49 protein-coding genes and 2 pseudogenes (2 of these 51 only partly in view) are annotated in these 57,671 nt (G+C 70.4%); 32 read left to right on the top strand and 19 right to left on the bottom strand.

Annotated features, from left to right (window positions below):
* The 3 genes from ACFWXQ_RS09590 to ACFWXQ_RS09580 all read left to right on the top strand — a co-directional run.
* Window positions 1-833 carry the 3' portion of a PhoX family protein gene (locus ACFWXQ_RS09590; protein WP_383937802.1) on the top strand. The gene continues 586 nt to the left of window position 1, outside the view, so only the last 833 of its 1,419 coding nucleotides appear in the window; the start codon falls outside the window, past its left edge; the stop codon is at window positions 831-833.
* A 141-nt stretch (window positions 834-974) separates the two neighbouring features.
* The gene (locus tag ACFWXQ_RS09585; protein WP_383937804.1) at window positions 975-1,835 is read left to right on the top strand and encodes an aldo/keto reductase; all 861 of its coding nucleotides are present in this window, start codon (window positions 975-977) and stop codon (window positions 1,833-1,835) included.
* Between the two features lie 23 nt (window positions 1,836-1,858).
* Window positions 1,859-2,086: a hypothetical protein gene (locus tag ACFWXQ_RS09580; protein ID WP_383937806.1), complete on the top strand. Its 228-nt coding sequence runs from the start codon at window positions 1,859-1,861 to the stop codon at window positions 2,084-2,086.
* Here the strand turns inward: ACFWXQ_RS09580 and ACFWXQ_RS09575 are convergent.
* Complete coding sequence (locus tag ACFWXQ_RS09575; protein WP_383937821.1) at window positions 2,028-2,222, bottom strand: hypothetical protein; 195 nt, start codon at window positions 2,220-2,222, stop codon at window positions 2,028-2,030. The genes ACFWXQ_RS09580 and ACFWXQ_RS09575 overlap by 59 nt on opposite strands.
* A gap of 106 nt (window positions 2,223-2,328) precedes the next feature.
* On the opposite strand from ACFWXQ_RS09575, the gene ACFWXQ_RS09570 reads away from it, so the two are divergent.
* Window positions 2,329-3,108, top strand: coding sequence for a peptidyl-tRNA hydrolase (locus tag ACFWXQ_RS09570; RefSeq protein ID WP_383937808.1), 780 nt, complete (start codon window positions 2,329-2,331; stop codon window positions 3,106-3,108).
* A gap of 29 nt (window positions 3,109-3,137) precedes the next feature.
* Here ACFWXQ_RS09570 and ACFWXQ_RS09565 read toward each other — a convergent pair whose 3' ends face one another.
* Window positions 3,138-4,010: a class I SAM-dependent methyltransferase gene (locus ACFWXQ_RS09565; protein WP_383937810.1), complete on the bottom strand. Its 873-nt coding sequence runs from the start codon at window positions 4,008-4,010 to the stop codon at window positions 3,138-3,140.
* Window positions 4,011-4,114: 104 nt separating this feature from the next.
* Complete coding sequence (locus ACFWXQ_RS09560) at window positions 4,115-4,714, bottom strand: helix-turn-helix domain-containing protein (protein ID WP_383937812.1); 600 nt, start codon at window positions 4,712-4,714, stop codon at window positions 4,115-4,117.
* Between the two features lie 176 nt (window positions 4,715-4,890).
* On the opposite strand from ACFWXQ_RS09560, the gene ACFWXQ_RS09555 reads away from it, so the two are divergent.
* Window positions 4,891-6,516, top strand: coding sequence for an MFS transporter (locus ACFWXQ_RS09555; RefSeq protein WP_386267902.1), 1,626 nt, complete (start codon window positions 4,891-4,893; stop codon window positions 6,514-6,516).
* A gap of 42 nt (window positions 6,517-6,558) precedes the next feature.
* Here ACFWXQ_RS09555 and ACFWXQ_RS09550 read toward each other — a convergent pair whose 3' ends face one another.
* Complete coding sequence (locus ACFWXQ_RS09550) at window positions 6,559-7,398, bottom strand: GntR family transcriptional regulator (protein ID WP_383951218.1); 840 nt, start codon at window positions 7,396-7,398, stop codon at window positions 6,559-6,561.
* A gap of 261 nt (window positions 7,399-7,659) precedes the next feature.
* Between ACFWXQ_RS09550 and ACFWXQ_RS09545 the strand changes: the two genes are divergently transcribed.
* The 5 genes from ACFWXQ_RS09545 (at window position 7,660) to ACFWXQ_RS09525 (ending at window position 13,882) form a co-directional block, all read left to right on the top strand.
* Window positions 7,660-8,928, top strand: coding sequence for an extracellular solute-binding protein (locus ACFWXQ_RS09545; protein WP_383951221.1), 1,269 nt, complete (start codon window positions 7,660-7,662; stop codon window positions 8,926-8,928).
* Between the two features lie 44 nt (window positions 8,929-8,972).
* Window positions 8,973-9,959 (top strand): carbohydrate ABC transporter permease, encoded by a 987-nt coding sequence (locus ACFWXQ_RS09540; RefSeq protein WP_383951224.1) that lies wholly within the window; start codon window positions 8,973-8,975, stop codon window positions 9,957-9,959.
* On the top strand, window positions 9,956-10,798 hold the full coding sequence (locus ACFWXQ_RS09535; RefSeq protein ID WP_383951227.1) for a carbohydrate ABC transporter permease: 843 nt from the start codon (window positions 9,956-9,958) through the stop codon (window positions 10,796-10,798). Before ACFWXQ_RS09540 ends, ACFWXQ_RS09535 begins: the two co-directional genes overlap by 4 nt.
* A 76-nt stretch (window positions 10,799-10,874) precedes the next feature.
* Complete coding sequence (locus ACFWXQ_RS09530; protein ID WP_383951229.1) at window positions 10,875-12,407, top strand: beta-N-acetylhexosaminidase; 1,533 nt, start codon at window positions 10,875-10,877, stop codon at window positions 12,405-12,407.
* A 47-nt stretch (window positions 12,408-12,454) separates the two neighbouring features.
* Window positions 12,455-13,882 carry a cellulose binding domain-containing protein gene (locus tag ACFWXQ_RS09525; protein ID WP_383951232.1) on the top strand — a complete coding sequence of 476 codons (1,428 nt, stop codon included), beginning with the start codon at window positions 12,455-12,457 and terminating at the stop codon, window positions 13,880-13,882.
* A gap of 146 nt (window positions 13,883-14,028) precedes the next feature.
* Here the strand turns inward: ACFWXQ_RS09525 and ACFWXQ_RS09520 are convergent.
* Together ACFWXQ_RS09520 and ACFWXQ_RS09515 are read right to left on the bottom strand one after the other, a co-directional pair.
* Window positions 14,029-14,470: pseudogene (locus tag ACFWXQ_RS09520) on the bottom strand (transposase); the annotation flags it as partial.
* Between the two features lie 177 nt (window positions 14,471-14,647).
* Window positions 14,648-14,794 (bottom strand): annotated as a pseudogene (locus tag ACFWXQ_RS09515) (MarR family transcriptional regulator); the annotation flags it as partial.
* Window positions 14,795-15,113: 319 nt separating this feature from the next.
* On the opposite strand from ACFWXQ_RS09515, the gene ACFWXQ_RS09510 reads away from it, so the two are divergent.
* The 14 genes from ACFWXQ_RS09510 (at window position 15,114) to ACFWXQ_RS09445 (ending at window position 32,094) form a co-directional block, all read left to right on the top strand.
* Entirely contained in the window at window positions 15,114-16,718 is a 1,605-nt protein-coding gene (locus tag ACFWXQ_RS09510) for an ABC transporter substrate-binding protein (RefSeq protein ID WP_383951235.1), read from the top strand.
* A gap of 80 nt (window positions 16,719-16,798) precedes the next feature.
* The gene (locus ACFWXQ_RS09505) at window positions 16,799-18,235 is read left to right on the top strand and encodes a M14 family zinc carboxypeptidase (RefSeq protein ID WP_383951238.1); all 1,437 of its coding nucleotides are present in this window, start codon (window positions 16,799-16,801) and stop codon (window positions 18,233-18,235) included.
* On the top strand, window positions 18,232-19,155 hold the full coding sequence (locus tag ACFWXQ_RS09500; protein ID WP_383951241.1) for an ABC transporter permease: 924 nt from the start codon (window positions 18,232-18,234) through the stop codon (window positions 19,153-19,155). The genes ACFWXQ_RS09505 and ACFWXQ_RS09500 overlap by 4 nt, the downstream gene beginning before the upstream one ends.
* Window positions 19,148-20,092, top strand: coding sequence for an ABC transporter permease (locus ACFWXQ_RS09495; RefSeq protein ID WP_383951244.1), 945 nt, complete (start codon window positions 19,148-19,150; stop codon window positions 20,090-20,092). The genes ACFWXQ_RS09500 and ACFWXQ_RS09495 overlap by 8 nt, the downstream gene beginning before the upstream one ends.
* A 7-nt stretch (window positions 20,093-20,099) precedes the next feature.
* Window positions 20,100-21,101 (top strand): ABC transporter ATP-binding protein, encoded by a 1,002-nt coding sequence (locus ACFWXQ_RS09490; protein WP_383951247.1) that lies wholly within the window; start codon window positions 20,100-20,102, stop codon window positions 21,099-21,101.
* Window positions 21,091-22,140 carry an ABC transporter ATP-binding protein gene (locus ACFWXQ_RS09485; protein ID WP_383951250.1) on the top strand — a complete coding sequence of 350 codons (1,050 nt, stop codon included), beginning with the start codon at window positions 21,091-21,093 and terminating at the stop codon, window positions 22,138-22,140. Before ACFWXQ_RS09490 ends, ACFWXQ_RS09485 begins: the two co-directional genes overlap by 11 nt.
* Before the next feature lie 46 nt (window positions 22,141-22,186).
* Entirely contained in the window at window positions 22,187-22,807 is a 621-nt protein-coding gene (locus tag ACFWXQ_RS09480; protein WP_383951253.1) for an FMN-binding negative transcriptional regulator, read from the top strand.
* Complete coding sequence (locus ACFWXQ_RS09475) at window positions 22,804-24,330, top strand: amidohydrolase family protein (protein ID WP_383951255.1); 1,527 nt, start codon at window positions 22,804-22,806, stop codon at window positions 24,328-24,330. The genes ACFWXQ_RS09480 and ACFWXQ_RS09475 overlap by 4 nt, the downstream gene beginning before the upstream one ends.
* 231 nt (window positions 24,331-24,561) lie before the next feature.
* Window positions 24,562-25,758 (top strand): glycoside hydrolase family 64 protein, encoded by a 1,197-nt coding sequence (locus ACFWXQ_RS09470; RefSeq protein WP_383951257.1) that lies wholly within the window; start codon window positions 24,562-24,564, stop codon window positions 25,756-25,758.
* Window positions 25,759-25,944: 186 nt separating this feature from the next.
* A complete protein-coding gene (locus ACFWXQ_RS09465) occupies window positions 25,945-26,757 on the top strand; it encodes a DUF4142 domain-containing protein (protein WP_383952485.1) in 813 nt (270 codons plus the stop codon).
* A 171-nt stretch (window positions 26,758-26,928) separates the two neighbouring features.
* Entirely contained in the window at window positions 26,929-28,290 is a 1,362-nt protein-coding gene (locus ACFWXQ_RS09460) for a DUF692 domain-containing protein (RefSeq protein ID WP_383952483.1), read from the top strand.
* Between the two features lie 419 nt (window positions 28,291-28,709).
* Window positions 28,710-29,510 carry a DUF4142 domain-containing protein gene (locus tag ACFWXQ_RS09455; protein ID WP_383952481.1) on the top strand — a complete coding sequence of 267 codons (801 nt, stop codon included), beginning with the start codon at window positions 28,710-28,712 and terminating at the stop codon, window positions 29,508-29,510.
* A 103-nt stretch (window positions 29,511-29,613) separates the two neighbouring features.
* A complete protein-coding gene (locus ACFWXQ_RS09450; RefSeq protein ID WP_383952479.1) occupies window positions 29,614-30,390 on the top strand; it encodes a TIGR04222 domain-containing membrane protein in 777 nt (258 codons plus the stop codon).
* 129 nt (window positions 30,391-30,519) lie between these two features.
* Window positions 30,520-32,094, top strand: coding sequence for an alpha/beta hydrolase (locus tag ACFWXQ_RS09445; RefSeq protein ID WP_383952477.1), 1,575 nt, complete (start codon window positions 30,520-30,522; stop codon window positions 32,092-32,094).
* An 84-nt stretch (window positions 32,095-32,178) separates the two neighbouring features.
* Here ACFWXQ_RS09445 and hemQ read toward each other — a convergent pair whose 3' ends face one another.
* Complete coding sequence (hemQ, locus tag ACFWXQ_RS09440) at window positions 32,179-32,910, bottom strand: hydrogen peroxide-dependent heme synthase (RefSeq protein WP_383952475.1); 732 nt, start codon at window positions 32,908-32,910, stop codon at window positions 32,179-32,181.
* A gap of 4 nt (window positions 32,911-32,914) precedes the next feature.
* Complete coding sequence (gene hemG, locus ACFWXQ_RS09435) at window positions 32,915-34,399, bottom strand: protoporphyrinogen oxidase (RefSeq protein ID WP_383952473.1); 1,485 nt, start codon at window positions 34,397-34,399, stop codon at window positions 32,915-32,917.
* 195 nt (window positions 34,400-34,594) lie between these two features.
* Here hemG and ACFWXQ_RS09430 point away from each other — a divergent pair, with 195 nt between their 5' ends.
* Window positions 34,595-35,587 carry a DUF4349 domain-containing protein gene (locus ACFWXQ_RS09430; protein WP_383952471.1) on the top strand — a complete coding sequence of 331 codons (993 nt, stop codon included), beginning with the start codon at window positions 34,595-34,597 and terminating at the stop codon, window positions 35,585-35,587.
* A 67-nt stretch (window positions 35,588-35,654) separates the two neighbouring features.
* Window positions 35,655-37,061 (top strand): FAD-dependent oxidoreductase, encoded by a 1,407-nt coding sequence (locus ACFWXQ_RS09425; RefSeq protein WP_383952469.1) that lies wholly within the window; start codon window positions 35,655-35,657, stop codon window positions 37,059-37,061.
* A 139-nt stretch (window positions 37,062-37,200) separates the two neighbouring features.
* Here the strand turns inward: ACFWXQ_RS09425 and ACFWXQ_RS09420 are convergent, their stop codons facing one another.
* The gene (locus ACFWXQ_RS09420; protein ID WP_200395350.1) at window positions 37,201-37,548 is read right to left on the bottom strand and encodes a hypothetical protein; all 348 of its coding nucleotides are present in this window, start codon (window positions 37,546-37,548) and stop codon (window positions 37,201-37,203) included.
* A 103-nt stretch (window positions 37,549-37,651) separates the two neighbouring features.
* Between ACFWXQ_RS09420 and ACFWXQ_RS09415 the strand changes: the two genes are divergently transcribed.
* Window positions 37,652-38,473 carry a rhomboid family intramembrane serine protease gene (locus ACFWXQ_RS09415; protein ID WP_383952467.1) on the top strand — a complete coding sequence of 274 codons (822 nt, stop codon included), beginning with the start codon at window positions 37,652-37,654 and terminating at the stop codon, window positions 38,471-38,473.
* Window positions 38,474-38,540: 67 nt separating this feature from the next.
* Here ACFWXQ_RS09415 and hemE read toward each other — a convergent pair whose 3' ends face one another.
* Complete coding sequence (gene hemE, locus ACFWXQ_RS09410) at window positions 38,541-39,608, bottom strand: uroporphyrinogen decarboxylase (protein ID WP_383952465.1); 1,068 nt, start codon at window positions 39,606-39,608, stop codon at window positions 38,541-38,543.
* A gap of 96 nt (window positions 39,609-39,704) precedes the next feature.
* Complete coding sequence (locus ACFWXQ_RS09405; RefSeq protein WP_383952487.1) at window positions 39,705-40,331, bottom strand: DUF3000 domain-containing protein; 627 nt, start codon at window positions 40,329-40,331, stop codon at window positions 39,705-39,707.
* Window positions 40,332-40,809: 478 nt separating this feature from the next.
* Between ACFWXQ_RS09405 and ACFWXQ_RS09400 the strand changes: the two genes are divergently transcribed.
* From ACFWXQ_RS09400 to ACFWXQ_RS09385, 4 genes are all read left to right on the top strand, one after another.
* Window positions 40,810-41,472, top strand: coding sequence for a response regulator transcription factor (locus ACFWXQ_RS09400; protein WP_055616736.1), 663 nt, complete (start codon window positions 40,810-40,812; stop codon window positions 41,470-41,472).
* A gap of 116 nt (window positions 41,473-41,588) precedes the next feature.
* Entirely contained in the window at window positions 41,589-42,893 is a 1,305-nt protein-coding gene (locus tag ACFWXQ_RS09395) for an HRDC domain-containing protein (protein WP_383956465.1), read from the top strand.
* A gap of 308 nt (window positions 42,894-43,201) precedes the next feature.
* The gene (locus ACFWXQ_RS09390; RefSeq protein ID WP_383956468.1) at window positions 43,202-44,428 is read left to right on the top strand and encodes a thiolase family protein; all 1,227 of its coding nucleotides are present in this window, start codon (window positions 43,202-43,204) and stop codon (window positions 44,426-44,428) included.
* Window positions 44,425-46,551: a 3-hydroxyacyl-CoA dehydrogenase NAD-binding domain-containing protein gene (locus tag ACFWXQ_RS09385; RefSeq protein ID WP_383956472.1), complete on the top strand. Its 2,127-nt coding sequence runs from the start codon at window positions 44,425-44,427 to the stop codon at window positions 46,549-46,551. The genes ACFWXQ_RS09390 and ACFWXQ_RS09385 overlap by 4 nt, the downstream gene beginning before the upstream one ends.
* A gap of 281 nt (window positions 46,552-46,832) precedes the next feature.
* Here the strand turns inward: ACFWXQ_RS09385 and ACFWXQ_RS09380 are convergent, their stop codons facing one another.
* On the bottom strand, window positions 46,833-47,852 hold the full coding sequence (locus ACFWXQ_RS09380) for a hypothetical protein (protein WP_383953338.1): 1,020 nt from the start codon (window positions 47,850-47,852) through the stop codon (window positions 46,833-46,835).
* A 69-nt stretch (window positions 47,853-47,921) separates the two neighbouring features.
* Between ACFWXQ_RS09380 and ACFWXQ_RS09375 the strand changes: the two genes are divergently transcribed.
* Entirely contained in the window at window positions 47,922-48,296 is a 375-nt protein-coding gene (locus ACFWXQ_RS09375) for an NTP pyrophosphohydrolase (RefSeq protein WP_383953322.1), read from the top strand.
* A gap of 214 nt (window positions 48,297-48,510) precedes the next feature.
* Here the strand turns inward: ACFWXQ_RS09375 and ACFWXQ_RS09370 are convergent, their stop codons facing one another.
* The 7 genes from ACFWXQ_RS09370 to ACFWXQ_RS09340 form a co-directional block, all read right to left on the bottom strand.
* Complete coding sequence (locus ACFWXQ_RS09370; RefSeq protein ID WP_383953324.1) at window positions 48,511-50,034, bottom strand: amino acid permease; 1,524 nt, start codon at window positions 50,032-50,034, stop codon at window positions 48,511-48,513.
* Between the two features lie 159 nt (window positions 50,035-50,193).
* On the bottom strand, window positions 50,194-52,149 hold the full coding sequence (gene dxs / locus ACFWXQ_RS09365) for a 1-deoxy-D-xylulose-5-phosphate synthase (protein WP_383953326.1): 1,956 nt from the start codon (window positions 52,147-52,149) through the stop codon (window positions 50,194-50,196).
* 277 nt (window positions 52,150-52,426) lie between these two features.
* A complete protein-coding gene (locus ACFWXQ_RS09360; protein ID WP_383953328.1) occupies window positions 52,427-53,719 on the bottom strand; it encodes a sugar ABC transporter permease in 1,293 nt (430 codons plus the stop codon).
* Window positions 53,716-54,507 (bottom strand): ATP-binding cassette domain-containing protein, encoded by a 792-nt coding sequence (locus ACFWXQ_RS09355; protein ID WP_383953330.1) that lies wholly within the window; start codon window positions 54,505-54,507, stop codon window positions 53,716-53,718. The genes ACFWXQ_RS09360 and ACFWXQ_RS09355 overlap by 4 nt, the downstream gene beginning before the upstream one ends.
* 219 nt (window positions 54,508-54,726) lie before the next feature.
* Complete coding sequence (locus ACFWXQ_RS09350) at window positions 54,727-55,830, bottom strand: substrate-binding domain-containing protein (RefSeq protein WP_383953340.1); 1,104 nt, start codon at window positions 55,828-55,830, stop codon at window positions 54,727-54,729.
* A gap of 133 nt (window positions 55,831-55,963) precedes the next feature.
* Complete coding sequence (locus ACFWXQ_RS09345) at window positions 55,964-57,163, bottom strand: ROK family protein (protein WP_383953332.1); 1,200 nt, start codon at window positions 57,161-57,163, stop codon at window positions 55,964-55,966.
* Between the two features lie 195 nt (window positions 57,164-57,358).
* On the bottom strand, window positions 57,359-57,671 hold the final stretch of the coding sequence (locus tag ACFWXQ_RS09340; RefSeq protein WP_383953342.1) for a carbohydrate ABC transporter permease. It continues 554 nt past the right edge of the window; the window shows 313 of its 867 coding nt (coding positions 555-867); the start codon falls outside the window, past its right edge; it ends in the stop codon at window positions 57,359-57,361.

Below are 57,671 nucleotides of genomic sequence, written 5' to 3'. Positions count from 1 at the left end.
CCAAGGACCACGGTTTCATCTTCGAGGTCGACCCGGCGCATCCGCACCGCACGGGCGCGGTCCCCCTCACCGCGATGGGCCGCTTCCAGCACGAGGCGATCGCCGTCGACCCGAAGCGCGGCATCGTCTACGAGACCGAGGACGCCTTCGAGAGGCCCTTCGGTCTCTTCTACCGTTTCCTGCCCAACAAGCCCGAGGGCGGCCGCGGTTCGCTCCGCGCGGGCGGCCGGCTCCAGGCGATGCGCGTACCGGGCGTCCCCGACCTCTCCTCGATCCAGGAGACGGGCGCGGCCTTCGACCGCGTCGAGTGGGTCGACGTCCCGGACCCGCTCGCCGCCCGAACCGCCATCCGCTTCCAGGACTTCGGCCCCAAGGGCATCACCCACGCCCAGAAGCTGGAAGGCTGCTACTGGGGCGGCAAGTCCGTCTACTTCGTCTCGTCGTTCGCGCACAGCAGCGACGGCTCGGCCGCGGACCACTTCGGCCAGATCTGGCGGTACGACCCCGACGCCCGCCGGCTCACCCTGGTGATCGTCTTCGGCCCCGACACCGACGTACAGCTGCCCGGCGAGTCCCCCGACAACATCTGCCTCGCCCCCAGCGGCGGCCTGATGGTCTGCGAGGACGGCGGGGGCGTACAGCACGTGTACGGCGTGACGCGGCGCGGCGAGGTGTACGCGATGGCCCGCAACCGGCAGACCATTGGTACGCCGGAGGCGCCGGAGTGGGGCGAGTTCGCGGGCGTCACGTTCTCCCCCGACGGCAGAACGATGTACGTGAACTGCTACACCCCCGGGACGACGTTCGCGGTGACGGGCCCCTGGCGAAGGTAGTCCGCACGCGCCGAACCCCGGCGAGTCCGGCTCCGGATTCATCACCGGCACCGCTGAAAGCGATCGGATTCTCTTGTTGGACGGCTGAAAGGTCACGGTGGAGGCTGGGGCGTACCGAATGAATCCCCAGGAGGAACCTCCATGCAGACACGCACCGTCGGTGACGTCCAGGTCGGAGCTATCGGTCTGGGCGGTATGCCGATGTCCATCGAGGGGCGCCCCGACGAGCAGCGTTCGGTCGCGACCGTCCACGCCGCGCTGGAGGCCGGCGTGACGCTGATCGACACCGCGGACGCATATCACCGGGACGCCGACGAGGTCGGTCACAACGAGTCCCTCATCGCCCGCGCGGTGGCCGAGTACGGCGGCGACACTTCGGACGTGCTGATCGCGACCAAGGGCGGTCATCTGCGTCCCGGCGACGGTTCGTGGACGCTGAACGGCTCGCCGGAGTACCTGAAGAAGGCCTGCGACGCGTCGCTTGAGCGGCTCGGCGTCGAGGCCATCGGGCTCTACCAGTTCCACCGGCCGGACCCGCGCGTCCCCTACGAGGAGTCGGTCGGCGCGATCCGCGATCTGCTGGACGCGGGCAAGATCCGCTTCGCAGGTATCTCCAACGCCGGCCCCGACCGGATCCGGCTGGCCAACGAGATCCTCGGCGGCCGGCTGGTGAGCGTGCAGAACCAGTTCTCGCCCGCCTTCCGTTCCAGCGAGCCCGAGTTGGAGCTCTGCGCGGAACTCGGCATCGCCTTCCTGCCGTGGAGCCCACTGGGCGGCATCTCGAACGCCGGCGCGCTGGGTTCGCGGTACGCCGCGTTCGCGGACGTGGCCCGGACCCACGGCGTGAGCCCCCAGCAGGTCTGCCTCGCCTGGATGCTCGCGAAGGCCCCGGTCGTCATCCCGATCCCGGGCTCCTCCCGCCCCGAAACCATCCGCGACTCGGTCGCGGCGACAGAACTGAAGCTGTCCGCGGAGGAGCAGTCACGCCTCGACGCGGCGTGAGGGGGCCGACCTACCCTGAAACCATGAGTGACAGTTACGGCCCCGAACACCCCGCGCCCCCGAAGGGGCGCGGGGAACTGCGCGCCCAGCCCCCACCGACCGGCACATCACCCACCGACCTCCCCCCGGAGGGCGTCGCCGAGTGCGTACTCTGCCAAAAACCCACCGAGTACCCGGAGTCCTACAGGGGCATCACCCTGTGCCCTGTCTGCGAATGGCAGGAGGCACAGCGCACAGCCTGCTCCGGGTAAGGCCATCAACCCGACGGTTGATCAGCCTCGGCGGGTGGTCGTCGAGGACGAGAAGTTCCGGTTCGGCGAGCAGGGCCTGGGCGACCGTGACCTTCTGGCTGCTGCTCACGCCCTCCAGCAGCAACTCGCGATTCATCCGCCCCATCCTCGCGCGGACGTTCGCGCGAGCGGGGAGGAAGCAGAGGAACCGGCCAGGGGAACTGGTCAAAGGAACCGATCTTCCGCCTGGCAGACTGGAAGGCGTGAGCAGCGACCAGACGACCGCCTCCGGTGCCGACGCAGCGGAGACCCCGCAGGACAGCCCCTTCCGGCACGAGCGGACCGCCCGCGACGAGGCACCGCAGTACGTGCTGCCCCTGGTCGTCCGTATCGAGCGGAACGAACCGCCGGGGCGTACGGACGCGCTGGAGACGGCGGCACGTGCCGTCCTGGTGATGCTCAGCGACGAGCGGTCGCTGGGCGACGGGGAGTGGGCGCAGGCGATGCGGGACTGGCAGGACGCCCGGATCCGCAAGGTCGTCCGGCGGGCGCGCGGCGCCGAGTGGCGGCGGGCGGAGGCGCTGCCCGGCCTCACCGTCACCGGAAAGTCGGCCGAGGTCCGGGTCTTCCCGCCGGTCCCGCTCGACGGCTGGCCCAAGGACCTGGCACGTCTCCAGGTCTCCGGCACGGACCTGGACGACCCGGAACCGCCGGGGGACGCCGACCCGGCTGCGCCCGTGCTCTGGATGAACCCGGACCTGGAGATGTCGGCCGGCAAGTCGATGGCCCAGGCGGGCCACGGTGCCCAACTGGCCTGGTGGGAGCTGTCGGACGAGGACCGTGCGGCCTGGCGCGAGGCGGGCTTCCCCCTCACGGTCCGCACGGCCGATCCCGCCCGGTGGGCCGAACTCACCACGAGCGGGCTGCCGTTGGTGCGCGACGCGGGCTTCACGGAGATCGCGCCGGGTACGACCGTCGCCGTCGAGGGATACGACCGCGTCGGCGCCCTCCGACCGGACCACGTGCGCCGGCCGGCCGACTAGAACGCTCGCGTCCCCACGGACAGTAAGGGTCAGGTGCGGCGGGCCGCCCACACCGTGCGCTCGGTGCGCACGCCGAGGTCGGTGCGGCGCAGGACACTGTGCGGGCCGCCGGTGTCGAGGAGCCGGTCGAGAGCGGTCAGGTCCTCGGACGTCAGGGCGGACGCGACCCTGGCGCGCATGCGGCGAAGACTGCTGAGCGCGTAGCGGCCCACTGCGTCCGTGTGGGCCGGGCCGATGTCGACCGCGACCGTGCGTTCGTCCTCGACCGTGAAGCCGGCTTCCGTCAGCTTGGTTCCCCAGTCGGCGCCGCGGTGAGGTATCTGCTCGGCGTGGTGGTGATCGAGTGCGGCATGGCAGCGCTCCTCAAGGCCGGGAGCCTCTTCCGGGGCGCCCGCGGGCAGGAACCGGGGGAAGCCGGCCAGTTCGACGACGGCGAACAGCCCGCCCGGTGCCAGCAGGCCGTGCACCTGGCGCAGGGTCCGGTCGGGGTCGGACATGTGGTGCATGGAGGCCGATGCCCAGACCAGCTCCGGGGTGCCGAGGCCGGGCCACGCCGTCGCGTCGAGGTCGGCCTGCACGATGCGCAGGCGGCCGCCCGCTCCGGCCGCGTCTGCTTTCGCCGACAGGCGCCGCAGGTGGGCGGCCGAGACGTCGACCGCCGTCACCTCTGCCCCGGGAAAGCGATCGAGCAGAGCGAGGCTGCCGGCTCCGGTCCCGCAGCCCAGATCCACGATGCGGCGGGGGCCGGTCCCGACGGGCAGCCAGGCGGTGATGGACGCGATGTGTTCGGCGAGTACTTCCGCGTCCAGGTCGAGGATCTCCGAGTGGTCGCCTGCGTCGTGCTCGTGCCCGTGCTCGTCCTCGTGGACATGACTCGCTGTGTGCGGGGAGGGGTGGGTCATGCGGCCACGCTAGGCGGGCCGTTCGCGTGTGACCTGGTGACTTCCGGAATGCGCAAGACGATGACCGGCTGAGCTGCGGGACACGCAAACGGTCGCAGCCGCAGTCACAATGACGGCGGCGGACGGTCCGCCTTCCCCGCGTCCTCGACGCGCTGGTGGCCACGACGGGCATCGCGGTCGAAGATGCCGAGGATCTCGCACGGTCCTCCCTCGGCGCCGATGGCGTGCGGGAGCATCGTGGTGAACTCCGCCGCCTGGTTGGTCTCGATCCGCAGACGCCGGTTGCCCAGGAGCAGGATCGCGGTGCCGGAGAGGACGACGAGCCATTCGCGGCCCGGGTGGGCGCGCATCCGCGCGGGGTTGTCGGGCGGCGGGTCGGTCATGCGCTGGCGTACGACGGTCATGCCGGGGTCCGCCTTGATGGGCCAGCGCATCAGCCCGTGGGACGCGTCGATCATCGGGTTGGAGATGACGTCGTCCGTGGCGGTCTCGACCAGTTGGTCGAGGGAGGTGTCCAGGGCGCGGGCCAGGGTGACGAGCTGGTCCAGGGCAAGACGGCGCTGACCGGTCTCGATACGGCTGAGCGTGGACTGGCTGACCTGGGCACGGGTGGCCAGCTCCTCCAGGGACCAGCCCTGGGCCACGCGGAGGGCACGGATGCGCTTGCGTACCAGGCTGTCCAGCTCGCCATTGTCTTGCGTCATAGGCAACATCGTATGCCCCGACAGCAAGAAGCGCTTAACGTCGTTCCTGTCCGGCCCCGCAGCCCGCAAGGGCTGGGCCCATCCCTGTCACCCCTCGCCCTGGCGCTCCGGCGCCCATATCCGCACGCCCTGCTGAACCGATATCCGCATGCCCTCTTGAGAATCCCGAGGAATCCATGAGTACGAACCAGGCTCCCGAAGCGAGCCCCGACCCGAGCGGCCCAGGCACCCCAAAAGCTCCCGGCGAGGGCGTACCCGACGCTCGTCAACGTCGCACGATCCTGATCGCCGTCTGTGTCGCGCTGATGGCCGTCATCGCCTCGGTGTCCGGGCTCAACGTCGCCCAGCCCGATCTCGCCGTCGCCTTCGACGCCTCCCAGAGCACGGTCCTGTGGATCATCAACATCTACACGCTGAGCCTGGCCGCGCTCCTGTTGCCGCTGGGCGCGACCGGCGACCGGTTCGGCCGCAAGCCCATGCTGCTCACCGGCCTGACCGTGTTCGGCGTCGCAAGTGCGGTCGCGGGTCTGGCCCAGTCGACCGAGGTCATGCTCGCCGCCCGGCTGCTCAGCGGAGTGGGCGCGGCGATGATCATGCCGATCACCCTCGCCGTCATCACCTCGACGTTCCCCAAGGAGGAACGGGGACGGGCGATCGGCGTGTGGACCGGTGTGGCCGGTGGCGGCGGCATCCTGGGCATGTTCCTCTCGGCCGCCCTGGTCGACGCGGTGAGCTGGCGGTGGCTGTTCGTCCTGCCCATCGCACTCGTCGTGGTCGCCCTCGCCATGACGCTGCGGTCCGTCCCCAACTCCCGTGAGAGGTCCGGGCACGCCTTCGACACCGTCGGCGCGCTGACGTCGGCCGTCGCGGTGGTCGGGCTCATCTTCGTCCTCCAGGAAGGTCCCGAGCGCGGCTGGACCGCCCCCGCGACCCTGACCGGCCTGGTCGTCGGTGCCGTCGCCGCCATCGGCTTCGTAACGTGGGAACTGCGCCGTCGGGATGCCGCACTCCTGGACGTACGCCTGTTCCGTGAGCGCGGTCTGGCGGGGGGCTCGATCACGCTTCTGGTGGTCTTCGGGGTCCAGGCGGGCATCTTCGTGGTCCTCTTCCCGTTCTTCCAGGCCGTTCTCGGCTGGTCGGGGCTGCTGTCCACGCTGGCGCTGATGCCCATGGCCGTCATGATGATGATGGCCTCCGGCCTCGCCCCGCTGCTGGCCGCGCGGGTCGGCGCCCGGGCGACCATGGCCACCGGCATCCTCCTGGCCGGTGCCGGTCTGGCGCTCATGGCCGCCGTCGTCTCCGTCGAGGGCGGCTATCCGTCCGTGCTTCCCGGGATGCTCGCCATGGGCGTCGGCATGGGTCTGTCGATGACGCCGTCCACCGAGGCCATCACCAGTGCCCTCCCGCGGGAGCGCCAGGGCGTCGCGTCCGCGCTCAACGACGTCACCCGGGAGTTCGGCACCGCGCTCGGCGTCGCCCTGCTCGGAGCGCTCCTGTCCGCCGGTTACCGGGGCGCCATCGGCTCCCGGCTCGCCGGCGTTCCCGAGGGTCCGGCCGACACCGCGCGCGAAGGTGTCGCCAACGCCCTGGATGCCGCACCCCTGGCCGGCGCCCATGGGGAGGCGCTGGTCCGTGCCGCCCGGGAGTCGTTCGTCGACGGCTGGCAGAACGCCATGTGGGCAGGGGTCGCCGTCATGGCCGTCCTCTTCGTCCACGTCCTCGCCCAGGGACCGCGGCAGACCACGGGCGCACCCGGCGTACCCGCGAACAGACCGGAACCGGCCGAGGCGACCGCCCCGTAACCCCGGACCACCGGCAGAAGCCCGCCGGGCGAGCCCGGCGGCTCACGGGGCCGACTGGATGTCCCCCCGTGTGGAGGACGCGATCGTGTCGCGGTGTGCGAAGTCGCCCGGGGGAATGCCGGGGTGGTGTCCGAGCCGGGCCGGCGGCGCCGTGGCCGAGGGGTCGAGGGTGAGCCGGGAGACGATGCGGTAGCGATCGCCGCGGTAGATCGAGTGGACGTACTCGACGGGCTGCCCCGTGGTGTCCGAGGTGAGCCGCTCGAAGAGCAGCGCCGGGGACAGCTCGGGCACGTCGAGCAGCTCGGCCTCGGCCCGGGTGACGACGGTCGGCTCGATCGCCTGTACGGCCTCCTGGACGTGTACGCCGTGCTGTTCGCGCAGGTGCTCGTACAGGTCGCCGGCCTCCAGCTCCTGGGCGGACAGGGTGGGGACCAGATCGGCCCTGATGTGCAGATGCTCGATGGCCATCGGGGCACCGTCGACCAGGCGCAGCCGTGCCACGTACACGATCTCGGCGGCCGGTGAGATGCGCAGCTTGCGGCCCACGCGCGCGCCGGCCGCGAAGGTGGTGAACTCCAGCAGGCGGCTCGACCAGGCCCCGGAGGCCGGAGGCGCCGTCATGGTCTGCTGGCCGGAGACGAGTTCCTGGGTGATCTTCTCGGGTGCCACGAACATGCCCCGGCCGTGTTCCCGCACCAGGAGACCCGCGGCGACGAGTTCGTCGACCGCCGCGCGCAGGGTCGGGCGGGACACTCCCAGGCGGGCGCAGAGGGTGCGCTCGGAGGGGATCGCGTCACCCGGGCTGTGCGACTCGACGAGATCGAGGATGAAGTCGCGGACCCGCTCCCGCTTGAGCACCGCGCCCGGTGCGTCTTCCTTCATGCCGTGCCCCCTCATGCGCGCCAGCCGGTTTACCAGTTGACCAGTGGTCGCGCGCAACTGCCCTCCTGGTGGGGCGAAGTGTAACCGCTTCCGAACGGTGATCGCCCAACTCCCGACCGGCCAAGACGTCAAAAACCCAGCGAGCGCAGGGGGTTGACGTCACACATTGGTCTATGCCAGTTTCATCCCCGCATCAAGAGGTGAGCTGTCCAGTGGGCTTCACTGGTCAGGTGGTTGGGTCATGTCCTCCAGAGGTGAACCGTGAAGCTCCGCTTGTTCGCCGGTGTGTCCGTGCTTGTGATGACCGCCGGGCTGAGTGCCTGCAGCAGTTCCTCCGACGACTCCGACGGCAGTTCCGGCGGGAGCACCGCCATCGACGTCTGGCTGATGCGCGACAGCGTCTCGGCCGAGTTCCAGCAGGACTTCGTCAAGGGCTTCGAGGCCGCTCACCCGGACATCGAGGTCAAGGTGCAGATCCAGGAGTGGGACGGGATCGGCGAGAAGGTCACGGCGGCCCTCGCCAGCAGCGACGCACCGGACGTGATCGAGACGGGCAACACCCAGGTCGCCCAGTTCGCACAGAGCGGTGGGCTGCTCGACCTCAGCGACAGGACCGACGAACTCGGGGGCAAGGACTGGCTGAAGGGCCTCGCCGAGCCCGGCGCCTACGAGGGCAGGCAGTACGGCATCCCGTACTACGCCGCCAACCGCGTCGTCATCTACCGCACCGACCTCTTCAAGGAGGCGGGCGTCGACCCGGCCGCGATCAAGACCCGCGACCAGTGGATCGCCGCCACCAGGAAGCTCAACTCCGGTGACACACAGGGCATCTATCTGCCGGGTCAGATGTGGTACGCCCTCGCGGGCTTCGTCTGGGACGAGGGCGGCGACCTCGCCACCGAGTCGGGCGGCAAGTGGCAGGGCGACCTCGACACCCCCGAGGCGATCCGCGGCATGGAGTTCTACGAGAAGCTCCAGGCACTCGGCAAGGGCCCCAAGGACTCCGACGAGGACAGCCCTCCGCAGGCGGACGTCATGGCCAAGGGGAAGGTCGCCCAGGTCATCTCGACTCCCGGCGGCGCCAACGTCATCATCGAGAACAACCCCGCGCTGAAGGGCAAACTCGGCTTCTTCCCGATCCCGGGCAAGACCGCCGACACACCCGGCGCGGTCTTCACCGGCGGCTCCGACCTCGTCATCCCGACGGCCTCCGCCAAGCAGGACGCGGCCTACACGTTCATCAAGGAACTCACCGGCGACGCCTGGCAGAAGAAGCTCGCCGTCGCCATGAGCTACGTCCCGAACAAGACCACCCTGGCCGACGCGGTCGCCTCCGACCCGGGCGCCTCGGCCATGGCGGTCGGCGCCGCCGAAGGCCATGCCACGCCCAACACACCGGGCTGGGCCGCCGTCGAGGCCAAGAACCCGATCAAGGACTACATGACGGCCGTTCTCACCGGCGGCGACGCCGAGAAGGAAGCCGCCACCGCGTCCGACGCCATCACCACGGCGATGAACTCCGGCTCCTGACCGCCGACGCACCGGAACCGCCAACGCACCGGAGGAAGAGTGCCGTGTCGGCCGTCCGAGAGCAGACCGCACCCCACCCACCACCGAGCACCCCCCGACCCCGGCGCACCACCGGCCCAAGGCGGCGCCGGCCGATGGACGGCGGCCACGGGATCTGGCCGTACGTCCTGATCGCGCCCGCCGTCCTCGGCACGCTCTACCTGCTCGTCTATCCCCTGGTCCGCGCCGTCGTGATCTCGCTGCAGGACTTCGGACTGCGTCAACTCATCCTGGGCGAGGCGCGGTTCGTCGGCCTCAAGAACTACGAGACGCTGCTCGGCGACAGCCACTTCTGGGAGGTCGTGCGCCGCACCTTCCTCTTCATGGCGGTCAACGTCGTACTGATCATGGTGCTGTCCACGCTGGTGGCGCTGATGATCGAGCGGCTCGGCCGGTTCGGGCGGATCGCGGTCCTCAGCGCGCTGGTGCTGACCTGGGCGATGCCCGTCATCGCGGCGACCACCGTCTTCCAGTGGCTGTTCCACTCGGAGTTCGGCATCGTCAACGCGGTCCTGACGGACCTGGGGTTCGAGTCCTTCGACCGCTACCCCTGGTTCGCGCACGGACCGGCCGCCTTCGCCATCCTGGTCGCCCTCATCGTGTGGCAGTCCGTGCCGTTCGCGGCGATCACCCTCTACTCGGCCCTCACCACCGTCCCCACCGAGCTGTACGAGTCGGCGCGGCTGGACGGGGCGTCGGGGCCGCGGATCTTCCGGTCCATCACCTTTCCGATCGTCCGGCCGATCTTCATGCTCGTGCTCTCGCTCGAAGTGATCTGGACCTTCAAGGCGTTCGTCCAGATCTGGGTGATGACCAACGGCGGGCCCGGCGACGCGACCACGATCCTGCCCGTGTACGCGGTGCAGACCGCGCTGTCGAGCCAGCGCTACGACCTCGGCTCGGCGGCCTCCATGGTCACCGTCGTGCTGATGTCGGGCGTGCTCGTCCTCTACTTCCGCCAGATGTTCCGCCAGGAGGACGAGCTCTCATGAGCACCACCACCAGGCCCCGCCTCCGCCGACTGCCCCTGAACGCCGCCGCCGTGGTCACGGTCGTGGTGTGCCTGTTCCCGGTCTACTGGATGGTCGCCACCGCGTTCACCCCGAGCCGCGACATCCAGTCCGACAACCCCCGGCTCCTGCCGGAGAGTTGGACGCTCGACCACTTCCGCACGGCCGTCGGCGCCGACGGCTTCGGTCTGTTCTGGCGCAACAGCGTCCTCGTCACACTGAGCGCCGTCGTACTCGCCCTCGTCATCGCGCTCGGCGCCGCCTACGCCGTCGCCAGGATGAGGTGGAGGGGGCGCCGGCAGTTCGTGCTCATGGTCTTCATCGCCCAGATGGCGCCCTGGGAGTCGCTGATCATCCCGGTCTACATCATCTCCCGGGACACCGACATGCTCGACCGGCTGCCGACCCTGACCCTCGTCTACTTCATGATGACGCTGCCTTTCACCCTCATCGTCCTGCGCGGCTTCATCGACACGATCCCCCCGGAGCTGGAGGAGTCGGCCCAGGTCGACGGCTGCACCCGGCTCGGCGCGTTCCGGCACATCGCGTTCCCGCTGCTCGCCCCGGGTCTGATGGCCACCTCGCTGTTCGGCTACATCACCGCCTGGAACGAGTTCACGTACGCCAACTTCCTGATCATCAAGCAGCAGGACAACCGCACCCTGCCCGTGTGGCTGTCCTCGTTCCAGAACGTGTTCGGCACCGACTGGGGCGCCACCATGGCCGCCTCGACCCTCTTCGCCGCCCCGGCACTCGTGGTGTTCCTGGTGCTCCAGCGCCATGTCACCTCGGGCTTCGCCGCCGGCGCGGTCAAGGGCTGACCCCACACGCTCCCCCAGCACACTCCCCCCGCAGTCCCCCCGCAGTCCCCCGCGAGCTTCGTTCCGGAGGCGATCCGTGCCCGCACACCCGTCCGCAATCACCCTCGTCCCCCGCCCCACCGAGACCGTGCTGCGGCCGGGGTACTTCACGCTGGACGACGACACCGCCCTGAACATCGGCGCAGGCACCGAAGCGGCCGCGGAGCTGCTGCGCACCCTGCTCGCCCCCGCCACCGGACTGGCCCTGCCGCCGTCCCCGAGCGGGCAGTTGAAGCTGGCCGTCGACTCCGGCCTCGGCCGCCTGGGCGACGAGGGATACGTCCTCACGATCGCCCCGGACGCCGTGCTGCTGCGCGCCGCGCACCTCACCGGTCTGCTGCGCGGTATCCAGACGATCCGTCAACTCCTGCCCCCACAGGCCCTGTCCGAGACTCCGCAGGGCGACACCCCGTGGCTGCTGCCGTGCTCCGAGATCACCGACCACCCCCGTCACCCCTGGCGCGGCGCGATGCTGGACGTGGCACGCCACTTCCAGCCCGTCTCCTATCTGCGCCGGTACGTCGACGTGCTGGCCCTGCACAAGATCAACGTGTTCCATCTGCATCTCACCGACGACCAGGGCTGGCGCATGCCGGTCGCCGCCCGTCCCAAGCTCACCGAGATCGGCGGCCGTCGCGCCGAGTCCCAGACCGGCCCGGCAGGCAGCGGCACGTACGACGGAATCCCGCACGGCGGGGCGTACACGCGGGCCGAACTCGCCGGTCTGGTGCGGTACGCGGCCGCTCGCGGCGTCACCGTCATGCCGGAGATCGAGATGCCGGGGCACGTACGCGCCGCCCTCGCCGCCTATCCCTCGCTGGGCAACCACCCGGACCGCGCCCTCGACGTCTGGACGCGCTGGGGTGTGTGCGACACCGTCCTCGGTGTCCACGACGAGGTCCTCGACTTCTGCCGCTCCGTCCTCGAAGAGGTCATGGACGTCTTCCCGTCGCCGTACATCCACCTCGGCGGCGAGGAGTGCCCCACCACCGAGTGGACGCGCAGTGCCGCCGCGCGGGAACGGGCGGCGGCGGAGGGGCTGTCGACCCCCGAGGCGCTGCACGGGTGGTTCCTCGGACAGATCGGCGACTTCCTCGTCCGTCGCGGACGCCGGCCGGTCGGCTGGGCGGAGACCGGCGCCGAACTGCCCCCGGACTTCACGGTGATGACCTGGCGCGATCCGTCCCACACCCTGACGGCGGCCCGCCGCGGCCACCCCGTGATCAACGCGTACCACCGGGCCACCTACCTCGACTACGCCCAGTCCGAGGACCCGCACGAGCCGCCGGCCCAGCCCGGCACCGTCGTGGATCTGCGCGCGGTGCACGCCCACGACCCCGTACCCAAGGACGCGGACGCCGAGGCGGCCGGGCGGGTGCTCGGCACCCAGACCCAGCTGTGGACCGAGTTCGTGACCACACCCGCCCACATCGAATACCTCACCTACCCGCGGCTGTGCGCCCTCGCCGACCGCGGCTGGAGCGGTGCGACCGACTGGACCGACTTCCGTGCCCGGCTCGGCGAGCACACCGCCCGGCTCGACTCGCTCGGCATCCACCGCCACCCCTGACCTGTCCGTTCCGGGAATCACCCCCACCTTTCTGGAGAGGAACAACGATGAGATTCGCGAAGAAGAGGCTGCGCGCCACCGCACACACCGCCGTCGCCGTGGCCATGGGCGCCGCCGCGCTCACCGCACTCCCCACCACCGCGAGCGCGGCCGCCGACGGCCTGAGCGTCCAGTACCGTACGAGCGCCACGGGAGCCGGCGCCGACCAGGCCGAGCCCTGGTTCAAGGTGAGGAACACCGGTACCACGAGCGTGCAGTTGAGCGGCGTCAAGGTGCGCTACTACTTCAAGGCCGACTCGGCGGGCGCGACCTACCGCTTCGCCTGTTCCTGGGCGGTCAAGGGCTGCGCCAACGTCACGGGCACCTTCGGCACACTCGCCAACCCGACCGCCACGGCCGACCGTTACCTGGAGGTCGGCTTCACCTCAGGTGCCGGTTCGCTCGCCCCGGGCGCCGACACCGGTGACCTGCAACTGCGCTTCCACCAGTCGAACTGGGCCTCGCTGAACCAGAGCGACGACTACTCCTTCGGCGCCTCCCGGACGTCGTACGGCGACTGGACCAAGGTCACGGCCCAGCTGGGCGGCACCCTCCTGTGGGGCCAGGCCCCGGCGGGCAACGGACCGACGGATCCGCCCACCGACCCGCCGACCGACCCTCCGGCGGAGGGCGCCGCGCTGTTCGACGACTTCAACTACAGCGGCCACACCGACCCGAGGATCTCGGCGAACGGCTGGAACGTGCGCTCCAACTCCGGTGGCCCCGGCGTGCCCGGCGCCACTTGGGCGCCCGAGAACGTCACCTTCTCCACGACCGGCGGCGACTCCATCATGAACCTGGAGACCTCGACCGCCGGCACCGCGGCGAGCACCGAGCAGACCGAGATCCTCACCAGGGCGACGAAGTTCAAAAACGGCACCTACGCGGCCCGGGTCAGGTTCAGCGACGCGCCCAAGTACGGCCCAGACGGCGACCGTCTCGTCCAGACGTTCTTCACCATCAACGACCTCAAGGCACCGATGGCGGACGACTACGCCGAGTACGACTTCGAGTACCTGCCCAACGGCGGCTGGGGCGAGCCGGCCAACATCCTCTACACGACGTCCTGGGAGACCTACCAGGCCGACCCGTGGGTGGCGGTCAACCAGCACACCGAGGCCCGCCGGAGCTTCAGCGGCTGGCACGACCTGGTGCTGACCATCGACAACAGCACCATCAAGTACTACCTCGACGGACAGCTCTTCGGCACCCACGGCGCCCAGTACCTGCCGGAGCGGCCGATGTCGATCAACTTCAACCAGTGGCTGATCGACCTCGCGGGCCAGACAAGCACCACCGCGCGGGCGTACGACCAGCAGGTCGACTACGTCCTGCACGTCAAGGACCAGGTCCTCACGCCGGCCCAGGTCACGGCCAAGCTCAACGCGTACCGCAGCGCGGGCACCAGGTTCGAGGACACCGTCCCCGGCGCCTGACCGGCCCCTGACCGGCCCGGGGCCGGCCCCGGCCGGTCACCCTCCGCTGCCGGGCCTGCGGTTCGCGGCCGTCCCGACGATCGTCGAGCACCATGCGAGGTCCGCGGCGTCCACGGGCGCCGCGGACACCGTGTCGAGCCAGCGCTGCCAGAGGTCCGCCCTGCTCCACGCGGTGAAGCGGCGGTGCGCGGTGGAGTGCGAAACCCCGAACTGCGCCGGGAGTTGCTGCCAGCTGCAGCCGGAGGTGAGCACGTAGACGACGGCGGTGAACGCCGCGCGTTCGTTCGCGGATCCTGAGGCCAGCAGCGGTTCGGCGGCGGCCCACAGCGCGTCCGGTACGAGATGCCGTGCCAGGACCGGGCTCAGCGTGGCGGAGAGGTGGTCGCGGATCTCCTCGTCGTCCGCCGGCACGGGCGTCGACGACGGTTCCCCGGCCGCCGGGCCGCCCTCCTCCTGAAGCCCGGCGGCCGGGGCGGCGGTCTCATCCGGCCCTTCCGTCCGCCGGTCCGTCGCCTGGTCGGCGGCCTGGGACCGGTAGGTCCGCCACTGGGTCAGCAGATCGTGGTGGCTGCCCCGGACCCAGCGCATGTAGTCGCGCATGTTGCCCAGCCGGCGGCGAGGCGCCTCCTCCTCCGGGCCGAGCAGTTCGATGGCCCGCTCGGCAAGCTGTTCCTGCCGGTCCAGATAGCGGCGTTCACCCGCCAGGAAGCTGCCCCACACGTCGTCGTCGACACGGAAGTAGTGACTGCGTTCCCCCGGCACCGCGTGCCGTCTGATGAACCCGGCCTCGACCAGGCGGCGGGTCGCCAGCGAGACGGAACCGGCGCTGACCCGCAGGGCACGGGCGAGCGCCGCCGACGAGACGTACGGAACATCCGTGATGAGCAGGTAGGCGATGATGCGGCCGTCCATCCGGCTGCTCCCGGCCGCCTCCCAGACCAGCCCGACCTCCTCCACGAACGACTCCCGGCTCCAGCCGCCGGCACTGTCCTGATGTCCGGGGCTGTCGTGACGTCCGGAACTGTCGTGCGCGGTACTGGCGGGAGCCTCGCCGGGCATTGATTCCTCCTCGTAAACTTTCATCTCATCTTAAAAGTTTCGCAGCTTTGCATTGACATGGCATCTCAGCGACGCCCAGTATCCCGGTACGCGCCCTGGTGAGCACCCGGTCGCCCAGGCCCTTTGCCCGGGGCCGGGCCATGGCGCGCCCCTGCTCTCCCATGGAGTCGTCTTGCCCAGATCACCCATGTTCACAGCCCCGGCGAGCCTATCGCTGGCCCTGGTTCTCACCCTCGCCTGTGCCGGTTGCTCCGGCGGCGCGAAAGACAGCGGCGGTTCGGCGGGGACCGGCGGATTCTCGGTCGCCGTCGCCGAACCCGACCATCTCACCCCGGGCCGCAGCACCGTCGGCTGGGACCAGCTGCGCGTGCTCTTCGCCCCTCTGGTCAAGGTCGACGCCAAGGGCGGGATCAGTTACGTACAGGCGAAGTCGGTGACCTCCACCGATGCCCGGCACTGGACCATCAAGCTCCGCTCCGGCTGGAAGTTCCACAACGGTGAGGCCGTCACCGCCCAGAGCTACGCCGACGCCTGGAACGCCACCGCCTACGCCCCCAACGGCTGGGCCGGCAACGGCCAGCTCGCCGGTATCGAGGGCTACGCGGCCCTGAACCCGGCCAAGGGCAAGCCGAAGGCCAGGACGCTCTCGGGCCTCAAGGTCGTCGACGCCACGACTCTGGACGTCACCCTCACCAGCCCGGACAGCCAGTTCCCGCTCCAGCTCACCCCGAGCCAGCTCGGCTTCTACCCGATGCCGAAGGCCGCGTTCACGGACCCCAAGGGCTACGACAAGAAGCCCATCGGCAACGGCCCGTTCAGGATGACCTCCGCCTGGAAGGCCGACGAAGGCAGCACGGTCAGCGCCTACGCGGCGTACAAGGGGCCGAAGCCCAAGTCGTCCGAGATCACCTTCAAGAGCTATGCCGACCTCAACACCGCGTACACCGACGTACAGGCGGGCAACATCGACCTCGCCTATGTGCCGGTCAGCAAGTACGGCCAGGCCAAGGCCGACTTCGGGGACCGGCTGCACACGTACGACGCGCCGGCGCTGGAGTTCATGGGCCTGCCGCTGCAGGGGAAGAAGTTCGACGACGTGCGGCTGCGCAAGGCGCTGTCCATGGCGATCGACCGGTCCGCGGTCAACAAGGCCATCTACGGCGGGCTCTACACCCCGGCCACCTCTCTCACCCCGTCCTCCGAGGTCGGCGCCGAGACCGGCATCTGCGACGCCTGCGCGTACGACCCGGCCGCGGCGAAGAAGCTGCTCAAGGAGGCGGGCGGCTGGTCCGGCGAGCTGACCATCACCTACCCCGGCGGGCTCGGCCTCGACGAGCTCTACAAGGCGGTCGCCAACCAGCTCAGGCAGAACCTCGACATCGCCGACGTCAGGGCCCAACCGACCGCCGACTGGGCGGAGTTCAGCGAGAAGGCGTTCGGCGGGAAGATCACCGGGCTCAACCACTCGCACTGGGGCGCCCTCTACCCGAGCATGCAGGCGACCCTGCGCGGCATCTTCACCAAGGCCGGCGGCTGCCAGGTGTGCAGCCACTACAGCGACGGCGATGTCGACAAGCTGCTCCAGCAGGCGGACAGCGCGGCCGACGCCACCGCGGCCGCGAAGCTCTACAACGAGGCGCAGAAGCGCATCCTCCAGGACTTCCCGGTGATCCCGCTCTTCTACGGCAGCTACATCTACGCCAGCACCCCCAGGGTGACCGGGGTGACGGTCGGCCCGGCCGACGTCGAGCTCGGCCGGATATCCGTCGTCGGCTGACCGCGCCGCACTCCGTGCACGTACGCCTACGCCGGCACCCGCACCCCCGTACCCCCGACACCCCGGAGATCCGCACCAGCATGACCGCCGCGACATCCGAGCAGTCCGCCCCCGCCATGCCGTCCCCCGCGAACTGGGTACGGCACGCGGCGACCGTCCCCGAGACCCACGCCTACCCGGCAGTCGACGAACTCCTCGCCTCCTTCAGGCAGTTGGCCGGAGCTCATCCCGACCTGGTGACCGAGAGCCGGATCGGCACCTCCACCCTCGGCGAACCCCTGTACTGCTTCACGGTCGGGGACGGCCCCGCGAGCCTCACGACGGACGGGGACGGCGGCTACGTCGTCGTCGGCGGGGTGCACCCCAACGAGCCGGTCGGCGCGGTGACCGCCCTGCACCTGGCCACCGCCCTGTGCGAAAGCCCGGAACTGCGCGGGCACTTCGGCGGGGCCTGGCACATCGTGCCCTGCATCGACCCGGACGGGGCCCGCCTCAACGAGGGCTGGTTCGCCACCCCGACCGACAAGCGCAACTACGGACGCCACTTCTACCGGCCCGCCGGCAACGAACAGGTCGAGTGGACCTTCCCGTTCGCCTACAAGAAGGCGTGGTTCGACCGCGTACTGCCCGAAACCCTGGCGCTGATGCGGCTGTTGGACGCCACCCGGCCGCGGTTTCTGACCACCCTGCACAACTGCGAGGCGGGCGGCGTCTATTACTACATGAACCGTCCGGCTCCGGAGCTGTACGGAGTCCTGACCGAGATCCCGGCCTCGCTCGGCATGCCGCTGGCGACCGGCGAACCCGAGGCAGCCCACGCCCCGGTGTACTCCCCGGCCGTCTACGGCTGCATCGACATGAAGGACGCGTACGACTATCTCGAAGGGCTCGGGGTCGACGCCGCCGCCAAGATCGCGGGCTCGTCGAGCGCCGCCTACGCCGAGCGCTACGGCACCTTCTACTTCGTCACCGAGGTGCCGCACTGGAGCCACCCGGACGCCGACGACAACACGCCCATCGAACAGCGCCACGCCGACGTGGTCCGGGGCCGGGCGCGGGCGCTGGGCGAGGCCGGGGCGTTCCTCGGCGGCATCCTCGACGCGGCGAAACCGCATCTCACCATCCAGTCCCCGTTCCTGCGGGCGGTCCGCGAGTTCGTACCGTCGCTGGCCGAACTCGCCACGATGGAGTCGGCCCGTGCCGACGAACTGCCCGACCGGGCCGCCACGGTGTCCGAACGCTTCGACTGCGAAGCCGGTGTGCACAGTCTCCGCGTCCGCTTCGGCGGCATGCTGCTGCGCGCCCTGGACGCGGAAGTGGTCGCGGGCACCGCCACCCCCGAAGTACGCCGCTGCCAGCGGGAGTTGCTGGAGACGTACGAGAGGTGGGAGCGCGAGGCCGGCCCGGCCACGGGCGACCCGATCGCGATCTCCACGCTGGCCGGGATCCAGTACGGGGCGCTGCTGGCCGCCGCGGACCACGCCCGCGCCCGTGACATCACGGGGGACCCCGGATGACGTACCTCATACGCCGCCTGCTGGAGGCGCTGCTCGTCTTCTTCGGCATCAGCCTGGTCATCTACGCGATGACGTACGTCCTGCCGGGCGACCCCATCGCCGCGCTCGCCGGCGACCGGCCGCTCGCCCCGAGCGTGGCGCGGGCCCTGCGCGAACAGCACCACCTCGACGATCCGCTGCTGGTCCAGTACGGCCACTACCTGGCCGGGCTCTTCCACGGCGATCTCGGGACCGACTTCAGCGGGCGCTCGGTCGCCGAGCAGATGGCCGACCGCTGGCCGGTCACCCTGAAGCTGGCGCTGACCGCCTGGGGCATCGAGGCCGTCGTCGGCATCGGGCTCGGCGTGCTCGCCGCGCTGCGCCAGGGGACGTGGACGGACCGTACGGTGCTCGCGTTCACGATCGGTGCCACCTCCGTGCCGGTGTTCGTGCTCGCGTACACCGCGCAGGTCGTCCTCGGCGTACAGCTGGGGTGGTTCCCGGTCGCCGGGAACACCGACGGCTGGCCGACGAGCTATCTGCTGCCCGCGCTGTGCGTCGCGGCCTTCGGACTGGCGTCGGTGTCCCGGCTGGTCAGGGCCGAGGTGATCGAGAACCTGCGCGCCGACTACATACGCACCGCCGTCGCCAAGGGCCTCACCCGGCGCCGGGTGGTCGGCGTCCACGTGCTGCGCAACTCCCTCATCCCGGCCGTCACCTACCTCGCCATCGACCTCGGCTACCTGCTCGGCGGCACCGTGATCATCGAGGGCGTCTTCAACCTCCCCGGCATCGGCCAGCTGCTCTTCCAGGCCATCCGCGCCCACGCCGGACCGACGGTGGTGGGGGTGTCGACCGCTCTGATCCTGATCTTCCTGGCCGCGAGCGTCCTGGTCGACCTCCTCAACAGCCTCCTGGACCCGAGGATCCGCCATGACTGACGCAGCTCTCTCCCCCGAGAAACCCGAGAAGCATGGGATACATGGGGCACACGGGGCACACGGGGCTTCGCCCGGGACGCCGTACGCGGCCGCCCCGCAGGGCACCTGGCACGAGCTGCGCCGCAGGCCGGTGTTCCTCCTCACCGGCGGCTGCGCCCTGCTGCTCCTCCTGCTCGCCGCCGCGCCGGGACTCTTCGCGGGCTGGTTCGGCCACGGCGACCCGACCGTCTGCGAGCTGGGCCACAGCGCCGAGGGCCCGGCCCCCGGACACCCCTTCGGATACGACGTCCAGGGCTGCGACCTGTACGCCAACGTCATCCACGGAGCGGGCGCCTCGCTGGGCGTCGGACTGCTCGCCACCGGCCTCGGGCTCGCCGTCGCACTCGTCCTCGGCTGTCTCGCCGGGATGGCCGGGCGGATCGTCGACAGCGTCATCGCCCGGATCACCGACGTCTTCCTCGGCTTCCCGTTCCTGCTCGGCGCGATCGTCGTCCTCAACAGCTTCACCACCCGGGACGTACCGACCGTGGCCGGAGTGCTGGCGCTCTTCGGCTGGCCGACCATGACCCGGGTGGTACGGGCTTCGGTACGGTCGGTGCGCGAGGCCGACTATGTGGTGATGGCCCGCAGCCTCGGCGCGAGCCAGTGGTTCATCGTGCGCAGACACGTCCTGCCGAACGCCCTCACACCGGTCCTCGTCCTCGCCACCATCACCGTCGGCGGTGTGATCGTCGCCGAGGCCGCGCTGACGTTCCTCGGTGTCGGGCTCCAACCCCCCTCGATCTCCTGGGGACTTCAGCTCGCGGGAGCCCAGAACTCCTTCCAGACCCACCCGCACCTGCTGATCTTCCCCGGGCTCTTCCTCTCCTTCACCGTCTTCGTGCTCATCACGTTCGGCGACACCGTGCGTGACGCCCTGGATCCGAGAGGCCGGTGACCCGCTGATGGACCACACGCCCCTGAACGCACCGCTGTTGGACGTCCAGGTCCTCACCGTCGACGTGCTGTCCCGGTCCGGCGCGGCCCAACGCGTCGTCCACGGAGTCTCGTTCACCCTCCACGAGGAGGAGACCCTCGCGCTCATCGGCGAGTCAGGCTCCGGCAAGAGCATCTCCGCGATGGCCGTCATGGGCCTGCTCCCGGCCACCACGGCCCGGGTCGGCGGCAGCGCCCGCCACCGGGGCACGGACCTGCTGACCCTGCCCGAGGACCGGTTCCGCGCCCTGCGCGGCAAGCGCATCGCGATGGTCTTCCAGGACGCCCTGTCCGCCCTCAACCCCACGCTCACCGTGGGCTTCCAGATCGCCGAGACGATACGGGCCCACGAGGGCGTCGGCCGCCGCGAGGCCCGCGCCAGGGCCGTCGAGCTGATGGCCCGGGTCCGCATCCCCGACCCGGCCCGGCGCTACCGCGACCACCCGCACCAGTTCTCCGGCGGTATGCGCCAACGCATCATGATCGCGATGGCGGTGGCGCTGAGCCCCGAGGTCCTCATCGCCGACGAACCCACCACCGCCCTGGACGTCACCGTGCAGGCGCAGATCATGGAACTGCTCGCCGAACTCCGCGAGGAGACCGGCTCCGCCCTGCTGCTGATCACCCACGACCTGGGACTCGCCGCGGGCACCGCCGACCGGGTCGCGATCATGTACGCCGGGCGCATCCTGGAACAGGCCCCGGTCCAGGAGCTGTACGACCGGCCGGCACACCCGTACACCCGGGGGCTGCTCGCCGCCGTGCCCCGCCTCGACGGGGACACCGACAACCTCACCCCGATCCCGGGCAGCCCGCCTGGACCCGGCCTGCTGCCCTCCGGCTGCGCCTTCCATCCGCGCTGCCCCGACGTCGGTGAACGCTGCGCGACACAGGAGCCGATGCTGCTCCCGGCCCCGCCCGCGCGCCTCGTCGCCTGCCACTATCCGCTGGAGGTCTCCGGTGCCCGATGACGTCCCGACCGGTGTCCCGCTCCTTGAGACCGGTGCCCCACCCCTTGAGACCGACATCCCGCTCCTTGAGGCCCGTGGCCTGGTCAAGCACTACCGGTCCGGCGGGCTGCCCGTCGGCGGCCGGCGCCGGGCCACGGTCAGGGCCGTCGACGGCGTCGACCTGACCCTTCGGCGGGGCTCGACCCTCGGTCTCGTGGGCGAGTCCGGATGCGGCAAGTCGACCCTCACCCGTCTGCTGATGGCCCTGGACCGGCCCACCTCCGGCACCGTGCTCGTCGAGGGCCGGGACCTGCTCGCCCTGCCGTCGGCCGAGCTGCGGCGCCGCAGGCGCGACATCCAGCTCGTCATGCAGGACCCGTACACCTCCCTCGATCCCCGGATGACGGCGCTGGAGATCGTCCGTGAGCCGCTCGACATCCACCGCGACCTGATGCCGAAGAAGGAACGCGCGTCCTGGGCCCACGAGTTGCTGCACATGGTCGGGCTCGACCCCGGGCACGCGCACCGCCACCCCCACCAGTTCTCCGGCGGGCAGCGCCAGCGCCTCGGCATCGCCCGGGCGCTCGCGCTCCGCCCGAAGATCCTGGTCTGCGACGAGCCTGTGTCGGCGCTCGACGTGTCCGTGCAGGCGCAGGTCATCAACCTGTTCAAGGAGCTGCAGCGGGAGTTCGGGCTCAGTTACGTGTTCATCGCGCACGATCTGGCCGTGGTGCGGCACGTCGCCGACGAGGTCGCCGTCATGTATCTGGGGCGGATCGTCGAGCACGGCGACCGCGACACCGTGTACTCCCGCCCCGCGCATCCGTACACCCGGGCGCTGCTCTCGGCCGTCCCCGATCCGGACCCGCGCGGGCGGGGCGCCACCGGCCGCATAGTGCTGCAGGGCGACCCGCCCAGCCCGACCCGGCCGCCCGCCGGCTGCGCCTTCCACACACGCTGCTGGAAGAGCGAGGAGATCTGCGTGGATCAACAGCCCGTTCCGGCCCCGGACTCGACCGTCGGACGGCGGCAGGTCTCCTGCCACTTCCCCGAGAACTGACGGCCGCGAACTGACAGCCGAGAACTGACAGGACGGAACAGCGCACATGCTGGAGCAGGAGATCTTCCGGGTCACCGACCCCGGACGGATCCGTGATCTCGCGAGAGCCCACCCCTGGGCCACCCTGATCAGCCACACTCCCGACCGCGGACTGGTCGTCTCCCACCTGCCGGTCCTGGTCGACGAATCGCGCCAGGACACCACTCTGCTCGGCCACCTCGCCAGGGCCGACGCCAGGAAGCACGAACTCGGCTCCCACGAGGTCGTCGTCGTGCTCCAGGGACCGCACGGCTACATCTCGCCGAGCTGGTACGAGGAGACACCCCACGTCCCGACCTGGAACTTCACGGTCCTGCACGTCCACGGCCGCCCCGAGGTCCTGGACCCGGCGGACACGTACGACGTGCTGTCCGCCACCGTCGACCACTTCGAGGACCGCCTTCCCGAGCCGTGGCGGCTGGCCCGAGTGGAGAGCTACGCCCACCGGATCGCCGCCGCCGTCACCGGATTCCGGCTGCCCGCCACGAAGGTGACGGCCAAGGCGAAACTCAGCCAGGACGAACGCGGGGAGATCGTCCTCCGCCTTGCCGGTGCCCTCGAATCCGGCCTGCCGTACGCCGTTCCCGAACTCGCCCGCGCCATGCGCGACATCCGGAGGAAGCCGTGACCCACACGAACACCGCAGCAGCGGCCGGCACCCGGCCGGCCACCACCGAGCCGCTCACCCTGCGCCGCGTCCACCTCGGCGCGGGCGGACCGCTGAGCGACGTCCGTATCGAGTCCGGTCTCGTCAACGCCGTCTTCCCGGCGGGCGAATCACCGCGCGCCGACGGGCGGAGCGCCGACCTCGACGGCCGTACGCTGCTGCCGGGGCTGTGGGACTCGCACGTACACATGGTCCAGTGGGCGGGCCTGCGCCGCCGGCTCGACGTGTCCGGCGCCCGCTCCGCGCGGGAGGCCGCGGACGCGGTCGGCCGACAGGCCGCCGCCCTGCCGCCCGGTGAGCCCATGATCGGCCACGGCTTCCGCGACGGACTGTGGCCGGACGCGCCCCACAAGGACCTGCTCGACACCCTCGTCCCGGACCGCCCCGCCCTGCTGATCAGCATGGATCTGCACTCCGCCTGGCTCAACTCGGCCGGACTCGCCCTGGTCGGACGCGGCGACCACCCCACCGGGCTGCTGCGCGAGGACGAGTGCATCCAGGCCATGGCCCAACTCCCCACCGCCTCGGTGGAGTTGACGGACCAATGGGTGCGGGAGGCCTGCGTCGCCGCCGCCGCGCGCGGGATCACCGGCATCGTCGACTTCGAGTACGCCGACAACATCGCGGACTGGACCCGCCGGATGAACGGCGCCCCGGTGCCGCTCCGCGTGGCCGCCTCCGTCTGGTCCCCGCAGCTGGAGGCGGCGATCGGCCGCGGGCTCCGCACCGGCCAGACCCTGGACACCCCCGGCGGACTGCTGGAGGTCGGGCCGTTCAAGCTGCTCACCGACGGCTCGCTCAACACCCGCACCGCGCTGTGCCACGAGGCGTACCCGGGCACGGTCCCCGGCGAGCCCGGCTCCCACGGACTGGAGCAGCTGCCCCCGCAGGAGCTGGTGTCCCTGCTGCGCCGCGCCTCCTCCCACGGGATCGAACCCGCCATCCACGCGATCGGGGACCGCGCCAACGAGATGACCCTCGACGCCTTCGAGGCGGTGCGCTGCCACGGCCGGATCGAGCACGGCCAGCTGCTCGCCCCCAAGGACATCCCGCGCTTCGCCGAACTGGGCGTCACCGTGAGCGTCCAGCCCACGCACGCGGTGGACGACCGGGATGTCGCCGACCGGCACTGGGCGGGCCGCACCCACCGGGCGTACGCCTTCGCCGACCTGCTCGCCGCCGGGGCCGTCCTGGCGCTGGGCTCCGATGCCCCCGTCGCGCCGCTCGACCCCTGGCTGACCATGGCGTCGGCCGTGACCCGGACCGGCGACGAGCGCCCGCCGTGGCACCCGGAGCAGCGGATCCCGGTGGCGGACGCCCTGGCCGGCTCGTCCCGGGGCCGGCGGCTGATCCGGGTCGGCGACCGGGCGGACCTGGTGGTGACCGACGCCGACCCGCTCACCGCGGACGCCCGGACCCTGCGCGAGATGCCGGTGCACGCCACGCTCCTCGCCGGCACCTGGACCCACGGCCCGTCGATGTGACCCGTTCCCGCACGAAGGTGTGCGCGGGCTGTATGTCGATGCCGGACCGACGATGACCATCTTGGTCTAGACCTTGACGTGTCCCGCTCACGGGGAGACTCTGAGAGCGCTCTCAAACGACTGGAAGGGGCCCGCCTCCCCTCACCTCCCCATGACGGGACGCGGCCCCCGACCATCCGTCCGTCGCATTTCGACTCCGGTGGGAGAAACCCACCTGGCAGGAGGACGAGCGTGCTTGCCCTACGGAAAGCGCTGGTGGCCCTGGTCGCCGCGGCAACCGTCACCACGGGACTCACGACGGTGGGCCCCGCATCCCGAGCCGAAGCCGCGGTGCCCACGACCATCCCGCTGGAGTTCAAGAACAACTCCGGGCGCGGCGACCAGATCTACATCTACAACATCGGGACCCTGCTCTCGACCGGCCAGCAGGGCTGGGCCGACGCGAACGGCACCTTCCACGCCTGGCCGGCCGGCGGCAACCCGCCGACCCCCGCGCCCGACGCCTCGATCGCCGGACCGGCCAACGGCCAGACCAAGACGATCCGGATGCCGAAGTTCTCCGGGCGGGTCTACTTCTCGTACGGCCAGAAGCTCGTCTTCAAGCTGACCACCGGCGGTCTCGTGCAGCCCGCGGTGCAGAACCCGACCGACCCGAACGCGAACATCCTCTTCAACTGGACCGAGTACACGCTCAACGACTCCGGCCTGTGGATCAACAGCACACAGGTGGACATGTTCTCGGCCCCCTACGCGGTCGGCGTCAAGAACACCGCCGGCACGGTAAAGAACACCGGTCACCTGAAGCCGGGCGGCTACAACGGCTTCTTCAACGCCCTGCGGGGCCAGCCCGGCGGCTGGGCCAACCTCATCAGGACCCGCTCCGACGGGACCGTGCTGCGGGCCCTCGCACCCGGCCACGGCATCGAGTCCGGCGCCCTGCCGAGCACCGTCATGAACGACTACGTCAACCGCGTGTGGAGCAAGTACGCCACCTCCACACTGACGGTGACACCGTTCGCGAACCAGCCGGCCACCAAGTACTACGGCAGGGTCTCCGGCAACGTCATGAACTTCACCAACGGCTCGGGCGCCGTCGTCACCAGCTTCCAGAAGCCCGACTCGGACAGCATCTTCGGCTGCTACAAGCATCTCGACGCGCCGAACGACCTGGTGCGCGGCCCGATCTCCCGCACCCTGTGCGCGGGCTACAACCGGTCCACGCTCCTGACCAACCCCAACCAGCCCGACACGAGTTCCGCGGGCTTCTACCAGGACACCGTGACCAACCACTACTCCCGGAAGATCCACGCCCAGATGGCCGACGGCAAGGCGTACGGCTTCGCCTTCGACGACGTCGGCAACCACGAGTCGCTGGTCAACGACGGCAACCCGCAGACGGCGTACATCACGCTCGACCCGTTCAGCTGAGCGAGCCGGCCCGACAGCGTGTCGCGAGGACCGGGCTGACCCGCCCGGTCCTCGCGACACGCCCGAACAACAAAAGTGACTCACCAAACATCGGCCGTTGAACGCACCGCCCGCCCCGCACGTATCTCCCTGCGCTGGCCAAGTACAGATTCCCAACGACCAGTTGGCATATTCCGGGAGGCACCTTTGCGGCGTATCAACGGCACGGCCCTCGTCATCGTGGCACTCGTAGGCACACTCGGCGCGCTCGCGTTCCCCGTGTGGTCCTACGCCGACCGCGCCGGGACGGGGGAGGCGAACCTCGCCGCCGGGACCGTACCGACGCGTTGGGGCCCGCTGACGGCCAACGACCGTGACCTGATCACCCGCGTGCGGCTGGCAGGGCTGTGGGAGCTGCCCGCGGGCCAGCAGGCTGCCGAGCGCTTCCCGAGCGGTCCGGTGCGGGAGGCGGCCGACCACCTGATCGTCGGTCACACCGACCTCGACAAGCGCGCACGCAGCGTCGCACGGGATCTCGGTCTCGAACTGCCGAACCAGCCCACCGAGCAGCAGCAGGGCTGGCTGAACCAGATGTCCGCGGCCTCGGACGAGGACTACGTGAAGGTGTGGGCGAACCTCCTCCGGTCCGCGCACGGCAAGATCTTCCCGGTCATCGGCACGGTCCGGAACCAGACGCGCAACACGCTCGTGCGTCAGCTCGCCTCGGACACCAACCAGACCGTGCTCGACCACATCACGGTGCTGGAGAAGACCGGCGCGATCGACTTCGAAGCGATAGCCACCGACTCGGTGGCCGGATCGACGGCCAGCCCGAGCGGTCCGCCGCCGCCGGTCTCGGGCGTGGCCCCGCCCGCGGCACCGGCCGCGGAGGCGTCGGGCGACATCCAGACCACCTCGCGGCCCTCACCGGGTGCACCGGGCACGGTCAACACGAACCGGCCGGAAGCCGAGGACCCGGACAATCCGGGGAGCGGGGCCTCGCCCGATCCCACTCCCTAGCGAGGGATGACCTCAGCCCGTCCCGAAGCTCAAATGTTGCTCTGAACGTCCCCGCCGATGGGTTCGGCCCCGCTTCCCGGGGCCATGACCCCGTCACGCCGGAACAAACAGGTCCGTCGAAGGAGACGACGCACAGGTCCTGGTGAAGCCGTGGTGAAGGAGGGGGACGCGATGAAGCACTTGGGTACGGGAATCGGGTGGCGGCCGGAGATCGCGGCGGTCGTGGAGGGCATGCCCGGCATCGACTGGGTCGAGGCCGTCGCGGAGAACGTGTGCCCGGGGCATCTCCCGGAGTCGCTGGTGCGGCTGCGCGAGCGCGGCGTCACGGTGGTTCCGCACGGGGTGTCGCTCGGCCTCGGCGGTGCCGACCGTCCTGACGAGGGAAAGCTCGCCGATCTCGCGGCGGCCGCCGAGGCCCTCGGCTCCCCGCTGGTCACCGAGCACATCGCGTTCGTCCGCGCGGGCGGGGCCCTCACCGCCTCGCCCCGCCTGGAGGCCGGTCATCTGCTGCCCGTCCCCCGCACCCGGGACGCCCTCGACGTCCTCTGCGCGAACGTCCGCATCGCCCAGGACGCGCTGCCCGTGCCCCTCGCGGTCGAGAACATCGCGGCGCTGATCTCCTGGCCGGGCGAGGAGATGACCGAGGGACAGTTCCTGTACGACCTGGCCGACCGCACCGGCGTACGCCTCCTCATCGATGTGGCCAACCTCCACACCAACCACGTCAACCGCGGCGAGGACCCCGCCAAGGCCCTGGACGAACTGCCCGTCGAGGCCATCGCGTACGTCCATGTCGCCGGCGGCTTCGAACGCGACGGCGTCTGGCACGACAGCCACGCCCACGCCGTGCCGCCGGCCGTCCTCGCGATCCTCGCCGACCTGTCCTCCCGGGTCCGCCCGCCGGGCGTACTCCTGGAGCGCGACGAGAACTTCCCCGCACCGGCCGAGCTGGAACGAGAGCTGACGGCGATACGGGAGACGGTGGAGAAGGGGGCTCTCTCACTGGTTCCGGAGGCATCGGAAGCACCGGAGCCGACGGAGGCTCCGGACGAGCCTGCCGCGAGCCCCGCCGCCGAGCGGGCATCCGGCGATGCGCTGAAGGCAGCACCGTCCACCGACCCCTCCCGCCAGCGGCTCGCCCTCGCGCAGGCTGCCCTGTTGTCCGCGCTGGTCGCCGGGACGCCCGTGCCGGAGGGCTTCGACGGGAGCCGGCTCTCGGTGCAGGCCCGGGCGCTGGCGGGCAAGCGGGCCGATGTCGTGGCCAAGGTCGCGCCCGAGCTGCCGGAGATTCTGGCGGGGGCGTACCGCAAGGCGTTCGTCGCGTACGCGCACGGCCATCCGATGACCGGCGGCTACCGGCGGGACGCGCTGGACTTCGCCGAGCATCTGCTGCTGGGCGGCCGGCTGGAGGACCCGGACGTACGGCGGCGCGTGAGCGACTGGTGGCTGGAGCGCTCGGGACCGGCCCCGCTGTCGCAGCACCCTGCGGCCCGGCTGGCCCGCGCCACACGGCGGGTACTGCTGAGGCGTTGAGGCGCGTCCCACCCAGGCGCCGACGGGTCCCGCCGGGGCGTTGAGAACGAGTCGACGCCGGGCGTAGAGGCCTTCGTCACCGCGTGACATCGCTCACCGGACGACATGGGCGCCCGATCTGTACAGAACCGTGGGCCTCTTGGCTGCTCAGTGCACGTGCCCCGAGGGCCGGGCGCGCGGGCTCGCATCCGGCCGACGCCGGGCGCACCCCGCGCATGCGCGTGGTGCGTGGAAGCCCGCCCGCCGTCGTCCGCGCGCCGCCGCACCGCCTCCACCTGCGAAAACACCCCGCCTGCGGCCGTCTGTCCGGATTCGTGCGGCAACCGTCCGAACCCGTACCTCAGTTGACGTACGCCGCGCAGTAATATTCCAGCCCAACCCGAAGCGCACTAACGTGCGGTGCCGCAACAGGAGGCACCATGCGATCCATCAACAGCCGCGGACTGTTCAGCGGCACCGGGCTCATCGTCACGGGCCTGGCGGCGACCCTCGTGGCGCTGATCTTCCCGATCTGGTCGTACGCGGACCGGTCGGGCACCGGTGTGGACACGCTGAACGCCCAGACCTTGTCGACGAGGTACGGCCCGCTGTCCGCGCTGGACCGGGACTTCGTCACCAAGGTGCGGCTCGCGGGCCTGTGGGAGCTGCCCGCCGGCCAGCAGGCCCAGGAGCGCGGCACGACCCAGGCGGTCAAGACCGCCGGTAGGCACCTCGTGGAGGGGCACACGTTCCTGGACGAGCGGGTGCGCGAAGTGGCCTCGCAGCTCGGGCTCCAGCTGCCCAACCAGCCCAACGAACAGCAGAAGGCGTGGCTCGGCACGCTGAGCGCGGCCCGGGGCGAGGAGTACGACGTCCAGTTCGCGAACATCCTGCGCAAGGCGCACGGCAAGGTCTTCGGCCTGGTCGCCCAGGTCCGTGCGAGCACCCGCAACTCGCTCGTCCGGGGCCTCGCCGACGACGCGAACACCACTGTTCTGGACCACATCACGGTCCTGGAGGCCACCGGTCTCGTCGACTTCGACGCCCTGGCCCGGGACGCGGCCACCGCGAGCCCGCCGCCGCTCACCAACTCCCCGGCCCCGCCCGGTCCGACGGACTCCCCGAGCCCGCCCGTCCCGGTCTCCCCGCCCCCGGCCTCCCCCTCCCCTTCACCGACGTACACCCTGCCGCCGCCCGCGACGAGCCGCCCACCGGACACGTCCGAGGACAAGAAGCCCTGACAACCGGAACGCAGCGAAGCGAAACGTCACACTGTGACGACGCTCCGTCCAAATTGTGAACAAGCCGTGGCGCGCCCGGGCCTCCTTCGCATAGAAATCCCGCATGCTCTGGGTCCTCCTCCTGCTCCTGGCCTGGGTCGCGGCCGGCACCACGTGCACGCGTCTGTGTCTGGCCTCCGTCCGCGCCGCCGCCGTCATCGACGAGACGGACCGGTTCAACGGCCGCGGCCTCACGCTGTACGAGGCGGCGTTCCTGTCGGGCGGCCCCGCGCGGGTCGCCGATCTGACGCTTGTGTCGATGGCCCGCCAGCGCCGCCTGCTGCTCGCCCACACGGGCTGGGCGACCGTCGTGGACCCGCGCGGCCGGGACGAGATGGAACGCTCGGTGCTGGGCGCGATAGGCCCGGACGGACAGTCGCGGATCGCGCCGGTCCGTACGACCGCGGCCGCCGCTGAGTCCGTACGCGTCCTCGCCGACCGCCTCGTCGCGGCGGGCCTCGCCGTGCCGGACGGCGCCCGCACCACCGTCGCGGGCGCGGTCCGTCAAGTGCGGGCCGCCGCGGTGGCCGTGCTGGCACTCGGCGCGGTCGCCCTGTTGATGCCTGCTCAGGCGCAGGAGAACCGGCCCCTGGTGGCCATCTGGTTCACGCTGCCGCTCATCCTCACCCTGAGCTGCCTGGCCATAGCCCGGATCGAGGTCCACCCCTACACGCGCTGGGCGTCCCCGGCCGGCCAGCACCTGCTCAGCGCCCTGGCCCACCGCGCGGACACCGGCAGCGACGACCGTACGTACCTCACCACCGTGGCCGTACGCGGCATCCGCGCGATCGGCGAACCGGACCTGCGGGCGGCCTTCGCGCACCGCGAGCCGCACGCCTAGGGCGCGCCGGGGACGCGCGCCGGGCGCGCATCGGGGTCATTGGGCCGACACCGGCGGGCCGGTGCTTTACTTCGCCAAGTACCGAACGAAACATCCCTTTTGTTGCTGCCGTGCACTGAAGGGAACGCGATGCGAGCTGCCGCCCTCTACGGAACGGCCGGGTCCCTGGTTCTGACCGCAGTCGTCGCCGCCCCCGCGGGCGGCGCCCAGACCTCCCCCGGATGGACCGAACTGCACGGCACTGCGGTCGCCGCCCAGCGCGCCGCCGCCGAGGGCATCCGGTTCGGCAACTGCTCGGAGGAGCAGGACACCCCGGGCAGCCTGCAGTGCGGCACGGTGGAGGTGCCGCTCGACTACGCGCACCCCGAGGGCAAGAAGATCAAACTGACCGTCAGCCGGGTCAAGGCCACCGGCAAGGACGGCAGACGGCCGGTCCCGCGGCAGGGCGCGCTGGTCTTCAACCCCGGTGGTCCGGGCGCCTCGGGCATGTACTTCCCGCTGATCGGCATGATCCCCGAGTGGAAGCGCATCGCCGGGGCGTACGACCTCGTCGGCTACGCCCCGCGCGGGGTCGGCCGCTCGGCGCCGCTCTCCTGCCAGGACCCGAAACGACTCCTGAAGGGCCCCTCGCAGTCGCCGACGTACCCCTCGGAGTCGTACAAGGAGGAACGCATCGCGCGGGCCAAGGCGTACGCGCGGGGCTGCGTCGAGCGGTCGGGGCGCGAGATCCGGCACTTCTCCTCGCTCAACAACGCCCGCGACCTGGACGTCCTGCGCGCCGCCCTCGGCGAACGGAAGCTGACGTTCATGGGGGCCTCGTACGGCACGTACTTCGCTTCCCTCTACGCGACGCTGTTCCCCTCGCACGTGCGCCGGATGGTCTTCGACTCGGCCGTGAACCCGGATCCGGACAAGGTCTGGTACCGGAACAACCTCGACCAGTCGGCCGCCTTCGAGGGCCGCTGGGCCGACTTCCGCACCTGGATCGCCAAGCACCACAAGGTGTACGGGCTCGGCCGCACGCCGGAGGAGGTGCTGCGCAGTTACGAGCGGGCGAAGGCCCGGCTCGCCGCCGAACCCGCGGGCGGCAAGGTCGGTCCGGGTCAGCTCCAGGGCACGTTCCTGCAGGCCGGGTACTACGACGACTACTGGCCGCAGCGCGCGCTGGCGCTCTCCGCCTATCTGAAGGGCGATCCGCAGCCGCTGATCCGGCAGGCGGGGCCGAACCCGGACGCGGTGGAGGAGCAGGAGAACGGCAAGGCGGTCTACACCGCCATCGAGTGCAACGACGCGCCGTGGCCGCGCGCCTGGCACACCTGGGACCGCGACAACACCCGGCTCGCCCGCGTGGCCCCGTTCGAGACCTGGGACAACGTCTGGACGAACCTGCCCTGCGCCTACTGGCCCCTGCCACGCCAACGGCCGCTCGACGTACGGACATCACCCGGCGAACTGCCGCCGACGCTGATCCTGGCCGCCGAACGAGACGCGGCGACCCCGTACACCGGCGCCCTGGAGCTGCACCGCCGCCTGTCCGGCTCGGCCCTGGTCACCGAACGGGCATCGGGCTCACACGGCATCGGCGGCGCCTCCAACGCATGCGTCAACGCCCACTTGGACGCGTACTTGCTGGAGGGCAGGCTCCCGGTGCGAGGCGCGACCTGCGCACCGCACAAGGAGCCAAGTCCGGCACCGCCCCTCTAGGGGCGACGCCCTTCAGGGGCGCGGGGAACTGCGCGACCAGCCCCCACACACCCGCAGCCAACGTAAAAGCCCACCCGCGGAGCGCTACGCGAGCCCGGCAACCAGCTCGGCAACAGACTTCCGCCGCCCGGTATAGAACGGCACCTCTTCCCGGACATGCATCCGAGCCTCGGACGCACGAAGGTGCCGCATGAGATCCACAATGCGATACAACTCGTCCGCCTCGAAGGCGAGCATCCACTCGTAGTCACCGAGCGAGAACGAGGCAACCGTGTTGGCCCGCACGTCCGGGTACCCACGGGCCATCTTGCCGTGGTCGGCGAGCATCCGGCGACGGTCCTCGTCCGGCAGCAGATACCAGTCGTAGGAGCGCACGAAGGGATAGACGCTGACGTAGTTGCGCGGCGTCTCGTCGGCGAGGAACGCCGGGATGTGCGAGCGGTTGAACTCCGCCGGCCGGTGCAGCGCCATGTTCGACCAGACCGGCTCCAGCGCGCGGCCCAGCTTCGTACGGCGGAAGAGGTTGTACGCCTCCTGGAGCTGGTCGGCCGTCTCGGCGTGCCACCAGATCATGAGGTCGGCGTCGGCACGCAGCCCCGACACGTCGTACGTGCCGCGGACCGTGACGTCCTTGGCGTCGAGCTGGTCGAAGAGCTCCTGGACCTCGTCCGCGTACCCGGCGCGGTCCACGGGCAGGACATCGCGCAGTTTGAACACGGACCAGAGGGTGTAGCGGATGACCTCGTTGAGGTCCTTGGCCTTCTTGCCGGCGTTCGGAATCCTGGCCTGGCCGGTGGTGGGGGCGTCGTCACTCATGGGGCTATTCTCCCGCTCCGCCGTGCAGGCTCTGCACCGGGTTCGTGATCAGGGCGTCCGTCAGTCCGGCGCGGTCGCCGGTCAGCTTGTCCACGGCCGCGTTCGCGCTCGCGATACAGGCCGGGATGCCGACGCCGTCGTACGCCGCTCCGCAGACGGCGAGGCCGGGCAGCTTGCCGACGTGCTCGCGGATGCGGGCCACGCGCGCGTGGTGCCCGACCGGGTACTGGGGCAGTCCGTCGGTCCAGCGGGTCACCCGGGTCTCGACGGGCCGGGCGTCAAGGCCGGTGGCCTCGCGCAGGTCGTGCCGCGACACGTCGACGAGCCCGGCGTCGTCCCGGCCGAGGATCTCCGTCTCGCCGTAGCGCCCGACGGACGTGCGCAGGACCACCACGTCCGGGTCTTCCTCCGCGATCCAGCCCCACTTCTGGGAGGCGAACGTCGAAGCCTTGATGGTGCGCCCGTCAACAGGCGGCACCAGAAAACCGCTCCCTTCAGGAAGGGTGATTTCATCGCGGCGGTAGGCGAGGGTGATCAGTGCCATGGAGGCGTACTCCACGGTCGCGAGTTCGGCCGCGGCGGCCGGGGCCTCGGCGCCGAGCAGCCCGGCCGCGGCGCCGGCGGGCACCGCCACCACGACGGCGTCGGCATGGAGGACGTCACCACCGGCGACGACACGCCAGCGCCCGCCGCCGTCCGCCCCCGACGCCTCGCCCTCGACCCGCCGCAGCTCCGTCACCGGTGCCCCCGCGACGATCTCGCCGCCCCGGGCACGCACCGACTCCGCGACGGCGAGCGGAAGCCCGCCGATGCCGCCCTCGATACCGGTGAAGACCGGCCCCGTCTGCTGGTTCCTCGCCGCCCTCGCCTGGATATCGCGGACGGCCTCCGTCAACGACGTGTGGCTGCGGGCCGCCTCGAAGAGCTGGGGGACGGCCGAGCGCATCGAGATGCGGTACGCGTCGCCCGCGTAGACACCACCGAGGAGTGGCTCGATGAGGCGGTCGACGACCTCGCGGCCGAGGCGCGCGGCGACGAACTCCCCCACCGCCACGTCGTCGCCGACCTCCGTGCGCGGCAGGTCGCGGTCGCGCTCGATCCGGCGCAGGCCCTCCTCCGAGAGGACTCCGGAGAGGGCGGCCGCGTCTCCGGGGACACCCATGACGTGCCCCTTGGGCATCGGCCGCAGCGCCCCGCGTGTCCAGATCGAGGCGCCGGCCGTCGCGGGCGGCTGGAGCCGGTCGGCGAGGCCCACCTCGCGCGCGAGCGCCACCGCCTCGGGCCGCCGGGCGAGCATCGACTCGGCACCGAGGTCGACCCGGACGCCGGCGATCTCACCGGGCAGCAGCTTGCCGCCGAGCCGGTCCGAGGCCTCCAGCACGGTCACGCGCGCCCCGCCGTCCAGCAGCCGGTGGGCGGCGGCCAGACCGGCGATACCGCCCCCGATGACGACGACATGACCCGTGCCCGTACGTGTGTCTGCGTGCATGTCTCCACTGTCCCAGACCCCACCGACAGTCCCGCGGGCCCCGGTGCCCGTGAGGGTGCCGGTGAACGTGCCCGTGAGGGTGTCCATGACGAGTCCGGACCGTGACCTCTTCGGGACCGGATCCGGCCAACGTCTCACCAGGGCTCTGCGTCGTAGGAGCGTCAGTCATCACGACACCCTCGGGGGTAAGCCGATATGCAGACGCGTGGCAGTGGCACGACCAGGCATCGATCAGCACGACCTGTCCAGATCCTCTCGGCGCTGTGCCTCGCCGCGGCCCTCGCCCTGACGGGCTGCACGGGCGCGGACGACGGCGGGGACTCCAGCTCGAATGCCGACAAGGCCGCCGTCGCCCCGGGCTCGAACGAGGCGGGCGGAGGCGCGGCCGACAGCGACGCGGGCAGCGCCAAGCAGGAGCAGGCCGCCGCACCGCGGCTCACCGCCCACATCATCCACACCGCGTCCCTGACCGTGCAGGTCAAGGACGTGCCGAAGTCCCTCGCCGAGACCCGCACGGTGGTCGAGAACGCCGGCGGCATGGTCGGCAACGAGACCACGGACCGCGACTCCAAGGGCCGCGAGCGCTCCCGTGTCGTCCTGCGGGTGCCCTCGGACAAGTACGAGGAGGTCCTCACGGAGCTGGAGGGCTCGGGCAAGCTCCTCGACCGCAGGGCGAAGGCCGAGGACGTCACGGAGCAGGTCGTCGACGTGGAGAGCCGTATCAAGTCGCAGCGCGCCAGTGTGGTGCGGATCCGCGAGCTGATGGACCAGGCGACCAGGCTGAGCGATGTGGTCACCCTCGAAGGCGAGTTGAGCACCCGTCAGGCCGACCTGGAGTCGCTGCTGGCCCAGCAGGCCTCCCTGAAGGACCGTACGAGCCTGGCCACGATCACTTTGTCACTGTCCGAGACGCCGGTGAAAAAGGTCGTCGAGGACGACGACCCGGGGTTCGCGGACGCGCTCGGGGGCGGCTGGGACGCGTTCGTCACCATGTTCCGCTGGATCGCGCTGGCTCTCGGGGCGGTCCTGCCCTTCCTGGTCGGCGCGGCGCTGCTGCTGTTCCTGTGGGTGCGTTTCCTGCGCGGCCGGACGCCGGCCCGCCCGGTCGCGGCGGCCCCGAGCGGCGCGGGCACGAGTTCGCTGCCCGTCGCCCCGCCGGTCCGGGGAGAGGGCGACAACAAGGACTGAACGGACCCGAGCGAATCGGCGCGATCCCGACCAGGACCGAAATGCGGGACCCCCGTAGCGTGTTCGTATGAGCATGAGCCGTGCGAGCCGTTCCCAAGAGCGCCTGGTCGTCGTCGGCGGGGACGCGGCGGGCATGTCCGCCGCGTCCCAGGCGCGCCGTCTGAAGGGCCCCGACGAGCTGGAGATCGTGGCGTTCGAGCGGGGCCACTTCACCTCCTACTCGGCGTGCGGCATCCCCTACTGGGTGGGCGGTGACGTCACGGACCGGGACCAGCTGATCGCGCGGTCACCACAGGAGCACCGGGCACGCGGGATCGACCTGCGGATGCGTACGGAGGTCACGGAACTCGACGTCGAGGGCGGCCGCGTACGCTCCCTGGACCTGGAGTCCGGCGCCGAGGCGTGGACGTCGTACGACAAGCTCGTGCTCGCGACGGGCGCCCATCCGATGCGGCCCTCGCTCCCCGGCATCGACGCGCCCGGGGTGCACGGCGTGCAGACCCTCGACGACGGGCAGGCCCTCCTCGACACACTGGCCCGTACGGCGGGCCGCCGCGCGGTGGTGATCGGCGCGGGCTACATCGGTGTGGAGATGGCCGAGGCGCTGATCAACCGCGGGTACGAGGTGACGGTCGTCAACCGCGGCCAGGAACCCATGTCGACGCTCGACCCGGACATGGGCCGTCTGGTGCACGAGGCCATGGAGGGCCTCGGCATCACGATGGTGAACGACACCGAGGTCACCAAGATCCTCACCGGTCAGGACGGCCGGGTCCGCGCGGTGGCGACGGAGGACGTGGAGTATCCGGCGGACGTGGTGGTCCTCGGCATCGGCGTACGTCCCGAGACCGCGCTCGCCGAGGCCGCGGGGCTGCCGCTCGGCGACCACAAGGGGCTGCTGACCGATCTGGCCATGCGGGTGCGCGGGCACGAGAACATCTGGGCGGGCGGCGACTGCGTCGAGGTCCTCGACCTGGTCTCGGGCCGCGAACGCCACATCGCCCTCGGCACCCACGCCAACAAGCACGGCCAGGTGATCGGCGCGAACGTCGGCGGCGGCTACGCCACGTTCCCCGGCGTCGTCGGCACGGCGGTCAGCAAGGTCTGCGATCTGGAGATCGCCCGCACCGGCCTGCGCGAGAAGGACGCCCGCCGGGCGGGCCTCCAGTTCGAGACGGTCACCATCGAGTCGACGAGCCGCGCGGGCTACTACCCGGGCGCCGACCCCATGACGGTCAAGATGCTCGCCGAACGCCGCACCGGCCGCCTCCTCGGCGTCCAGATCGTCGGCCAGGAAGGCGCCGCCAAACGCGTCGACATCGCGGCCGTGGCCCTCACCGCCTGCATGACGGTCGAACAGATGACAGCCCTAGACCTCGGCTACGCCCCACCGTTCTCCCCGGTCTGGGACCCCATCCTGGTAGCGGCCCGCAAGGCGGTGACGGCGGTTCGGGGAGGCACGGCTTCCTCCTAGCTGGGGCCGCCCATTCAGGGGCGCGGGGAACTGCGCGACAAGCCCCCACGGACCGTCAGCCAACACACAACCCCAGCCCACCCAGGGGCGCGGGGAACTGCGCGACAAGCCACAACCAACCCGCAGCCGACAACCCCCCTCAGGCCCCCTGAGCCGACCCGTTCCCGTTGATCTTCTCTATGGCCTGCCGAGCCTGCTCCCCCGGCGACCGCGGCAACGACGAAACCGTCGACACCCCAGGCGCAGACACCGCCGAAGGCGGCATCGGCGGCGCCTGCTGAGGCCGCGCATGCGACCCCGCCTGCCGGCTCCGCAGCCGATGGCTCACCGCCTCGTCCAACGTCACCGGCCGCTGCATGCTGGCGGCCAGCCGACCGGCCTCCTGGCCGAGCGCGGCCACGTCCTCCCACGGCAGCCTGACCACGAGGGCAAGCTCCGCCTCTCCGTCCGGCGTGGCGATCAGGGGCTGAGTGACTCGGTCGTTCATTGACCTGTTCCTCACGTGTTGCTTGGATCACGACGGTTGCCGAGACATACGCACCCGCCCGCGGTCCCGTTCAGAGTCCCCCGAACCCGGGCAGAATTTCCCCGTGGTCATCCCCGTCCATGACGTGAACCCGGTCCGTCGCACGCCGTATGTGACGTACGCGCTGATCGCCGCCAACTTCGTGGTGTTCCTGGCCACTCCGGGTGTGGCGAGCTCGATCACCGGCGAGAGCGGCCCGGCCCAGCTGTGCCACCTCCAGGCGTTCCTGGACCACTGGGCGGCGGTGCCCCGGGAACTGATCCACGGCCAGACGCCGACGACCGTCCCCACCGGTGACGTGGGCGTGGGCCCGCAGGGCGCGGGCTGCCTGCTCGGCCCGCCCGGCTACGACAAGTCGCCCCCGATGTCGGTCCTCACGGCGATGTTCCTGCACGGCAGCTGGCTGCACCTGCTCGGCAACATGCTGTTCCTTATGATCTTCGGCAACAACATCGAGGACCGCCTCGGCCACATCCGCTACACGCTGTTCTACGTGGCCTGCGGCTACGCGGCGGCGTACGGCTTCGCCGTCGTCAACGCCGACTCCACCGACCCGCTGATCGGCGCGTCGGGTGCGATCGCCGGCGTCCTGGGCGCGTATCTGGTGCTCTACCCGAAGGCCAGGGTCTGGGTCCTCGTCCCGTTCCTGATCTTCCTGCCACTGCGCCTGCCCGCGTGGATCGTGCTGGGCTCCTGGTTCATCCTCCAGGCGGTGTACTCCTCCGGCACCGGCGTCTCCGAGGCAGGCACCGTGGCATACGTGGCCCACGTGGCCGGCTTCCTGACAGGCATGCTCCTGGCCTGGCCCCTACGCCCGGGCACGCCACCCCCACCCGAGCCCCGAGGCCTCCTGTGGGGCAGAAGGGCACACCCCCGGGCCCCATAGGGGCGCGGGGAACTGCGCGACAAGCCCCCACCGGGCCGCAGACAAATCACGAGCTACCAGCCGAACGTCAACGCGCCGTGCGCATGTGGACGTACTCCACAAGCCGAGTCAACGCATCCGGATCCATCGACGGCAGAACACCATGCCCAAGATTGAACACATGCCCCTCCAGCCCCGCCGCCGCGTCAAGAACCTCCTGGGTCTTCTCCTCGACGGCCTCGGTCGGGGCGAACAGAACCGCCGGATCGAGGTTGCCCTGCAACGCCTTGCCGGGACCGACCCGCCGCGCGGCCTCGTCGAGCGGCACACGCCAGTCGACGCCGACGACATCCGCACCGGCCTCGCCCATCAGCCCGAGCAGCTCACCCGTACCGACCCCGAAGTGGATGCGAGGCACCCCGTACTCCTCGACGGCCTTGAACACCTTCGTGGAGGCGGGCATGACCGAGCGCCGGTAGTCGGCGGGTGCGAGCGCGCCGACCCAGGAGTCGAAGAGCTGGACGGCGCTGGCCCCGGCCTCGATCTGCACCCGGAGGAAGGCGGCCGTGATGTCCGCGAGCCGGTCGAGCAGGTCGGCCCAGAGCTGCGGGTCGCCGTACATGAGGGCCTTGGTGTGCTCGTGGTTGCGGGACGGCCCGCCCTCCACGAGGTAGCTGGCGAGCGTGAAGGGCGCGCCGGCGAAACCGATGAGGGGCCTCGGGCCGAGTTCGCGCGTGAGCAGTCCGATGGCCTCGGTGACGTACCAGACGTCGTCGGGCGTCAGGTCGCGCAGCTGGGCGAGGTCGGCGCGGGAGCGGATCGGCTTCTCGACCACCGGACCCACACCGGGCTTGATGTCGAGGTCGATACCGATGGCCTTCAGGGGTACGACGATGTCGCTGAAGTAGATCGCCGCGTCCACGTCGTGCCGCCGTACCGGCTGGAGCGTGATCTCGGTGACCAGCTCGGGCCGCATGCAGGACTCCAGCATGGGGATGCCCTCGCGCACCTTCAGGTACTCGGGCAGTGACCGCCCCGCCTGCCGCATGAACCAGACGGGCGTGTGCGGCACGGGCTCGCGTCGGCACGCCTTGAGGAAGGTGGAGTCGTACGTCGCTGTCGGCTGCTGGCCCTTGGGGCGGTCAATGGCGCTCACGCCGAAAAGTCTCCCACGGTCGACGCGGCCCCCGATCCCGGGTAGGGCCGCGCCCGGACGCGCACATGGGCGCGGGCGAGGGGCGCGGCGGTCGGGTCAGCGGGACTGAGGCCCCCGGCGTTGCGGGAGGCTGACGATGGAGGCGTCGCCGGGGGCGGCCGGGGGGAGGCCGGCGATCTGGGCCAGGAGGTCGCACCAGGAAGCCAGATGGGAGGCCGTGTCGGGCACACCGCCCAGGCCTTCGCGGGGTGTCCAGGAGGCGCGGATCTCGATCTGGGAGTTGGCCGGCCGGTCCGCGAGGCCGCCGAAGTAGTGGGAGCCGGCCCGGGTGACCGTGCCGCTGGGTTCGCCGTAGGAGAGGCCGCGGGCCTGGAGCGCGCCGGTCAGCCAGGACCAGCAGACCTCGGGAAGCAGCGGGTCGGTGGCCATCTCCGCCTCCAGCTCCGCGCGGACCAGGGTCACCAGACGGAAGGAGCCCTGCCAGGCGTCGTGGCCCGCCGGGTCGTGGAGCAGGACGAGGCGCCCGTCCGCCAGGTCCTCGTCGCCGTCGACGACCGTGGCCTCCAGCGCGTAGGTGAAGGGGGCGAGCCGCTGCGGCGGCTTCGTCGGGTCGATCTCGATCTGCGGCCGCAGCCGCGCGGCCCTCAACGCGTCGACAGCGGCCCGGAAAGGCAGCGGAGCCGCCTCCATCGCATCCCGTTCCCCCTCCTTCGCGTCGTCCATTCCGCCAGCGCCGTCCGACAGTCGTCCCTGAGCCGCAGCCATGCGGGGAAGATTAAGGGGAACAGAGCCTTCGCGCAGGGAGAGACACCCGTGCGTGGGACCACTGTCCGGATCACATCGCGCGAACACGGCACTTTCTCTTGGGGTTTGAGGGCTCGGGTTCCCGGGTCCGAGGGCTCGGCGTCCTGTGGTTCGAGGGCCCGGGCCGCCTCCGGAGCATCCCCGGCCCTTGCACGAAAGCTTCTGCCCTTTTGTCGATACGACCACTTTCAGCCGCGTAACGAAGCGGAGCGAACTCGTTTCGATCTTCGGATGATCGATCGCCCGTCCGAATTGCACGCATTGTTACTCACCAAATCGTGATCATTCTCTAAAGGCGGACGGGTTTGGTGCCGAAGACCTCTGTGACCTTGAAAGCACGGTTCGTCCCGGCTTCATCCCCACAGCCGGTGCTCCGTCCCCCACCCCAGGAGGCCTGGTGTCCGTTCTCCTCGAGCAGCCCGCAAGCCTGGTCGCCTACCGCCCGAACAAGCCGACCGCGATGGTGGTCGTGGCCGATCCCCGTGTGCGCTCCACCGTCACCCGCCACCTGTGGGCGCTCGGTGTTCGCGACGTGATCGAGGCCTCGTCCGTCGCGGAGGCTCGTCCCCGCATCGGCAACCCCCGCGACATCTGTGTCGCAGACGTCCATCTCCCCGACGGCTCCGGCCTCACCCTCCTGTCCGAAACCCGGGCCGCCGGCTGGCCGAACGGCCTGGCCCTGTCCGCCGCCGACGACATCGGCGCCGTACGCAACGCCCTCGCGGGCGGCGTCAAGGGCTATGTGGTCACCGGTACCCGTACGAACCTCGGGCTTCCCACCCGGCCGGGCGCCGCTCCCATCGGCTCGGCCGCCGCCCGTATGCACCGCCGCCCCCCGGGCTCCCCGAGCCACCCGGGCGGTTACCGCGAGCTGTCCGGCCGTGAGGTCGAGGTGCTCCGGCTGGTGGCGGAGGGTCAGTCGAACAAGGCCATCGGCGTCTCGATGGGCCTGTCCGCACTGACCGTGAAGAGCCACCTCGCCCGTATCGCCCGCAAGCTCGGCACGGGCGACCGCGCCGGAATGGTCGCGGTGGCCCTGCGGACGGGGATCATCCACTGATTCCGGATTCACCGATGATTCAGGATTCACTGACCTGACTGGTTTACGACCCTCAGACGCCCGTCGACGGAACGTTCCGTCGACGGGCGTCGTCCATACACAGATACCCTTGACAGGTGACCGACGCCCAAGAGACCGCAGCAGACAGCTCACTGCGAACCACCGGAGGCGCTCCTCCGGACGACGTCGAACCGGCGCCGATCCCCTTGCTGGAGCCCCGCGACGGAATTCCGCCCGTCATCGCCGACGAGGCCTCGCTCGCCGAGGTGATCGCCGCGTTCGAGGCCGGCAGCGGCCCCGTGGCCGTGGACGCCGAGCGAGCGTCCGGCTATCGCTACGGCCAGCGCGCGTATCTGGTGCAGCTGCGCCGCGAGGGCGCGGGCAGCGCACTGATCGATCCCGTCGCCTGCCCCGATCTCTCGGGCCTCGGCGAGGCGCTCTCCGGTGTGGAGTGGGTGCTGCACGCCGCCACCCAGGATCTGCCGTGTCTGCGCGAGATAGGCATGGTCCCCAGCCTCCTGTTCGACACCGAGCTGGCCGGACGGCTGGCCGGGTTCCCGAGGGTCGGCCTCGGCGCGATGGTCGAGGGCGTCCTGGGCTTCGTACTGGAGAAGGGACACTCCGCGGTCGACTGGTCGACGCGTCCGCTGCCCGAGCCGTGGCTGCGCTATGCCGCGCTCGACGTGGAACTGCTCGTCGATCTGCGGGACGCGCTGGAGAAGGAACTCGACCGGCAGGGCAAGCTGGAGTGGGCCCGCCAGGAGTTCGACGCGATCGCCTCGGCGCCCCCGCCCGAGCCCCGCAAGGACCCGTGGCGTCGGACGTCCGGCATGCACAAGGTGCGCCGCCGCCGGCAGATGGCGGTCGTACGGGAGCTGTGGGAGACCCGGGACCGGGTCGCGCAGCGCCGGGACATCTCGCCCGGCAAGGTGCTCGGGGACGCGGCCATCGTGGAAGCCGCCCTCTCACTTCCGGCCAACGTGCACGCGCTCGCCGCGCTGAACGGATTCGGGCATCGGATGGGGCGGCGTCAGCTGGAGCAGTGGCAGGCCGCCGTCGACCGTGCGAAGGAGCTGCCGGACGCCGAGCTGCCGCAGCCGGGGCAGCCGGTGACCGGGCCTCCGCCGCCGCGGGCCTGGGCGGAGAAGGACCCGGTGGCCGCCGCTCGGTTGTCCGCGGCGCGGGCTGCTGTCTCCGCGCTGGCTGAGACATTGAACATGCCTCAGGAGAACCTGATCACGCCGGATACGGTTCGGCGCGTGTGCTGGGAGCCTCCGGCGACGGCGGACGCCTCGGCGGTGGCCGCCGCGCTGGCGGGGTATGGGGCTCGGCCCTGGCAGGTGGAGCAGGTTACGCCGGTGTTGGTGGTGGCGTTGGCTGCCAAGGCGAAGACCCAGGCCCAGACCCAGGCCCAGGAATAGACGAGGGTTGCCCAGTCGCCGTGAGTGGACAGGACTCATGGCGGCTGCGGGGCCGTTGTGGCTTGTCGCGCAGTTCCCCGCGCCCCTGAAAGACAAAAGCCAGGGGCGCAGCCCGCTTTTGGGGGCGCGGGGAACTGCGCGATCAGCCACCACGCACCCGCGGACGCACTGAAAGCCGTGTGACCTTCGCCGCTCCCCGCTGTGGGACTGGGCAGGGTGGTTACTCGTAAGTAGCATGGAAGGTGAGCGCGCGCTCAGGGCGTGTGTGTCGCGCAGCAGTGCCATCCCGCATCTGGAGGAGAGCCATCGTGCCTCGTACCGTCAGGGACGTCGTCTTCGTCGACGGCGTCCGCACCCCGTTCGGCAAGGCGGGCCCGAAGGGCATCTACCACGAGACCCGTGCCGACGACCTCGTCGTGAAGGCGATCCGGGAGCTGCTGCGCCGCAACCCCGGTCTCGACCCGAAGAAGATCGACGAGGTCGCCATCGCCGCGACCACGCAGATCGGCGACCAGGGCCTGACGCTGGGCCGCACGGCCGGAATCCTGGCCGGGCTGCCGCAGTCCGTGCCGGGTTACTCGATCGACCGCATGTGCGCCGGTGCGCTGACCGCGGTCACCTCGACCGCCGGTTCCATCGCGTTCGGCGCGTACGACGCCGTCATCGCCGGTGGTGTCGAGCACATGGGCCGCCACCCCATGGGCGAGGGCGTGGACCCGAACCCGCGGTTCGTCAGCGAGAAGCTGGTCGACGAGTCCGCCCTGTTCATGGGCATGACCGCCGAGAACCTGCACGACCGCTACCCGCACATCACCAAGCAGCGCACCGACGAGTACGCCGTGCGCTCGCAGGAGAAGGCGGCCAAGGCCTACGCGAACGGCAAGATCCAGGCCGACCTGGTCCCGATCTCCGTACGCCGTACGAACGCCGAGGCCGGTGAGACCGGCTGGGGCCTGGTCACCGCCGACGAGCCGATGCGTCCGGGGACCACCCTGGAGAACCTGGCCGGTCTGAAGACGCCGTTCCGTGTGCACGGGCGGATCACCGCCGGCAACGCGGCCGGTCTGAACGACGGCGCGACCGCCTCGATCATCGCGTCCGAGGACTTCGCCCGCGAGAACAACCTGCCGGTCAAGATGCGCCTGGTCTCGTACGCCTTCGTGGGCGTCGACCCCGAGGTGATGGGCTACGGCCCGATCCCGGCCACGGAGAAGGCGCTGGCGAAGGCCGGTCTCTCCATCGAGGACATCAACCTCTTCGAGATCAACGAGGCCTTCGCCATCCAGGTCCTCGCGTTCCTCGACCACTACGGCATCGCCGACGACGACGCGCGCGTCAACCAGTACGGCGGCGCCATCGCGTACGGCCACCCGCTGGCCTCCTCCGGCGTCCGGCTGATGACACAGCTGGCCCGCCAGTTCGAGGAGCAGCCGGAGGTCCGTTACGGCCTCACCACCATGTGCGTCGGCTTCGGCATGGGCGCCACGGTGATCTGGGAGAACCCGCACCACAAGGACGCCGGAGGCGACAAGTGAGCACCACTGAACTCCTGAAGGGCGCGGCCGAGCTGTTCCCCGACGAGGTCGTGACGTCGGCGCACGTACGCCACCTCGACCTGCCGTTCGGCGCCGGGCGCTTCGCGCTCATCACGCTCGACAACGGCCTGGACCACACCAAGCCGACCACCTTCGGCCCGGCCTCGCTGGCGAACCTGAACACCGCCCTCGACCAGGTCGAGAAGGAGGCCGCGGCCGGCGAGATCATCGGCGCCGGTGTCACCGGCAAGCCGTTCATCTTCGCGGTCGGCGCGGACCTCAAGGGCGTCGAGCTCCTGAAGGACCACAAGGACGCGCTGGCCATCGGCAAGGGCGGCCACGAGGTCTTCAAGCGCCTCGCGGCCCTCTCGGTGCCGACCTTCGCGTACTACAACGGCGCGGCCATGGGCGGCGGCGTCGAGGTCGGTCTGCACTGCACCTACCGGACCGTCTCGAAGGCCCTGCCGGCCTTCTCGCTGCCCGAGGTCTTCCTGGGCCTGGTCCCGGGCTGGGGCGGCTGCACGCTGCTCCCGAACCTCATCGGCGCCGAGCGTGCGGTGAGCGTGATCATCGAGAACTCGCTCAACCAGAACAAGCAGCTCAAGGGCCAGCAGGTCTTCGACCTGGGCATCGCCGACGCCCTCTTCGAGGGTGCGGACTTCCTGGAGCAGTCGCTGATCTGGACCGCCCAGGTCCTCAAGGGCGACGTCAAGGTCGAGCGTCCGGCCGTCGACCGCGGCGAGGCCTGGGACCAGGCCGTCGCCAAGGGCCGCTTCATCGCGGACAGCAAGGTGCACGGGGCGGCCCCGGCCGCGTACCGCGCGCTGGACATCATCGCCGCGGCGAAGAACGGTGACCTGCAGCAGGGTTACGACGCCGAGGACGTGGCCCTCGCCGACCTGATCATGGGTGGCGAACTGCGCGCCGGCATCTACGCGTTCAACCTCGTGCAGAAGCGCGGCAAGCGTCCCGCGGGTGCCCCGGACAAGAACCTGGCCCGCCCGGTCACCAAGGTCGGTGTCGTGGGCGCCGGTCTGATGGCCTCGCAGCTCGCCCTGCTCTTCCTGCGCCGCCTGGAGGTGCCGGTCGTGCTGACCGACATCGACCAGGAGCGCGTCGACAAGGGTGTGGGCTACGTCCACGCCGAGATCGACAAGCTGCTGCTGAAGTCCCGTATCAACCAGGACAAGGCCAACCGCCTCAAGGCCCTGGTCACCGGTGTGCTGGACAAGGCGGAGGGCTTCTCCGACGCCGACTTCATCATCGAGGCCGTCTTCGAGGAGATCGGCGTCAAGCAGCAGGTGTTCGCGGAGGTCGAGGCGGTCGCCCCGGCGCACGCGATCCTGGCGACGAACACCTCCTCGCTCTCGGTGTCGGAGATGGCGTCGAAGCTGAAGAACCCCGAGCGGGTCGTCGGCTTCCACTTCTTCAACCCGGTGGCGATTCTGCCCCTGTTGGAGATCGTGCGCGGTGAGCAGACCGACGACGCGTCGCTGGCCACCGCCTTCGCCGTCGCCAAGAAGCTCAAGAAGACCGCGGTTCTGGTGAAGGACGCCCCGGCGTTCGTCGTGAACCGCATCCTCACGCGCTTCATGGGCGAGATCCAGAACGTCATCGACGAGGGCACGTCGGTCGAGGTCGCGGAGAAGGCGGTGGAGCCGCTGGGTCTGCCGATGTCGCCGCTCGTGCTGCTCGAACTCGTCGGTCCCGCGATCGGTCTGCACGTGTCGGAGACGCTGAACCGGGCCTTCCCGGAGCGTTTCACGGTCTCCCCGAACCTCGCGGCCGTCGTCAAGGCGGGCAAGCGTGGCTTCTACGTGTACGACTCCGGGAAGCCGGAGCTGGACCCGGAGGTCGCGGCGCTGCTCAAGCAGGGCGATGTCGTGCTGACCGAGGAGCAGGTCCGCGCGCGGGTCCTCGACGCCGTGGCCCAGGAGATCGGGCTCATGCTCGACGAGGGTGTCGTGGCCGAGGCCCAGGATGTCGACCTGTGCCTGATCACTGGCGCCGGCTGGCCCTTCCACCTGGGTGGCATCACGCCTTACCTGGACCGTGAGGGTGTCTCCGAGCGGGTCAACGGCAAGCCGTTCCTGGCGCGGGGTGTCGCCAGCGTCCCGGCGTAGCCGCTGCGCTGTGCTTATCGGTGCCCCGCACGCCTGTCCGGTGTGCGGGGCACTGGCGTTTTTCGCCCCCGCCGCCCCTACCCATTCCCGTCACTAACTCAGGGGCTCCGCCCCCGAACCCCCAAAAGACTGCGCAGTTCCCCGCGCCCCTAGGTCTTTGGTCTTTAGGGGCGCGGGGAACTGCGCGACAAGCCACAACGAACCCGCACCCGACAACGCACCCCACGGGGCCTGGGGCGGAGCCCCAGAAGGACGGGAATGGGTAGGGGCGGCGGGGGCGGCTAAATGGATTGCCAGGCCTCCAGGGCCAAGCCCGGCTCTTCCTTTCGGCGGGTCAGGAGGAGCTGGCCGGTGGACGGCTGGAGCGTGGCGGCCGTGACACGGCCCTCGTGGTCATGGCCCAGCGACAGCTGAACGTCCGCGGGGAGTTGGGGACCGGACTCGGTCCACCACGCCCCCGCCGACTCCTGCTCGGTCGGATAGGCGGCGAAGGCGATCCGACCGCTCAAGGACCGCTGCGCGAGCAGCGTGCAGTCGACCCCGTCGAGCGTGCAACGGATCGCGGACACCGGCCCGGGTCCCGCGCAAGTCAGGAGCGCCACAGGCTCACTGCCGGCCCGCCAGGCGCACACCGTGTCCGACTCGTCCGTGAAGAACAGCGTCACGTGCTCGTCGGAGGTGCTGAGGGCCCGCAGCGTGCCCGGCCGCGCGGCCACCTTGAGCGGCTCCTCGTCGAGCGCGGGGATGTGGCCGGGGCCCAGCTGGGTCCAGCGCAGGATGCCCGCGGGCGAGGCCGCGTACAGCTCGACGAGCCCGGACTCCCGGGTCACGGCCGCCAGTTCGCCCTCGACCTCACGGCCCTTGAGGTCCCGCCAGGGACCCCACCCGCCGCGTTCCTTCTGGCCCCGCATGCTGACGCCGCCGCCCCTGTTGGGTACGAAGACATGGGCGCGGCCCTGCGCGTCGACCGTGACGGCCGGCACTCCGGTCGCCTCGCCCTTCTTGTTGGGATGCCCGAGGGGATTCCAGTCGAGGGCGGCGAGGTGCGGCCGGAAGTGCGTGGCGTGGACGAGCCCCGACTCCTGCCCGCCGGTGGGACGCCAGGACACCAGATGGGCGTAGCCGTCGGTTCCCTGCCCCACGGCGAGCGCGGGGTGGACACGCTGGTCGCCGCCGACCTTACGGGGCGCCGACCATGCGCCGCCCGGGTGCTGCTCGGCCCAGCACCACACCGCTTCCTCACGCGGAGCGTAGGCGCCGAGTCTGCCGTCCCGGCCGCGTATGAGCCAGTCACCGTTCACTGTGCGGACCATTGACACTCCCCCACTCTAATCGGGTCGTGTGATCCCCCTCCGTGCGACCCTGGCCACATGGACGCCCCGCTGCTCGTGATCGTCGACGCCGCCAATGTGGTCGGGTCCGTGCCCGACGGCTGGTGGCGCGACCGCCGGGGCGCCGCGGAGCGCCTGCGGGACCTGCTCGTCCCGTACGCCACCGACGGGCTGCCGGGGCACCCGGGCCCCCTTGAACTGGTCCTCGTGGTCGAGGGAGGCGCTCGCGGCATCGCCGCCGTCCCGGGCGTACGGGTCGACGAGGCGCCCGGCAGCGGAGACGACCGCATCGTCGAACTGACCGCCCAGGCCGCGGACCGCCCGCGCCTGGTGGTCACGGCCGACCGTGAACTGCGCCGCCGGGTGAGTGAGTTGGGCGCGGAGGTCACCGGCCCACGCACGGTCCGCCCCTAGCTCCGCACACCGTCCCCGCCCCTGGGAGCCACCTCACACGCGCGCACGGCACCGCCCCGTCCAACCATGCCCACTTGCTCGTACCGGGCCGTCAGGAGCCGCCGTGGCGACGGTGGTCGGCGCGCCGGCGCACGCGCTCCGGCCCCGCAGTCTCCGCCGAAGCGGGACGTACGGGGCCGGTTGATCGCGAGGGCCGGTTGATCGCAGGGGTCGGCTACTGCGGGTCTCCGCCCCCCGGCTTGACGGTCGCGTCGCCCGTGGCCTCCTCGCCGCGGCCGAGACGGCTGTGGGAGCGGCCGTACACGAAGTACACGAGGAAGCCGATCGCCATCCAGATGCCGAACCGCAGCCAGGTCTCGGCGGGCAGGTTGAGCATCAGCCACAGCGAGGCGAGGACGGAGACGATCGGCAGGAACGGCACCCACGGGGTGCGGAAGGAGCGGGGCAGTTCGGGGCGGGTGCGGCGGAGGATGATCACGCCGATCGCGACGACGACGAACGCGAACAGCGTGCCGATGTTGACCAGTTCGGCGAGCTCGCTGAGGCTGGTGAAGCCCGCGAGGATCGCGATGATCACGCCGAGCAGGATGGTCGGCCGGTGCGGGGTCTTGAAGCGCGGGTGGACGCGCGAGAAGAAGCGCGGCAGCAGACCGTCGCGGCTCATCGCGAAGAAGACCCGGGTCTGGCCGAGGAGCAGGATCATGCAGACCGTCGTGAGGCCGACGGCGGCGCCGAAGCTGATGAAGCCCGCGAACCAGGGATGCCCGGTGGCCTTGAACGCGTCGGCGAGCGGGGCGTCCACGGAGAGTTCGGTGTAGTGCTGCATGCCCGTCACGACAATCGCCACGGCGACGTACAGCGTGGTGCAGATGATCAGTGAGCCGAGGATGCCGCGGGGCATGTCCCGCTGTGGGTTACGGGTCTCCTCGGCGGCCGTGGCCACGACGTCGAAGCCGATGAAGGCGAAGAAGACGACGGAGGCGGCGGTGAAGATGCCCATCACGCCGAAGTTGGAGGGGGCCCAGCCGAACATCAGCTGGATGAGCGGGGATTGGAGATCGCCGCCCGCCTCCACCTCCTGCGCCTTCGGGATGAACGGGTCGTAGTTGTCGCCCACGATGAAGAAGGCACCGGCGATGATCACGACCATCACGACGGTGACCTTGATGGCGACGACGACCGCGGTGATCCGGGCGGAGAGCTTCATCCCGATCACGAGGATGCCGGTGAGGACCAGCACGAGGGCGGCGGCCAGGATGTCGAAGCCGAAGCCGTCGGCCCCCTCTCTCCCGCTGAGGGACGCCGGCAGGTGCCAGCCCGCGTTGTCCAGCAGCGAGGCGATGTAGCCCGACCAGCCGACGGCGACCACCGCCGTGCCGAGCGCGAACTCCAGCACGAGGTCCCAGCCGATGATCCAGGCGGGCAGCTCCCCGAGCGAGGCGTACGAGAACGTGTACGCCGAGCCGGCCACCGGGACGGTGGAGGCGAACTCGGCGTAGCAGAGCGCGGCGAGCGCGCAGACGACCCCGGCGACGACGAAGGCCAGGGCCACGGCGGGGCCGGCGTTGTTCTTGGCGACCGTGCCGGTCAGGACGAAGATGCCGGTGCCGATGATGACACCGACGCCGAAGACGGTCAGATCCAGCGCGGACAAGGATTTCTTGAGCGCGTGCTCTGGCTCCTCGGTATCGAGGATGGACTGTTCGACCTTCTTCGTCCTGAAGAGGGTGCTGCTCACGGCGTACCTCCCACGCTTGTCGTCCTCGACATGATCGAGAGGGGGCGTGGTCCGTATGCCCCGGCGCGTCAGGTTTCACGCTAATGGGCCGGTTTCACCACCGTAAAGGGTGTGGAAACCGGCCCACTCGGCCGTGCCGGTCGCGGGCGACCTGGTGTGTCAGTCGCGGGCGGACTCCACCGTGGCGTGGGCCTGCTCGGCGGGGGTCTCCCCGCTCCGGCGAAGCCGGGAGTGGGGGAGGCCGTCGAGCTTGGAGACGAGGCCGGTGACCTGCCGGGCGATGTCCGGGGCGGTCAGTCCGATCTCGGCCAGCACCTCCTTGCGGGAGGCGTGGTCGAGGAAGCGCGGCGGGATCCCGAAGTCGCGCAGCGGTACGTCCACGCCCGCGTCGCGCAGGGCCTGGGCGACGGCCGAACCGACGCCGCCGACGCGGGAGTTGTCCTCGACGGTGACGACCACGCGGTGCTGCTCGGCGAGCGGGGCCATGGCCTCGTCGACGGGCTTGACCCAGCGCGGGTCGACGACGGTGGTGGAGATGCCCTGCTTGTCGAGGAGGCCGGCGATCTCCAGGCACATCGGAGCGAGGGCGCCGACCGAGACGAGGAGGACGTCCGGGGCGTCCGTGCCCGGCTCGCGCAGCACGTCCATGCCGCCGATCCGGCCCACGGCGGGTACGGCGGGACCGACCGCGCCCTTGGAGAAGCGGACCACGGTCGGCGCGTCGGTGACCTCGACGGCCTCGCGGAGCTGGGCGCGGACCTGGTCGGCGTCGCGCGGGGCGGCCAGCCGCAGTCCGGGGACGACCTGGAGGATCGACATGTCCCACATGCCGTTGTGGGAGGCACCGTCGGTGCCGGTGATGCCGGCCCGGTCGAGGACGAAGGTGACTCCGCACTTGTGCAGGGCCACGTCCATCAGGACCTGGTCGAAGGCGCGGTTGAGGAAGGTCGCGTACACGGCGAAGACGGGGTGCAGGCCGCCGGTGGCGAGGCCGGCCGCGGAGACCGCCGCGTGCTGCTCGGCGATGCCGACGTCGTACACCCGGTCCGGGAAGGCCTTGGCGAACTTGTCGAGGCCGACCGGCTGGAGCATGGCGGCCGTGATGGCGACGACGTCCTCGCGCTCCTTGCCGAGCTTGACCATCTCCTCGCCGAAGACGGACGTCCAGTCGGCGCCGGAGGAGGCGATCGGCAGGCCCGTGTCGGGGTGGATCTTGCCGACGGCGTGGAAACGGTCCGCCTCGTCCTGGAGGGCGGGCTGGTAGCCGCGGCCCTTCTCGGTGAGGCAGTGCACGATGACGGGGCCGCCGAAGCGCTTGGCGCGCACCAGCGCGGACTCCAGGGCCTCGATGTCGTGGCCGTCGATGGGGCCGACGTACTTCAGGCCCAGGTCCTCGAACATGCCCTGCGGGGCGATGAAGTCCTTGAGGCCCTTCTTGGCGCCGTGCAGGGTCTCGTAGAGCGGCTTCCCGACGACGGGCGTGCGCTCCAGGATGTCCTTGCCCCGGGCCAGGAAGCGCTCGTAGCCGTCGGTGGTGCGCAGGGTCGCCAGATGGTTGGCGAGGCCGCCGATCGTGGGGGCGTACGACCGCTCGTTGTCGTTGACGACGATGACGAGGGGGCGGTCCTTGGCGTCGGCGATGTTGTTGAGCGCCTCCCAGGCCATGCCGCCGGTGAGGGCTCCGTCGCCGATGACGGCGACGACGTGGTCCTCTTTTCGCAGGACCTCGTTGGCTTTCGCGAGGCCGTCGGCCCAGCCGAGGACCGTGGAGGCGTGCGAGTTCTCGATGACGTCGTGCTCGGACTCCGCCTGCGAGGGGTAGCCGGACAGGCCGCCCTTCATCTTCAGCTTCGAGAAGTCCTGGCGGCCCGTGAGCAGCTTGTGCACATAGGACTGGTGCCCCGTGTCCCAGAGGATTCTGTCCTTCGGGGACTCGAAGACGCGGTGCAGCGCGATGGTGAGCTCCACGACACCGAGGTTCGGGCCGAGGTGGCCGCCGGTCTTGGAGACCTCTTCGACGAGGAAGGTCCGGATCTCGCCTGCCAGCTGGTCCAGCTGCTCCAGGCTGAGCCGGTCCAGATCGCGCGGTCCCCTGATGCGGGTCAGCAGCGGCACCCGTGCCTCCTTGCAGTAGAGCTGATCGAGCTTTCGCCGGGTCTGTCGAGTCTAATGTTCCGCCTTTCACGGCGGCGGCCGGGCTGTGCGTCGTACGTCACGCGTTCGGCCGTAAAACATCTCGCCCACAGCTCCCGCCACCAAACGCACACGGCCAGACGAAAGTGCCCGACACCGCCATTGGTGTCGGGCACTCGTGCCCCGTAAGGGGCGCGGGGAACTGCGCGACCAGCCACAGCCGGCCGGCAGCTCTCCACAACCGTCAGACCATGTACCGCTACGCGCGACCCGCCGTCTTCTGCGTCTTCCGGGTGATCGAGTCGATGACAACCGTGGCCAGAAGCACACCACCAGTGATCATGTACTGAACCGGCGTGGCGATGCCCTCAAGGGCCAGCCCGTACTGGATCGACGTGATCACCATGACACCGAGCAGCGCGTTCCACGTACGCCCGCGCCCACCGAAGAGGCTGGTGCCACCGATGACCGCCGCCGCGATGACGTTCATCAGAAGGTCACCCGCACCGGCGCTCTGGTTGGCCGCCGCGATCTTCGAGGCCCAGAACAGACCGCCGACCGCGGCGAAGAAGCCCGCGATGGCGAAGACCGAGATACGAACCGCCGTGACGTTGATACCGGCACGGCGGGACGCCTCGACGCTGCCGCCGAGCGCGAAGATCTTGCGGCCGTAGGTCGTGCGGCGCAGCACGAAGTCCGTGATCACCAGGACCAGGACGAACAGCAGCAGCGCCAGGGGCAGACCCTTGTACTGGTTGAACATGATCGCCGCGGCGAAGGCGACGACCGCGAGGATCGCCGTGCGCACCACGATGTCGACGAGCGGGCGGGCCGGGATGCCCGCCGCCTCGCGGCGGCGGCTGTCCAGGAACGAGGTGACGAAGAAGAGCGCCACCGCGACCACCGCGAGCCCGTAGGCGGCCGCGACGTCCGAGAAGTAGTACGTGGTCAGCTTGCCGACCACGCCGTCGCCGTCGAGGTTGATCGTGCCGTTCTCGCCCAGGATCTGGAGCATGAAGCCGAGCCAGAACAGCAGGCCGGCCAGGGTGACCGCGAACGCGGGCGCGCCGATCCTGGCGAAGAAGAAGCCGTGGATCGCGCCGATGGCCGCACCGCTGGCGAGGGCGATGAGGACCGACAGCCACTCGTTGACGCCGTTGGTGACGCTGAGCACTGCGGTGATGGCACCCGCCACACCGCTGACCGAGCCGACCGACAGGTCGATCTCGCCGAGCAGCAGCACGAAGATGATGCCCACCGACATCATGCCGGTGGCGACCATCGCGACGGCGATGTTGTTGAGGTTCTCCGACGAGAGGAACGCCGAGTTGAGGCTCTGGAAGATGACGCAGATGACGATCAGACCGACGATGACCGGGATGGAGCCCAGGTCACCGGCGCGCATCTTGCGCTTGAACTCGTCGAGGTAGCCCGCGAAGCCCCGCTCGCGCACCAGCAGCCGGGGGTCGACGGCGACATCGGCGCCCGCGGCGGCCTCGGGGTTCTCGACGACGTGGTCCTCGGGAGTGGCGGAGGTCTTGTCGATGCTCACTTCTGAGCCTCCCCGTTGCCGCGCGCCGCACGACGGGTCACGGCGTTGTCCGTGGCACCGGTGATGGCGGAGATGATCTCTTCCTGCGAGGTCGTCTTGACCTCGAAAACGCCGTTGTTACGGCCCAGCCGCAGCACCGCCACCTTGTCGGCGACGGCCTTGACGTCGGCCATGTTGTGGCTGATGAGCAGGACCGCGTGGCCGCGCTCGCGCAGCCGCTCGACCAGGTCGAGGACCTGGGCGGTCTGCTCGACACCGAGGGCCGCGGTGGGCTCGTCGAGGATGACCAGCTTGGGCGCACCGAGCATGGAGCGGGCGATGGCCACCGTCTGGCGCTGACCGCCGGAGAGGGAGGCGATCGGGATGCGCACGCTGGGGATGCGGATCGACAGCGTCTGGAGCAGCTCGCGGGAGCGGCGCTCCATCTCGACCTCGTCCAGGACGCCGCGCTTCTGCAGCTCACGGCCCAGATAGAGGTTCCCGACGACGTCGATGTTGTCGCACAGCGCGAGGTCCTGGTAGACGGTCGCGATGCCCAGGTGCTGGGCGTCGTGCGGCTTGTTGATCTGGACGGTCTTGCCGTCCCATTCGATGACGCCCTCATCGATGGGGTGCACGCCGGCGATCGTCTTCACCAGCGTGGATTTTCCGGCGCCGTTGTCGCCGACCAGGGCGACCACCTCGCCGGCGTGGACCTCGAGCTCTACGTCGGTGAGCGCCTGGACGGCACCGAACCGCTTCGAGACCCCGCGCAACGCCAGGACAGGCGTAGCGGACACGTTAACCATCTCCTTCGCCGCCTGACCCGGCGGGAGGTTGTGCAGAAGAATTGGGGGAGGGAGGAAGGATTCCGTCCGGCGCCCCGCCCTAGCTTGCGGGGCTGGTGGTTGCGGGGCGCCGGAGGAGCTTCTGGTGCGCGAGTCCCGGACCCGATTCCCTGCGGGAATCAAGCCTCGTACGGGAATTCGATGGCGAATTCCCGTACGCGGTAAGGGACTTGCGTTTGACTACTCGAGACCGATCTTGGTGCAGGCGGCCTTGAACTTCGCCGTGCAGATCTCGTCGAGCGTGTAGATGCCGTCCTTGATGACGGTGTCGTTGATGTTGTCCTTGGTCAGCGACACGACGGGGACGAGCACCGACGGGACGCCCTTGGTGGTCGGGCTGTCGACCGAGTCCTTGGCGATGGAGTCGAGCTTCTCGCCCTTGGCGAGGGCGACGGCCATCTCCGCGGCGACGTCCGCCTCCTGCGGGTAGGGCTTGTAGACGCTCATGTACTGCTCACCGGAGACGATGCGCTGCACACCCGCGAGCTCGGCGTCCTGGCCGGTGACCGGGGGGAGCGGGGAGACGTTCGCGGCCTTCAGGGCCGTGATGATGCCGCCCGCCATGCCGTCGTTGGCGGAGTAGACGCCGACGATGTTGTTCTTGCCGACCGCGGAGATCGCGCCTTCCATGTTGGCGTTGGCGTTCTCCGGCTTCCACTCCTTGGTGTCGTACGACTTCGCGATGGTGACCTTGCCCTCGAGCTCGGACAGCGCGCCCTTCTTGAAGAGGGCGGCGTTCGGGTCGGTGACCGCGCCGTTCATCATGACGATCTTCGCGGAGGGCTTCGCCTTGTCGCCCAGGGCCGTCAGAAGCGCCTTGCCCTGGACGCGGCCGACCTCTTCGTTGTCGAAGGAGGTGTAGGCGTCGATCGGGCCCTCGGCCAGACGGTCGTACGCGACGACGGGGATGCCGGCGTCCTTGGCCTTCTTCACGCCGTTGGCGATGGCCTTGGAGTCCACCGCGTCCACGATCAGCACGTCCACCTTGTTGGTGATCATCGTGTCGACCTGCTGGGACTGCGTGGTGGCGTCCTGCTTGGCGTTGGCGTAGACGATCTCGCCCTTGTTGTTCGTGAGCTCCTTGACCTTCTTCTCGATCAGGGGCTTGTCGAACTTCTCGTACCGAGCGGTCTGGTTCTCCGGAAGGAGGAGGCCGACCTTGATGGCGTCACCCTTGGCCGCGGACTTCGTGCTGTCACTGTCGCCGGCCTCGTCGGCACTGCCACAGGCAGCCAGCGAGACAGCCATCGCACCTGCGGCAACAGCAAAGGCGGCGCGACGCATACGCGTATTCACTTCAGAAACCTCCCTGACGAGGCCGCGACGTTGCGGCCGAGGTGGCTGGAAGTCAACTCGGCCACAAGTGCGACGTCAAGAAGTAAATCCTTAACGAGATGGCAACGGTGCCATCCGTTCTCTAAGTGAAGGCAGGCGCGGCCGTGGCGAGCGAACCGTCCAAAAGGGTCGAATCGCCCATCTCGCTGAGTGCGAGAGCGAGCGCCCCGAGGACCTCCGCCCGGCCGCCAAGTGCCCCTGGCAGAACGGATAGTTGACGTGCCGCACTGGGGATCGCATAGCGGCCGACCGACTCCCTTATGGGCCCGAGCACGAGCTCTCCGGCCTCGGCGAGATCACCGCCGAGAACCACCCGGCTCGGGTTGAGCAAGTTGCAGAGATTGGCGACTCCACTGCCGATATGTCGGCCGACGTCGGCGATCACCCGACGACAGCCAGGGTCTCCGTCCCTCGCCAGCCGTACGACACCTTCCATGGTCAGGTCCGTGCCGTGGCTGGACTGCAGGAGCGGCAGCACATAGCGCGCCGCCGCGAAGGTCTCCAGGCAGCCCCGGTTGCCACAGCGACAGACCGGGCCGGACTCGTCAAGAGTAATATGCCCGATTTCTCCCGCTGTGCCACCCGGGCCGCGATAGATCTTGCCGCTGATCACAAGGCCGGCGCCCACACCGCTCGCGACCTTGATGTAGGCCAGGTCCCGGACGCCCCGGCCGCTCCCCCAGACGAGTTCGCCGAGGGCTCCCAGGTTGGCGTCGTTGTCGACGTGCACCGGCACGCCGAGCCGTCCGCCCAGCTCCTCGGCGGGTTTGGTGCCGGTCCAGCCCGGCAGGATCGCGGTGGAGCCGAGCGTCCCGGACTCCACGTCGATCGGCCCCGGCACGCCGAGCCCGACACCCGCGATCTTCGTACGGTCCACACCGGTGGCCGCGATCAGGCGGTTGACCAGCTGTTCCGCCCGGTCGAAGCCCTGCGCTGCGGAGGCGTCCACATCGAGCGGCTCGGACTCCTCGGCCAGGACCTGATGGGCGAGGTTGCCGACCGCGACGCGCAGATGCGTGTGCCCGAAGTCGACGCCGATCACGATGCCGGCGTCGCCGCTGAGACTGACGCTCCGAGCCCTCCGGCCGCCCGCCGAGGTGGGGGTGACCTCGACCGTCCCGCCGTCCTTCAGCTCCCGAACGATGTTGGAGACCGTGGCCGCGGACAAACCCGTCGTCCTCGCGATCTCGGCCTGCGTGAGCGACCCGGCCAGGCGCACCGCACGTACGACCCGTTCGAGATTGGCTCGGTGCAGCGACGACTGCGACCCCGGAGTCTCCACGACGACCTCCTGCGTACGGGGTCGCCTCGGTGAGACCCCGTCTATGTCCAACTAGTGAACTCTAAGCTGAGCCGTTTGGGTTGCCTCCCGTCAAGAGGTTGAGCAAGAGAGGGGCGCGCCCCCGCCCGCACACACAAGGGTGGCCCCGGCTCCAATCCGGGACCACCCTCGCAAACCGAACCGACGGCCGAACCGTTACTTGAGCGCGCCCGCGGTGAGCCCCTGGACGACCTGGCGCTGGAAGACGATGTACGCGGCGAGCACCGGCAGCATCGCCATCACGAGGCCGGCGAAGAGACCGGACCAGTCACCTTTGTAGCCCTGGCTGACGGCCAGTTGGACGAGCCCCTGGGTGAGAACCTTGTTGTCCGGCTCGGTGTTGAGCACGGTCGGCAGCATGTACTGGTTCCACTGGCCCAGGAAGTTGAAGATGGTGATGCTGATCAGGCCGGGCTTGGCCATCGGCAGCATCACCTGGAAGAACGTCCTGGTGTGCGAGGCGCCGTCC

This window comes from Streptomyces sp. NPDC058697 (assembly GCF_042715345.1).
GTDB lineage: Bacteria > Actinomycetota > Actinomycetes > Streptomycetales > Streptomycetaceae > Streptomyces > Streptomyces liliifuscus.
Note: the sequence above shows the minus strand (reverse complement) of the source record. Positions and strands in the feature narration are given on the sequence as shown.

Coding starts and splice junctions, on each gene's coding strand:
- ACFWXQ_RS09490 (WP_383951247.1), top strand. CDS start 20,100: ATGGACCACACGCCCCTGAACGCACCGCTGTTGGACGTCCAGGTCCTC.
- ACFWXQ_RS09405 (WP_383952487.1), bottom strand. CDS start 40,331: ATGGACGACGCGAAGGAGGGGGAACGGGATGCGATGGAGGCGGCTCCG.
- ACFWXQ_RS09480 (WP_383951253.1), top strand. CDS start 22,187: ATGCTGGAGCAGGAGATCTTCCGGGTCACCGACCCCGGACGGATCCGT.
- ACFWXQ_RS09535 (WP_383951227.1), top strand. CDS start 9,956: ATGAGCACCACCACCAGGCCCCGCCTCCGCCGACTGCCCCTGAACGCC.
- ACFWXQ_RS09355 (WP_383953330.1), bottom strand. CDS start 54,507: ATGGTTAACGTGTCCGCTACGCCTGTCCTGGCGTTGCGCGGGGTCTCG.
- ACFWXQ_RS09525 (WP_383951232.1), top strand. CDS start 12,455: ATGAGATTCGCGAAGAAGAGGCTGCGCGCCACCGCACACACCGCCGTC.
- ACFWXQ_RS09565 (WP_383937810.1), bottom strand. CDS start 4,010: ATGACCCACCCCTCCCCGCACACAGCGAGTCATGTCCACGAGGACGAG.
- ACFWXQ_RS09420 (WP_200395350.1), bottom strand. CDS start 37,548: ATGAACGACCGAGTCACTCAGCCCCTGATCGCCACGCCGGACGGAGAG.
- ACFWXQ_RS09425 (WP_383952469.1), top strand. CDS start 35,655: ATGAGCATGAGCCGTGCGAGCCGTTCCCAAGAGCGCCTGGTCGTCGTC.
- ACFWXQ_RS09500 (WP_383951241.1), top strand. CDS start 18,232: ATGACGTACCTCATACGCCGCCTGCTGGAGGCGCTGCTCGTCTTCTTC.
- ACFWXQ_RS09375 (WP_383953322.1), top strand. CDS start 47,922: ATGGACGCCCCGCTGCTCGTGATCGTCGACGCCGCCAATGTGGTCGGG.
- ACFWXQ_RS09495 (WP_383951244.1), top strand. CDS start 19,148: ATGACTGACGCAGCTCTCTCCCCCGAGAAACCCGAGAAGCATGGGATA.
- hemQ (WP_383952475.1), bottom strand. CDS start 32,910: ATGAGTGACGACGCCCCCACCACCGGCCAGGCCAGGATTCCGAACGCC.
- ACFWXQ_RS09430 (WP_383952471.1), top strand. CDS start 34,595: ATGCAGACGCGTGGCAGTGGCACGACCAGGCATCGATCAGCACGACCT.
- ACFWXQ_RS09550 (WP_383951218.1), bottom strand. CDS start 7,398: ATGAAGGAAGACGCACCGGGCGCGGTGCTCAAGCGGGAGCGGGTCCGC.
- ACFWXQ_RS09560 (WP_383937812.1), bottom strand. CDS start 4,714: ATGACGCAAGACAATGGCGAGCTGGACAGCCTGGTACGCAAGCGCATC.
- ACFWXQ_RS09350 (WP_383953340.1), bottom strand. CDS start 55,830: ATGCGTCGCGCCGCCTTTGCTGTTGCCGCAGGTGCGATGGCTGTCTCG.
- ACFWXQ_RS09455 (WP_383952481.1), top strand. CDS start 28,710: ATGCGATCCATCAACAGCCGCGGACTGTTCAGCGGCACCGGGCTCATC.
- ACFWXQ_RS09575 (WP_383937821.1), bottom strand. CDS start 2,222: ATGAATCGCGAGTTGCTGCTGGAGGGCGTGAGCAGCAGCCAGAAGGTC.
- ACFWXQ_RS09505 (WP_383951238.1), top strand. CDS start 16,799: ATGACCGCCGCGACATCCGAGCAGTCCGCCCCCGCCATGCCGTCCCCC.
- hemG (WP_383952473.1), bottom strand. CDS start 34,399: ATGCACGCAGACACACGTACGGGCACGGGTCATGTCGTCGTCATCGGG.
- ACFWXQ_RS09580 (WP_383937806.1), top strand. CDS start 1,859: ATGAGTGACAGTTACGGCCCCGAACACCCCGCGCCCCCGAAGGGGCGC.
- ACFWXQ_RS09450 (WP_383952479.1), top strand. CDS start 29,614: ATGCTCTGGGTCCTCCTCCTGCTCCTGGCCTGGGTCGCGGCCGGCACC.
- ACFWXQ_RS09555 (WP_386267902.1), top strand. CDS start 4,891: ATGAGTACGAACCAGGCTCCCGAAGCGAGCCCCGACCCGAGCGGCCCA.
- ACFWXQ_RS09585 (WP_383937804.1), top strand. CDS start 975: ATGCAGACACGCACCGTCGGTGACGTCCAGGTCGGAGCTATCGGTCTG.
- ACFWXQ_RS09460 (WP_383952483.1), top strand. CDS start 26,929: ATGAAGCACTTGGGTACGGGAATCGGGTGGCGGCCGGAGATCGCGGCG.
- ACFWXQ_RS09445 (WP_383952477.1), top strand. CDS start 30,520: ATGCGAGCTGCCGCCCTCTACGGAACGGCCGGGTCCCTGGTTCTGACC.